Raw genomic sequence first — 53,488 nt, 5'->3', positions numbered from 1 at the left:
CTAGCGCCGATAGAATATCGACACCAGATGGCTGCGTAGTGTTTTTTAGTGCTGTCTACTTGACAGGGGTAAGTCCAATTATGGCAACTAGTTGTTTTTTTTGCTAAATTACTGGTGTTCTTCAGAAGGATTCACTCGTTTTATTTCAATCCCTTTATCTGAAAAATGTTGAATCGTTTTTTTAGGCAGTGCGTTGTCTGTAATAATGACATCTACTTCTTCAAGGGGGCATACTTGTATGGCTACATCCTTGTTAAATTTTGAGGAATCAGTCGCAACATAGACCGTTTGAGAGATGGATATAATTTTTTTTCTAGTAATAGCTTCTTCTAGATTAAAATCCGAAATACCCTTTTCAAGAGATACTCCACTAGCGCAAATAAAAGCCTTATTAATATTTAGGTGTTCGAAGTGGAAGAGAAATTCATTCGATGTCACCGATTTTTCAGAGTGACGCACTTTTCCACCGAGCAGGATAACTTCAATATTAGAGCCGATTAGATCAAAAGCTACCGGCAATGAGTTTGTCACGACTGTTAATTTTTCCTTGTCCAATAAAAATGGTGTCATTTGATATGTAGTTGTTCCACTATCGATAAAAATACATTCACCATCTTGAACAAAAGAAGCACTTGCTTTGGCGATGGCGATTTTTTCTGTTAGCTGTTCATGTAGTCGTTGATCAATTAGTCCCTCTACAGGTTCAATATATTTAACTCCCCCATAAAACTTCTCAATTTTCTTGTCTAGCATTAGCTGTTGAATATCGCGACGAATTGTTTCCATGGAGACATTAAATTCTTTTGTTAGTGTTACTAATTTTACAACCTTATGCTGTCTTACAAAATGCAATATTTGCTGTTGTCTTTCTATCATATACATTTCATCACCTCTATTAGATATTTACTCAAAGTATGCACGACTTTGTCAACAATTGGTCAGAATTTACTCAACATTTACACAAAAACGCATTTTCCTTTACAAATGGTCACTATACTAAAGCTAAGAACTGAGAGAGGTGACCAATTTGTTAGAACTAAAAAATATCTCAAAAAGCTATAAAAATAAGCAAGTTTTAGTAGATATCAATGTAACCATCGAATCAGGTGAAATTATATCTTTATTAGGGCCGAGTGGTTGCGGAAAAACTACTTTGCTTAATATCATCTTAGGGCTTGCAGAGCAAACGGGTGGTCAGCTGATCTACAATGGGCAAGATATATCGAAGCAATCCATGCAAGAAAGAGGATTCAATATTGTTTTTCAGGATTTTGCGTTATTCCCTCATTTAAATGCCTACGACAACATTGTATATGGATTGAAAAATAAAAATAGTCAAATGTCCAAAGAAGAGGTACAGGAATATATTGATTTTTTGGAACTGACGCCGCATCTGCATAAAAGGATTCACGAATTATCAGGCGGCCAAAAGCAACGTGTATCTATTGCTAGAACGCTTGTTATGCAGCCCAAAATACTTTTGCTAGATGAGCCGTTAAGTGCACTTGATGGAGTCATTAAGGAATCTATCAAGGAACGTATTAAATCAATTGCTCGTGAATTTAATTTGACGACGATTATTGTGACGCATGATCCAGAAGAAGCGCTAACTTTATCGGACAAAGTTTTAATCATAAATGAAGGAACGGTTGCTCAATTCGGTACACCACATGAAATCGTAGAGGCACCGAAAAATTCATTTATTGAGGACTTTATTTTAAGACAGCTTCATATTAAGCGCCACAACATCTATCAATTGTTTGGAGAAACATATGCTTAAAACGAATAAAATGATGAAATTAATCTTTCTACCAATTCTATTATTTCTCCTATTCTTTTTAGTTGTGCCATTGATTTATATGTTTTGGCAGTCTTTGAAAGTAGGAAATGAGATTTCTATTCAACATTATATAGATGCTTTAAAAAATATAGAAATTCGTGATGCTTTCTTCAATAGCTTTAAAGTTTCTTTTGTGGCATCGGTCATGACGACTATCTTAGCTTTTTTCTTGGCCTACGCTGTTCATTTTACAACGATGCATCGCCATACAAAAAAGCTAGTACAGATAGGTATTACGTTGCCTATGCTACTGCCAACTATCACCTATGGCTTCGTGTTGATTTATACATTTGGTAATCAAGGAATCCTAACAAGATTAGCAGGGCAACCACTTTTCACGATTTATGGATATAACGGACTGGTGATAGGCTACATCTTATACACATTGCCAGTCGCTTTTATTCTCATGCAAAACTCTATGCAATATATCGATAAACGATTTTTGCTAGTGTCTATGTTAATGCATGATCGTCCGCTCCGTCGTTTTTATCATACGGTATTCCGTCCGATGCTAGGGACAATTGGTGGTGCGTTTATTTTAACATTTATTTTAAGCTTTACAGATTTCGGAATTCCTGCATCGGTAGGCGGAAATTATAGGGTGATTGCCACTGAACTTTATCAAGCTATGCTAGGTTCTATTGTGCATTTTGAGCGTGGGGCAGTTATTTCAGTGTTAATGCTTGTCCCAGCTATACTGGGCGTCATCATGCTAACGATAGTAGAACGCTTTAATTTTCATTATAAACAGGCGGGGAGAAGTGAACTTGTTAAACATCGTCTTCGTGACACGCTGTTTACGCTCTATTCAATCGCCTCTGTTGCAGTCGTATTTATCATTTTTTCAACCATGTTTATCGTTCCATTTACGAAGGGTTATCCCTATGATTTCAGCTTTACATTTGAACATGTTCGAAATGTGTTAGCGGAGAAAGATTTAACAAAGGTTTATGTGAATTCACTTATCGTAGCGGTTTTAACAGCTGTTTTAGGTGTAAGCATCACATTTATGTCCGCCCTTCTTAATGCGAGGACGCCATTGAAGGGAAGAAAAAGCTTAGATCTTGCCTCAATGATCACTAACACAGTTCCGGGGATGGTGCTTGGTCTATCGTATTTGTTTTTCTTTAATGGAAGTTCATTAAAGGGTACATTTCTCATCATTATCGCTTGTAATATTGTGCATTTCTTTACAACTCCTTATTTAATGGCTAAAAATTCATTGCAAAAGATGGACCCAACCTGGGAAGTGACGGCGGAGCTATTAAAGGATTCTTGGTTAAAAACAGTCATACGTATCATTTTGCCGAATATTAGACCGACCATTTATCAAATGTTTAGCTACTATTTTTTAAATGCAATGGTCACGGTCAGTGGCGTTATTTTCCTTGTTAGCACAAAAACTATGCTTGTATCGACACGGATAAAAGAGCTTCAGCATTTCGCAAAATATACCGATATTTTCGTACTATCGATATTCATTTTATGTACAAACCTTATTGTGAAATTAGGTTGTGATTATATAACAGCACATAAAGAAAAAGTGGAGGAGATTTCAAAATGAAAAAATCAACGGTGATGATGTTAGGGACAGTTAGTGCGGCAGCAATAGTTTTAACAGCGTGTGGAGGGGTAGAAGCAGGTTCGAAGGATGAAGTGATTATTTATTCTAATGCAGATGATGAGGCAATTGAAGTAATGGAATCGACATTAGATGAAAAAGGCTATAAAGGAAAGTATTTAATTCAATCGTTCGGTACTTCGGAATTGGGTGGAAAAATGATGGCTGAAGGTACAGATATTGAAGCGGATATCGTAACGATGGCTTCTTATTTTATAGAAAGCGCACAAACTTCGAAATCCATGTTTGCGGATATTTCTTCAGATTTAAAACCTCTTGATGGCGGTGTTACATATGCATTGCCGATTTTAGGAAACGTAGGATCCATTTTTATAAATACGGATGTTTTGCAACAAAAGGGCTTGCCTGTCCCGAAAACGATAAAAGATTTGACAGACCCTGCCTTTAAAGATTTAGTCTCATTCCCAAATATAATGGACTCCTCAACCGGTTGGCTATTAGTCCAAGCCATTATTAAAGAATATGGTGAGCAAGAGGGGCAAAGGGTTTTGGCAGATTTAATTAACAATGCTGGACCTCATATGGAAAGCTCTGGGTCAGGACCAATAAAAAAAGTGAAGACAGGTGAAGTAGCAGCTGGATTTGGTTTACGTATTCAAGCTATTGATGCCAAGGAAGAAGGATTACCAATAGAATATATTGACCCAACAGAGGGGAACTTTACGCTAACGGAATCTGTAGCTGTTGTAGATAAAGAGGGAGATGAAACATTAGCCAAAGAAATGGCAAAGGTAATTGCAACAGAGGCTCGAAATGGATTTTTAGAGCAATATCCAGTAGCACTTTATGAAGGAGAGCAGGTACAGGCTGAGCATGTGCCAGCGCACCTTAAAAAGTGGGATACAACATTGACAGTAGATTTATTAGAAAAACACCAAGCTTTCTTTAAAGAAGCGCAAAAATAAGGAGCTATAGAAAATGAGCAACTATAAATTATTAACACCAGGACCATTAACAACAACAAAGACAGTCAAACAGGAAATGTTAAAAGATCGCTGTACATGGGATGATGACTATAAAAATGTGACACAAGTGATTCGGAAGCAACTCCTAAATTTAGCGCAAGTCGATGAGTCTGATTATACAGCTGTACTAATGCAAGGTAGTGGGAGTTTTGTTGTAGAGTCGGTGCTGACAACAGCTGTTGGTGAAGATGATAAATTGCTAATTATAACGAATGGCGCTTATGGTGAAAGAATTGTAGAAATGGCTCAAGTGTTGAGGTTAGCGCATGTCGTTTATAGTATCCCTTATGATGAACAGCCATCATCCTTAGAAGTTCAAGCTTTCCTTGAAAAAGATGCAAGTATTACACATGTGGCGGTTGTACATTGTGAAACGACTACTGGTATTTTAAATCCAATTAAAGAAATTGGAGAAGTTGTCTACTCTTTCAACAAAACATTTATCGTAGATGCTATGAGTAGCTTTGGTGGGGTACCAATGGATTTAGCCGACTCGCATATTGATTTTTGTATTAGTAGTGCGAATAAATGCATTCAAGGTGTTCCTGGCTTTGGGTTCATCATTGCTAAAACAAGAGTGTTAGAAACATGTAAAGGACAAGCACGCAGTGTAGCATTAGATTTATATAGTCAGTGGGAAGTAATGAAAAAGGATGGGAAGTGGCGCTTTACTTCGCCGACACATGTAGTAGCGGCCTTTGCTAAGGCGTTAGAAGAGTTAGTGGAAGAAGGCGGAGTTAACGCACGGTACAAACGTTATGCAAATAATAATCAATTACTGCGTTCTCGTTTATCAGAACTAGGGTTCGATGCCTATATTTCTGAAGAGCTACAATCACCAATTATTACAACCTATTTGTTCCCACATAAAGAGTTTTCGTTTGAACATTTTTATCAGAAGATGAAAGTGGCAGGATTTGTCATATATCCTGGTAAGCTGACAGATGTAGATACATTCCGTATTGGTAATATTGGTGATATATATGAAGAAGATATGCAGGCCTTATGTGAAGTCATTGAAAATTATATGGTGGTGAAAAATAATGAAAATTGAAACAGTAATTTTGGATTGGGCAGGTACAGCAGTTGATTTTGGTTGCTTTGCCCCTGTAAATGTTTTTTTAACGATTTTTGAAGATGCTGGTGTAACAGTAACCCTTGAAGAAGCTCGTAAACCTATGGGCATGCTGAAAATTGATCATATTCGTACGATGCTTGAAATGCCAAGGATTAAAGAAGAATGGAAACGAGTTCATCATCAGCATTTTTCAGAGGAAGATGTACATGTTCTATACAATCAATTTGAATCGAAGTTAATGGAGTCTTTGGCGACCTACACAGATCCTATTCAGCATGTGACAGCGACCGTACAGCAATTAAGAGAAGTTGGTATTCGATTTGGTTCTACTACAGGCTACACAGATTCTATGATGGAAGTCGTAACAAAACATGCTGCTATGAAGGGCTATCAACCAGATTATTTAGTGACTCCGACACAGGTGAGTGATAAGGGGCGGCCATATCCGTATATGATTTTCAGAAATATGGAGGCATTAGGATCGAAATCAACCAAGCAAGTTGTAAAGGTAGGCGATACAACCTCAGATATCAAGGAAGCCTTAAATGCGGGTGTATGGGCTGTTGGCGTTATTATTGGAAGTTCAGAAATGGGACTGGCTGAAGAAGAGTTCTTAGCTTTAACGGCTGAAGAACAACAACAAGCCATTGAAAAAACAAAACGTATTTTTGAGAAGACTGGTGCACACTATACCATTGAAACGATGAAAGACCTACCTATATTAATTAATAAGATAAATGAAGAGCTTGCAAATGAAATGAACGAATAAAAATTGAGAACATAGAAAAAACAAACCTCTGCGTAAATGCTGAGGTTTGTTTTGTTGATTCGCTTTTAGTCACGCTCATATGGGATGGACTCCGGGATATCAGCAAATGGATTTTTTTCATTAATACGGTCATAAAACATGACACCGTTCAAATGATCTAATTCATGCTGAAAGGCGATGGCAGACAAGCCTTTCAGGCGCATTTTCTTTTCTTCCCCATCTATAGTTTTAAATTTTACTGTAATGCGTGCATGACGTGGGACGTATCCAGGAACATTACGATCAACGGAAAGACAACCTTCTCCAGCAGAGAGGTATGTATTTTCAACTGAATGGCTGACAATTTTGGGGTTTATGGCTACGAAGCTTAATTGTTCACCAGCATCATCTTGCAAATGAAGTGCAAACATACGCTGTAGACTATTTACTTGATTGGCAGCTAAGCCGATGCCGCTGCGTAAATTATATTTTTCCGCCATTTCAGGATCTTGGCTGTTAATTAAGTACTGAAGCATATCTTCAGCAAGCTGTCTTGTTTCATCAGATAAAGGGAATTTAACTTCCTCTGCTTTCGTGCGTAAAGTCGGATGACCTTCGCGGATAATATCATCCATTAAAATCATATAGTAATCTTCCTTTCATCTTTGTAGTGCTCTATTTATAAGTATACATCACGTCTAAAAACAATCACATGAAAAAAGACCTTATTTGAATATACTCAAAAAATTTTTCGAATGCTATTAGATTTTCTAGAATGGGGTATTCTACTAGTGGAAAACCTGTTGGAAAACTTAAGAATTACAAGGCGTAAATATGGTGTTCTAATACAGATTTTTGATATTGGTAATACAGTATAGGACAGAGATAATTAATTGTTATTTTAGAAAAAATCTTTGTTTATAGCCGTAATATATGATTGACCGACAGTATTTTATTCAGTATACTGAGTGTCAAGAATAAGTTGTACTAGTCAAAAAGGTGATTTATTTTAATACAGCTGAAAGGGAGATGTGACAAATGAGCAAGAAAAACAATAATATTTTTGATGCTAAACAAACGCTAACTGAAATCGAAGATAAGTTTGAAATGTTTCAAATTTTGAATGAAGAAGGCGAAATTATAAATAATGAGGCAGATCCTAAATTATCGGATGAAGAATTAGTTGAACTAATGACACGTATGGTTTATACACGTATTTTAGACCAACGTTCAATCTCACTGAACCGTCAAGGCCGTTTAGGTTTCTATGCACCAACGGCAGGTCAGGAAGCTTCTCAGCTTGCTTCACACTTTGCATTAGAACAAGAGGATTGGATTTTACCGGGGTATCGTGATGTTCCACAAATCGTGTGGCATGGCCTACCTTTAGATAAAGCGTTTTTATTCTCTCGTGGACATTTTATGGGGAACCAAGTACCTGAGGGTGTAAATGTTCTAGCACCACAAATTATTATCGGTGCTCAATTTATCCAAGCAGCAGGTGTTGCACTAGGTATTCAAAAGCGTGGGAAAAAAGCTGTTGCAGTAACATATACAGGTGATGGTGGTTCATCACAAGGGGACTTCTATGAAGGTATTAACTTTGCTGGTGCATTTAAATCTCCAGCGATCTTCATTGTACAAAATAACCAATATGCAATTTCTACACCACGTGAACTACAAACTGCTGCAAAAACAATCGCTCAAAAAGGTGTGGCAGCAGGTTTACCAAGTATTTTAGTAGATGGAATGGATGCGCTTGCAGTTTACGTAGCAACGCGTGATGCACGTGAGCGAGCTGTTAATGGTGAAGGTCCAACGTTAATTGAAACAATGTGTTACCGTTATGGCCCACATACAATGGCTGGGGATGACCCAACGCGTTACCGTACTTCTGATACAGATACTGAATGGGCTCAAAAAGACCCACTTGTTCGCTTCCGTAAATACCTAGAAGCAAAAGGCTTATGGGATGAGAAGAAAGAAGAAGCAGTCATTGAGCGTGCTAAAGAAGAAATTAAAGAAGCCATCAAAAAAGCTGATGCTGCTCCAAAACAAAAAGTAACAGAGCTGATGGAAAACATGTATAAAGGCGAAATGCCATCTAATTTAAAAGAACAGTATGAAATCTATAAAGAGAAGGAGTCGAAATAACCTATGGCACAAATGACGATGATTCAAGCAATTACAGATGCACTTCGCACAGAATTAAAGAATGATGAAAACGTTCTTGTATTCGGGGAAGATGTAGGTGTCAACGGTGGGGTATTCCGTGCTACAGAAGGCCTACAAAAAGAATTCGGAGTTGATCGCGTTTTTGATACGCCATTAGCAGAATCAGGTATTGGTGGCTTAGCAATCGGTCTTTCTCTACAAGGATTCCGTCCAGTTCCTGAAATTCAATTCTTCGGCTTCGTTTATGAAGTAATGGATTCAATCAGTGGTCAATTAGCACGTATGAGCTACCGTAGTGGCGGCGTATACAACGCACCAGTAACAATTCGTTCACCATTCGGTGGTGGTGTGCATACTCCTGAGATGCACTCAGATAGCTTAGAAAGCCTAATGACTGCACAACCAGGTTTAACGGTTGTTGTACCATCAACACCTTACGATGCAAAAGGTTTACTAATTTCATCTATTCGCAACGACAACCCAGTTATTTTCTTAGAACATTTAAAACTTTACCGTTCGTTCCGTGAAGAAGTACCGGAAGAAGCATACGAAATTCCACTAGGAAAAGCGGATGTAAAACGTGAAGGTAAAGATTTAACAATTGTTGCTTACGGTTTAATGGTTCATGAAAGCTTAAAGGCTGCAGAAGAACTTGAAAAAGAAGGCCACTCTGTTGAAGTAATTGATTTACGTACAATTCAACCAATTGATATCGAAACAATTATTGCGTCTGTAGAAAAAACAGGTCGTGCAATCGTTGTACAAGAAGCACAAAAACAAGCGGGTATCGCGGCAAATGTAGTAGCAGAAATTACTGAGCGCGCAATTTTAAGCTTAGAAGCACCTGTACTTCGTGTGGCTGCACCAGATACTGTGTACCCATTCCCACAAGCTGAAGGTGTTTGGTTACCAAACTACAAAGATGTAATGGAAACAGCGAAAAAAGTTTTAACATTCTAATGAAGCTTCTAAACTTGAACATCAGTAAATAGAAAGGATGGGTACACATGGCATTTGAATTCAGATTACCGGATATTGGCGAGGGAATTCACGAAGGCGAAATCGTGAAATGGTTCGTCAAGGCTGGAGATACAGTAAAAGAAGACGATATTCTTTGTGAAGTACAAAATGATAAAGCAGTAGTAGAAATTCCTTCACCAGTTGAAGGAACAGTAGAGGAAGTTTTAGTAGGAGAAGGAACAGTTGCCGTTGTAGGCGATGTTCTAATCAGATTGGATGCACCTGGCTATGAAGACTTAAAGCTAAAAGGTGATAGTCACGCTGAAGAGAAAACTGAAGCACAAGTTCAAGCAACTGCTGAATCTGGTCAGAACGTAGAAAAAGCTCCTGCAAAAGAGGAGAAAGCGCCAGAGCAAGCACCTGAAAAAGCTGAAACAGTTGTTGATGAAACAAAACGTGTCATTGCGATGCCGTCTGTCCGCAAATTTGCACGCGATAATGACGTAAACATCCGTGAAGTAAAAGGTTCAGGCAAAAATGGTCGTATTTTGAAAGAAGATATTACAAACTTCTTAAATGGTGGAGGAACTGTTGACACTGAATCAGCAACTGGAGTGACAGTTGAAGAAGCGGTTCAACAAGAAACTACTACATCAGCAGCACCAGTTGTTCTTGAAGGGGAATTCCCAGAAACTCGTGAGAAAATGTCTGGTATTCGAAAAGCTATTGCCAAAGCAATGGTACACTCGAAACAAACGGCTCCACATGTTACACTAATGGATGAAGTCGATGTAACAGCTCTTGTAGCGCATCGTAAAAAATTCAAAGATATCGCAGCTGAAAAAGGTGTTAAATTAACATACTTACCTTATGTAGTGAAAGCACTTATCTCAACATTACGCGAATTCCCAGAATTTAATCGCTCATTAGATGATGCAACACAAGAAATTATCCAAAAGCATTACTACAATATTGGTATTGCAGCGGATACTGAAAAAGGTTTACTTGTCCCAGTTATCAAGCATGCAGATCGCAAGTCTGTATTTGCAGTGTCAAATGAAATCAATGAGTTAGCGACTAAAGCCCGTGAAAGTAAACTTGCGCCACATGAAATGAAAGGTGCATCTATGTCTATTACGAATATTGGCTCTGCAGGAGGTCAATGGTTTACGCCAGTAATTAACCATCCTGAAGTAGCAATTCTAGGTATTGGTCGAATTTCAGAAAAACCTGTAATAAAAAATGGTGAAATTGTAGCCGCACCTGTGTTAGCATTATCATTGAGCTTTGATCATCGTATGATCGATGGAGCCACTGCGCAAAATGCTTTAAATCACTTGAAGCGTTTGTTAAGTGAGCCAGAATTATTATTAATGGAGGCGTAACAAAATGGTAGTAGGAGATTTCCCAATCGAAACAGATACTCTTGTCATTGGTTCAGGTCCTGGAGGATATGTAGCAGCAATTCGTGCAGCTCAAACTGGCCAAAAAGTAACAATCGTTGAAAAAAATGTACTTGGTGGTGTGTGCTTAAACGTAGGTTGTATTCCATCAAAAGCATTAATTTCAGTAGGTCACCGTTTTGAGCAAGCTAAACATTCAGATGACATGGGAATCATCGCTTCTGATGTGAAATTAGACTTCTCAAAAGCACAAGCATTTAAAGACAGCGTTGTTAAAAAATTAACTGGCGGTGTTGAAGGCTTACTTAAAGGGAACAAAGTTGAAATTGTACAAGGTGAAGCTTATTTCGTTGACGCTCATTCAGTGCGTATCATCAATGGTGAATCTGCTCAAACTTACACATTTAACAATGTCATTATTGCAACAGGTTCTCGTCCAGTTGAAATTCCTACATTCAAATTCACTGAGCGCGTACTAAATTCTACTGGTGCACTTTCTTTACAAGAAGTACCTGGTAAATTAGTAGTAATTGGTGGAGGTTACATCGGTACAGAGTTAGGATCTGCTTATGCAAACCTTGGCTCACAAGTAACAATTATTGAAGGCGGAAAAGATATTTTAGCTGGCTTCGAAAAACAAATGACTCAAATCGTGAAAAAAGGCCTTAAAAAGAAAGGCGTTGAAATCGAAGTAAACGCATCTGCAAAAGGCGTTGAAGAAACAGAAAACGGCGTAGTTGTAACTTATGAAGTTGGCGGAGAAGAGAAAAAAGTTGAAGCTGATTATGTATTAGTTACTGTAGGTCGTCGTCCAAATACTGATGAAATGGGCCTTGCTGAAATCGGTGTTGAATTCGGTGAACGCGGTCTTATCAATGTTGATAAACAATGTCGTACAAATATTTCAAATATCTATGCAATCGGAGATATCGTAGCTGGTCCTCAGCTTGCACATAAAGCTTCTTACGAGGGTAAAGTTGCTGCTGAAGCAATTGCTGGTGAAAAATCAGTTGTTGATTATCTTGCTGTACCTGCTGTATGTTTCACAGATCCAGAAATGGCGACAGTTGGTTACAACGAAGAACAAGCAAAAGCAGAAGGTATCGAGTACACTGCAGCGAAATTCCCATTCGCAGCAAATGGTCGTGCTCTTGCATTAAACCAATCAGAAGGCTTCGTGAAGCTTGTTGCTCGTAAAGAAGATGGCTTATTAATCGGTGCTCAAATTGTAGGTGCTGGTGCATCTGATATGATCGCTGAAATGGGCTTAGCAATTGAAGGCGGAATGACAGCTGAAGACATCGCATTAACAATTCATGCTCACCCAACATTAGGGGAAATTACAATGGAAGCTGCTGAAGTATTACTTGGCAACCCAATTCACATTGTAGCAAAAAAATAATGTAAAACCGTTTAAACGGCTATAAAGCGAAATGCTTTGTAGCCGTTTTTTGTATATTATCTATAATTTTGTTAAAGTAAATATATTGTTACGAATATTCGAAAATATTTGGGGTGATCATAATGGAACTAGGCTTAAAGGGGAAAGTAGCAATTATAACAGGCTCGAGTAAAGGTATTGGCTATTATACGGCCATGCAACTTGTTAAAGAGGGTGCACAGGTTGTACTTTGTGCACGTGGAGAAAAACAGCTACAGGTGGCCGCTGGGTGTATTAAAAATGAAACAGGTGTAGATGTTTTAATTGTTCCAACAGATATTACTAAGGAAAAAGATTGTAAGAATCTAATTGAGCGTACGGTCGAACATTTTGGACACATTGATATTCTCATTAATAATGCTGGGACAGCATCAGCAAATCCTTTTGAATCGGTGAGTAGTGAGCTGTGGCAAGCAGATTTAGATTTAAAGGTATTTGGGGCTATACATTGCTCAAAATATGCAGCACCATATATGCGTAAGGCAGGTGGGGGTGCAATCGTGAATGTGACTGCGGTGATGGCTAAGACGCCTCCTGCTAGCTCGCTTCCTACGACTGTCAGCCGTGCTGCGGGACTTGCTTTGACTAAAGCGATGAGCAAGGATTTAGGAAAGGATAATATCCGCGTCAATTCCGTATGTATTGGGCTTATTCGAAGTGATCAAATTGAAAAGAAATGGAAAAAAGAAGATCCAAGTTTATCGTGGGAAGACTATTCTCGTAAAGTAGGGCAAGCTATTCCACTTGGTCGTGTAGGTGATACGCAAGAAGCGGCCAACGTTATTACATTTTTAGTATCTGATGCAGCAAGTTATGTTACGGGGACTTCATTGAATATTGATGGTGGCTCTGGTCACGCATTATAGAGAAAAATCCACTATACTTCCATTGATAGAATGTGTAGTGGATTTTATAATTATCCTTCTTCATTAATCAGAACATTTTTACCACGCATTTTCATGAGCAGCGGTATAAGTAACCACGAAATAGCAGCTACTAAAAATAGTAATGATAATGGCTTTGCTACAAAAATAGAAAAGTCACCATTAGATATAGTTAATGCACGGCGCATATTATTTTCAATCATTGGCCCTAGTACAAGTGCAAGTACTAAAGGTGCCACTGGATAGTCATTTTTGGCAAATAGATAGCCGAGCACACCACAAGCTAATAATAAAAATAAATCAAAAGTGGCGAATTGTACGGCATACACACCAAAAATTGAAATTGCTACAATAATGGGTAATAAATATTTTTTCGGTGTTTCTATGATTTTTGCAAAAATACGAACGAGAGGCATGTTTAATGCTAATAACATTAAATTTCCTATAAACATACTGGCAATTAATCCCCAAGCGACTTGAGGATGCTCATCAAATAATAATGGACCTGGCTGAATATTATACATAATAAGTGCACCCATTAAAATAGCCGTTGTACCTGAACCGGGAATGCCTAATGTTAGCAAGGGAATCATTGCACCACCTGATGCAGCATTGTTCGCTGATTCAGGTCCTGCAACACCTGCAATATGACCTTTTCCAAATTTCTCAGGTGTTTTACTGAATTTCTTTTCGGTAATATAAGAAAAGAATGAGGCAAGTGTTGCGCCTGCACCAGGTAATACGCCAATGAAAAATCCTAGTAGTGAACCGCGAGCAATAGGAATAGCGCTTTCCTTTAAATCCTGCTTTGTTGGTAATACACGATTAATCTTTGCTAATTGACCATCTTCTTCATCTCTTTCAAGTATCGTTTTAAATACTTCCCCTAACGCGAATAAACCAACAGCAATTGTTAAAAATTCAATACCCGAGAATAGCATAGGCTGACCAAATGTAAAGCGTTCGATACCAGATACGGCATCGATACCAACTGTCCCGAGCATCAGCCCTAAGGCTGTCATAATTAAAGCTTTTGTAATAGAGCGGCCTGCAAGTCCACTTACTGCAGCAAGCCCTAGTAGCATTAATGAAAAGTATTCTGCTGGTCCAAATTTAAGTGCTAATTTTGATAATGGATTCGCTAATAGTATTAGGCCAAGTAATGCTATAACACCAGCACAAAATGAACCAATAGCTGCAATGGAAAGAGCGCTTCCAGCACGGCCTTGCTTAGCCATTTGGTAGCCATCCAAAGTTGTAACAACTGATGAGGATTCACCAGGTGTATTTAATAGAATCGAAGTTGTTGAACCGCCATACATGGCTCCGTAATAAACGCCTGCAAGTAAGATAATAGAGCTCGTAGCGGCGGCCTCCGTAGGTAATCCCGCTGTAATGGTTGCTGTTACTGGGATTAATAAAGCAACGCCACTCATTGGACCTATGCCAGGAAGGACACCAACCGCTGTTCCAATTATGACACCGACAAGAGCGAATAAAAGATTTTGCCATTGAAAAGCAATAGCAAATCCATCAGCTAAAAATTGCAATGTCGACATATGTTCACTCCTTTACATTAAAAAGTTGGGAAGCTAGGCAATGAACCGCCTAGTAAACTTGTAAATAAATAATAGACACCAAGTGAAAATCCAGCTGCAATAATAATTGAATAAATAAGCTTTGCTCGTTCCATCGTTTGGAAACTAATACATAAAAATAAAAACGTTGTGATCACATAGCCTATTTTTTCTAAGAAGAATACATAGGCAATCGCACTACCAAAAATAATAAAAAATTTCTTGAGGTCAGTAGAGGAGGTTTTAGATGGTGCAGTGGGTCCTCCTGTGATTCGCTCCCTTACAGCATTTTTCCATGATTCATAAAATAGTTGAAGACTTAATAAACCTAAAATAATACCTAAACCTAGTGGAAATATTTTAGGACCGACTGTAGATCCATAAGCACTATCAGAAATTTGCGTTGCTTGAAAGATAAATAAAATGCTAACAGCTAATAGGATAATGCTAAATGTTTTATCAAATGTGTAATTCAATCGTTTACACCTCCGTTGATAATAAATGTAGGTTGCACAAGTAGATCTTATTGGATGGAAATACTTGTGCTCTTTTTCAACACAGTCTATTCTTTACTTTTGCATACCAAGAGCTGTCAGTAGCTCTACGATGATTTTATTTTGATTGTCTAGATATGTTGTAAATTCCTCTGCATTGCGGTATTCAGCTTGCCAGCCATTACGTGTCACCTCAGCTTGCCATTCTTCTGATTCAGACATTGCTTGTAATTTTTCGGACCAGTAGGTAACCGCATCTTCACTCATATTTTTCGGACCAAAAATACCACGCCAAATAGTAAACTCTTCATCAATACCAGCCTCTTTAAATGTAGGAACTTCTGCTAGCTCACCTTCTAATCGCTCAGAGGAACTTACGGCTAATACGCGTACATCTCCTGATTTAACATAAGTAGCGATTGTGGAAGCATCTGTTGCTATGACATCAGCATTGCCGCCTAGTAATGCGGTTACAGCTTCACCACCACCATCGTAAGAAACGTATTTAATTGTTTTTAAGTCTATACCGGCTTTATAGGCGGGAATAATCCCTACTAGATGATCCATAGAGCCCGGTGCAGAGCCACCTGCTAACGTAACATCTTTTGGCGAATCTTTTAGGGCATTTAATACATCTTCAAGCGTTTGGAATGGTGAATCCTTTTTAACAACGATTGCCCCATAGTCACGCGTTAATTGTGCTAAAGGCGTAGTGTCCTTGTAGCCAAATTTACTATTTCCTTCAGCTTTTTCATGATTAATAAGAATGGGCGGTGATTTAACCATTAACATATAATCATTGCTTGCTTCCTTTGTAGAAAATGTTGCCATAAAGGCAGCACCGCCACCACCAGGCTTGTTTTCGACTTGAATCGATTTATTAATTAAGCCTGTATCATTCATTGTTTTTGCTACCGCACGAGCTGTTAAATCCCAACCACCGCCCGCGCCTGATGGAGCAACAATGGTAATATTACTTTTCGGATAATTACTTGCTTGCTTTCCATCAGCTGTTCCTCCATTTGATGAAGAACAACCAACTAAACTAGTAAATAGTAAGCCAGCTATCATAACTTTTGAAATCTTTCTCCACATAAAAATCCCCCTTAAAAAAATGATAGCGCTATCAATCGAGCGCTATCATAACTATAACTGATATCAGAATTGTTAAAATATTGTGGTGATATTGTGGATTAACGTCATTTTGTTCATAAAGTTTATGAGAAAATAAAGTATCGTCGTTCAGGACGACCAACTGTGCCATAAGTTAGCTCAATATAGGCCTGCTTTTGTGTGACTAAAAATTCTAAATAACGGCGAGCAGTGGAACGACTTATACCAATATTTTTTCCTAACAGTTCAGCTGTACTACCACCTTTTATTGTACTTAAATAGTTGATAACATGATTCATCGTTGTTAAATCAATGCCTTTTGGTAATAGTAGCTGTGTATCTTCAGAGATGGATGAAGTCGCTTTTGGCCATAGGTATTGAAGCTTTTCTTGTGTAAATCTCTCATTGTTTTGGAGTAGTAGGTGTTTGTAACGGAATTTTTCTATACTTTCTTTTAATTGATCAAATGTAAATGGCTTTAAAATATAGTCTGTAACATTTTTCCGATACGCTTTTTGTACAATGTGAGCCTCTGTGGCAGCGGTAATCAAAATAATGTTACTGGCTGGGCTAATAGTATTGATTTTATCAATTAAATCCACGCCTAATATATCTGGTAAAAATACATCGAGTAATATTAGCTGTGGTGAAAATGATTGTAGCCAATCTAAAGCTTCTTCCCCAGTGTTTGCACACGCAATTACTGTAAATCCTTCAATTTTATCTAAAAAACGACGATGTACGTCTGCTACACGTACATCGTCTTCAATTACTAGTACTTCAATATTAGTCATTGTTAATAATCCCCCTTTTACTAATAGATACGATAAATAGGGCACCTCCTAAATCGCCTTCCCCAAGAGCGAGTGTGCCATTTAAATCTTGAATGCTGGAAATTACTTTCCTTAACCCAAAGCCTCGATGCTTCCTATCTTTTGTTGAAATATTTTCTGAAAACAAGACATCTAGTTTTTCTTGTGCTATGCCATTGCCTGAATCCTCGACCTCAAAAATTATTTCTTCTCCATTATCAAATATAAAAAGCCTTACTATAGGCCGTTGTTCTTTATTTCTTTCGACCTCCTCAAAAGCATTGGTTAGTAAATTACCCATAATCGAAATAATAAGGCCTTTTTCTATATTTTCAGGAAAGATATCTAAATAACTATCCTCATCAAATACGAGCTGAATCTTTAATTCACGCGCACGATTAAAAAATCCAATAATTAAACCATTTAAGAATGGATCTTTAACACGATTGGTAATAAATTGCGTTAAGGAGGAATGTCCTTGTACCTCTTTATGAATAATGGTTAAAGCCTCATCGGATGCATTTAGTTGAATAAGGCCAGAAACGGTATAAAGGATATTATTAAACTCATGTGTTTGTGCACGTAAAGCTTCTGTATATTGTTTTACTTGAGATAATTCAATCGCCATTTGCTCAATTTCTGATTGTAGCCGGAAACTTGCTACAGCACCGACAATTTTACCTTTCACTTTCATAGGAACGCGGTTGACAATAATTTCATCACCGTTGACAATCATCAATTTATCAAGCTGTTTTTCACCATTCATCAATACATTCAGTAGATGTGTATTTGGAATATGTTGTTTAATATTATCGCCAATAATAGAAGTAGCATCGGGTAAATTTAAGATATTGGCGGCGGCGTTGTTTAGCGTTGTAATTTCACCTTTATCATTGACTGTAATAATAGCTTCCCGCACGGATTCTATTAAAGTATTTTTTTCTGTTAATAGATTGGCAATTTCATTTGGCTCCAAATTAAAAATTTGCTTTTTAATATTTCGGGATAAAATAATGGAGCCGATAATACCGATGGTGAGTGCAATAATGATCGTATAAAAAATATTATCCAAGTATAAAAAATATAAGTTATCTAATTCACTCGTTAAATAGCCAATGGACACAACGCCTAAAATGGCTCCATTCGTATCAACGATAGGCGCTTTCCCACGAATAGATTGTCCCATTGAACCATCGGCAATTGAAATATAAGATTCACCGTTGATCAATGCTTTGTCGTTATCATCACCAACCATCGATTTGCCAATACGATCGGCGAGAGGGTGGGTGTAGCGAATGCCATTTTTATCACCGATTACAACATACGTGGCTTTTGCAGCGTCCATAATATCATCGCTTATTGTTTGCAGACTTTTTGATGGGTTGTCGGTGTGAAAGGCTTCTATAACGTCGCCCCTACTAGCAGTTGTTTCCGCCAAGTATAGTGCTCGGTTACCAATTTGTGTTTGCAGTGCATCAGAAATCGTTACGTAAAAGAGGAAGCCAGTTAAAGTGACGATAAGAAAAATTAAAAAGCTACTGTAATAAGCAAAGCGAGTTTGAAGTTTTAATGTTTTAAGGATAATAGAAGATCCCACCTTATTATGTATTATGGAAATTATAGTATTATTTGAAAAATGAGTATCTTTTGTAATTTCCGATTATATATAAAATTTCTGAAATTTGCTAGCTAGTGATGAAAATTTAAAGGCGATAGGTAGTGGATATTCATCATAAGGAAAGAACGTTATTTGAATAGTCCGAGTGACAAATTACCCTAAATATCGATGAAAACACTATATATGTATACATGTGATTTTTAGGAAAATGGAACTTAGCTTATTCTGATGCTAATTGTTATTTTTCTAAAATTACAATAGACAGAAAATTCCTACAGATGTAGAATGAACGATATAGGGGGTGAAAAGTAGCGAAATGTTGAACGAAAATTTTGCTGCGCTGTTGTTGCGAGTTGTTCGTATCATTGTTCAAATTGGCATACTGACCATTTTTTATTATATGGGAGTAGGAATTGTGACTTATTTACACATACCGCTTCCAGGAAGTGTCATTGGATTACTGTTATTAGTACTTTCACTCATTTTTAAAATCATTAAGGTTGAATATATTCAAGATGGTGCAAGTTTTTTAATTGGCGTTTTAACGCTGTTTTTCATACCAGCAACAGTGGGCGTTATTGATTACCCAGAGCTCATGTCAATCACTGGCTTGCTTATCATTCTAGCCGTTATTGCTAGTACATTAATCTCTATTTATGTCACAGGTTTACTGACGCAACTAATTGAGAAGAAAGAATTAAAGAAAAAGGAAGAAACGGAGTCTATTGTTGAAGAGGGAAAGGGTGAGTTAACGGTTGATTGAAGCAATTGTTGTTCTGAGCACCATCATTATGTTCATATTATTTACGAAGCTTTATCAGCGATTTCCGCATCCTATTATGATTCCTTTAGTCACGACTACTGTTGTTAGTGCATTGATTTTACTACTATTTAATATTCCATATTCTACATATATGGTGGGTGGAGAATGGCTTCAGAAAATGCTTGGGCCCGCTGTAGTTGCACTTGCCTATCCTCTTTATAATCAACGAGCTATTATTATCAAATATAAATATTCTATTTTATCAGGACTGTTCATCGGCATGGTGACAGGATTAGTGACCATTTTCGTGCTGTTAAAATGGATTGGTGTAAAATCTAGTTGGATGCTGACAGCCTTGCCTAAATCTTTAACGACGCCTGTTGGAATGCAGGTCAGCGAAACAATAGGAGGTATTCCGCCACTAACAGCTGTTTTTGTCATGATAGCAGGATTTGTAGGAGCTATTATTGGTCCTTTAGTTATTAAGTATGGCAAAATCGACTCGGCCGTTAGTAGAGGGGTGGCAGTGGGCAGTGCCTCGCATGGTGTAGGACTTGTGAAATTAAGGGAATATGGAGAACAGGAATTATCAGTTGGTTCATTATCAATGGGCTTAACGGCTATTATTGGGGCATTTTTCTGTCCATTATTTGTGTATTTATTTTTATAAAAATTTTCACTTTAGGAGTTGTCTCAACTGTTTAGAGACAACTCATTTATTTTTTCTCAATAATGAATTGAATGGTATGAGCTAGTCCAGTGTGTAACGCTCCTTCATGGCGTATTTGCTCACCTGTAAAGAAATGGATAATTTTATGTGGCTCACACCATTGCAGGACATCTTTTGGGTCATATAAAAAATCAAGCTGCTGTGGACCACCAGACGCATAGGGGAGCTGATAAATAGAATATAATTCCATCATAATCCGTCCGCCTTGCTTCACTGAATCGATAATCTTTTGGATGACTACCTGCTGTTGTTGCAATGGAAAATGACCAAAAATCATAATAGCCGCATCATATTTCTCCACAGGAAGCTCATCCAGTAGTAAATCGGTTAGCCTAGTTTGAACTGTTACATGCTGTTTCTGGGCTAATTGTTCTGTTTTCGCAAGACCACTTTGTGCATAGTCATAGGCAGTGACAGTATGGCCCCTAGAGGCTAAAAAAACAGCATTGCGCCCTTCACCTTCAGCATACGCTGCGACATTAGGACAGTCTTGCAAAAAAGTCACATAATCTTTAATAAAGGCATTTGGTTGTTCACCATAAACGTATTCAGATTCTAGAAAACGTTGATTCCATGAATTCATGAATCATTCCTCCTTTTCTCTATTGTAGATAATGTGCATTTGTTATTCTAACTTTTAGCTTATAAAATCAACTAATAAATGCTCGTTGCCTATTTAATTGCGATCTATTTTGTAATAAATAATACGGATGATTTTGAAAACCGTTAAAAGAAATGAAGAGAACAGCATCACTCTACTCAGGATGAAGTGGTAGAGCTTTTAAATAGTCTAAGGCAGGCTATGTCTAAATGGGAATAGCAAATGGTTATCCTAATATAGATAATTTCATTAAATGGGAAAGAAAAATTTTCTAAAGTAGCTACGGTTTCTGTTAAAACAGTTGGAGATTTTTTATGCCAATAATGGCTGGTAGCTTTTCCGATTTTACTGATATGAACCTCTGCTTTTTATCAATAATGAAAAAGCTAGCTCTTCAAGAAGAGCTAGCTTTTAAGATTAAATAATAGGTTTTCGTTCTTTAATAACACGAATCGTTTTCAATGTTGAATCCTCTGGTCCTTGAACGGGTAAACCCGCCTCAATATTCATTTGGATATAATGAATATTTTCTTGAGTAATTATTTCCCCGGGAATAAAAATTGGAATTCCAGGAGGATAGACCATAATAAATTCTGCACAAATACAGTTATCTGCTTCAGCAAGTGGAACTACCTCCGTATCAGCATAAAATGCATCACGAGGTGACATAGCTAGCGCTGGAATATCTGGGACATTCACGACAGCTTCTGTGATAGCCGCTTCCGAATCAAAAGCTTTTGACATACGAGATAATGCATTGACTAAAAGATTAATTTCTTTTTTCGTATCTCCTAATGTCACTAAACATAAAATATTGTAAAGGTCAGACAATTCTACTTCGATATTGGCATTATAACGTAACCATTCCTCAGCTCTATGCCCAGAAATACCCAAATCCTTGACGCTAATAAGAAGTTTCAAAGGGTCCATATCATAAGTAGCGGATGAATGTAGTTTTTCCTTGCCTGCACATTTTAAATGTGGGATTTGGTTGATTCGTTTACGAGCATCCTTTGCTAAACGTAATGCATCGTCAATTAAATCATATCCGTGAATCGCTAATTGACGTCGAGCTGTGTCAAGGGAAGCGAGCAATGGATAAGATGTTGATGTCGTTGTTAGCATAGAAAAAACAGCTTGTACACGTTTTGCTGAAACAAGTCCTTCTCGAACATTTAAAATGGACGTTTGTGTCATAGAACCACCAAGCTTATGAACACTTGTAGCAGCCATGTCGGCACCTGCCTCCATTGCTGAATAGGGAAGGTCATCATGGAATTTAATGTGTACACCATGTGCTTCATCTACTACTACTGGAATATCACGGCTATGAGTGATTTCGACAATGCGTTTTAAATCTGCTGTGAAGCCATAATAAGTTGGATTAATAACTAGCACAGCTTTTGTATCTGGATAAGCATTTAAAGCTTTTTCGACAGCCTCAGGGGAAATGCCATGAGAAATCCCGTATTCACTATCGACTTCAGGATGAATAAAAATTGGAATTGCACCAGCGAAAACTATCGCCGACATAATAGATTTATGGACATTCCGCGGCACTAGAATCTTATCACCTGGACCAACGACGGTCAGAATCATCGTCATGATGGCGCCACTAGTACCTTGAACGGAAAAGAATGTATGATCAGCACCAAAAGCTTCTGCTGCAAGATTTTGCGCTTCTTTAATAGCACCCTTTGGTGAATGTAAATCGTCTAGTGGAGCAATATTAATTAAATCAATTGATAAAACGTTGTCGCCGACGAATTCTCGGAAAGCAGGGTCCATCCCTTGCCCTTTCTTATGGCCTGGAATATGGAACTGGATAGGATGTCTGTTCCGATGTTTAAGTAATACGTCGAACAATGGAGTCTCTAGTTGTGACAACGCAGGTACCACCTCACTTTAAATTATCTAAGAAAACAAATGAATTATAGCACCTAACGACACGAAAAAATAGACTTTTCATAAAAAATAAAAGGATTTTTTAAGGATATCGAGAAATTAATACCGAATGAAGGGGGAGGTATTATGAGTTGGAATACACGGGTGACAGAGCTTTTACAAGTGAAATACCCAATTATTCAAGGCGGTTTAGCGTATTTAGCCTATGCTGATTTAGCAGCGGCTGTGTCGAATGCTGGAGGGTTAGGTCAAATCACAGCTATGAGTTTACGAAGCCCTGACTTATTGCGAGCGGAGATTCATAAAGTACGAACATTAACAGATAAGCCTTTTGGTGTAAACTTTGCTATTGGTATGCATGGTACAGGCTATGAGGAAATGGTTCGCGTTGCAGTGGAAGAAGAAGTACCTGTTGTGACGATGACTGGAGGTAATCCTGCACCTATTTTTGATTTATTAGCAGGCACAAGTATTAAAAAATTAGTACTTGTAGCTGCACGTAGACAAGCGCAAAAAGCTGAACAGCTTGGAGCAGATGCTGTAATGGTTGTTGGACAGGAGGGTGGCGGACATCTTGGTAGGGATGATATAGGTACGATGGTGCTCGTCCCACAGGTTGTGGATAGCGTGAATATCCCAGTGATTGCTTCAGGTGGAATTGGGGATGGACGAGGCTGGATGGCTGCCCATGCACTGGGAGCTGAAGGAATTGAAATGGGTACTCGTTTTATTGCAACAAAGGAATGTGTTGATGCTTCTGCAGCCTATAAAGAAGCACTATTAGCAAGCACAGAGGCTGATACGACGATCATAAAACGTTCTATCGGTGCACCAGCTCGTGCTTTACGGAATGAGTTTACGGCAAAAATTTTAGAAATTGAAGAAAAAGAGCCAACCTATGAAGCGTTAAAGGAATATATAAGTGGTACAGCGAATAAGCGCTTTATTTATGAAGGTGAACAAGAACAAGGCTTTGGTTGGGCTGGACAAGTGACAGGAATGATTCATGATATTCCTACTGTTGAGGAATTAATCAATCGAATGGTTGCAGAAGCGGAAAGTATCCGGTTAAAATGGGGGCAATAATGTAAAGGTGGTTTTGTCGAATGGAATATTCTTATCCGTTTTCAACAGATTGGTCTACAGAGGAGATTGTGGACGTTGTTCAATTTTTTGAAGGAATTGAACAAGCTCATGAAAAGGGCATCAAGCGTGAGGTCATGATGGCTAAATATCGTCGCTTTAAGGAAATTGTTCCTTCACAAGCGGAGGAAAAAACAATATTTCGTGAATTTGAAGAAGCTAGTGGCTATATAAGCTATTCTGTTGTTAAGCAAACAAAAGAAGCCGCAGATGGTACAATGATAAAAATAGTTCCTAAAAAAAATCGATAAAAAAGTGGATGTGAGAACAACTCACATCCGCTTTTTATTTTTTTGTGTTAAAAAACGACATTTTGCATACACTACTTCAACAAATATCATGAGATACAAGCTTATCTTAAATCCTTACCAACAATGACGTTGTAAAAAGGCAGTAAGCTGTTGAATGTTTGCTCCGTTAACTGGTGGAATTCACTGGCTGATAATTTTATTGCTTGCTCTTTTGGAATATGACGACCAATTAAAAACTCACCTTTTTTTACATCTCGCAGACGCAAAAGTAGTGCCTCAAGCTTGTCTTCTTTCGCTTCTTCAAGTGAAATGGCCTCTGGGGACATATGGTCACCTGACACAATAAAGTCACCTGATAGCTGTTCAAATAAGGATTGATGAGCGAGTAAACGTTCAGCCATCACATTTTTTTGAGGAGCTTCATAAATAATAGCTAAGACGATGAATAAATGTGAGTGCCATAGACCAATCTGAAAGTGAGGCAATGATTTATAACCTCTTTTATATGGGGCGAAGGCAACCCAACTATCTTTTGGAGGGTTGACAGTTCTTCTAGCGTGTTTGGCAACATGAGGGAAGAATTCTTCACCTAGCTGGCTTGAGAAATAGGCAGCAAAATCATCACCAAGCTGATGGAATTTTGGGCGTACATGATCGTTTAATGCATCCATTCTTTGTTCTAAACCATCTATTTTAAAAACATTAAAATCTTTGTTTGTCCACTTTATTTTCGGCAATTTTATTTTGCTCCTTTCGTTTTATAAGGTTTATTTTACGCTGATTTTGGGAAAAAATCTTATAACAAGAATTTTATCGAATTTGAAAAGTTTTTGTAAAAAAAATTAAAAAAGGAAGTGTTTTTATGAAACCAATCGTAAAAATTATACGTAAAGTTGACATTGAAAAGCAATATGAACACATTTTACAATTAGAATTAGATTATGAATTAGCATCGCTTTTTGCAGCGATGAATGAAAAAAATGATATTGAAATTGAAAAAAGTAAAAAACGTCTTGGAGAAATCCAGATGGAACTTGAAAGCTTCCACGCCTATGCGTAATCAAAATCTTATACCCATTTAAAAAATCACTTGCTGAATATTCCGACAGCAGGTGATTTTTATTGTGACAAAGGGTAAAATAGATACTATATCATAGCGTAAAGAATTTCAGTATTTCTTGAAATTCATGGTGTATATCGCAATAAAGACAATGGACAAGGTAAAATTTATGAATAAAGCGTGAGGAAAGTAAAGGCTTTTTCTTATATTCGAAGGGTGGGTTTTAATTGGATTTACAACAAATGGATGAATTTGCGAAAAGTATAATTTTTGAAGCTGGAAGGCGTATTCGAGAAGCTTTTTCGTATAATTTAGTGATCGAGACAAAATCAGGTGCCAATGACCTGGTAACAAATATTGACCGAGAGACCGAGTTATTTTTTATCGACCAAATTAAAGCTTTTAATCCAGCCCACAAAATTTTAGGCGAAGAAGGAATGGGGGAAAAGGTAGAGTCATTAGATGGTGTAGTTTGGATTATTGACCCTATAGACGGCACGATGAATTTTGTTAAACAGCATCGTCACTTTATGATTTCTATTGGTATTTTTATTAATGGGGTAGGTAAGTTAGGGTACATATTTGATGTCATGCGCGAGGATTTATTTTATGCGATTGAAGGCCAAGGCGCGTGGTATAACGATTCTCCACTGCGGAAACTTCAATCTGTTACGATGGAGGAATCAGTCATTGGTATCAATGCACATTGGGTAGCTCCTAATCGACATATTCATCACGAAAAGGTCATTGAGATGGTCCGCAAAGTTCGGGGCACACGTTCATATGGCTCGGCTTGCATGGAAATCGCATTTGTTGTTAGTGGGAAGTTGGATGCCTATGTTTCCATGCGTCTATCACCGTGGGATATAGCAGGTGGTACCATTATTGCTCAAGAGGTTGGGGCCATTGCCACAAACTTGCATGGAGAAGGCTTTGACTTCTTACATCAAGATACTTTTATTATCGCCAATCCTTCCATTCATAAAGAATTATTGGAAAAATATATTGTACCTTATGAATAAAAAGGAGCCGTCTATTTACTAGACAGCTCCTTTTTTTAACTACAGTAACCCTTGCATACGCAGTTTTCGCTTCATTTTAAAGGCTGTCATGAAAATGACACAAGTAGCCACAATACCTGCTATTGCACCAAATACACTACTAGCCGCCACTGAATAGCCAATTGAGCACATTGCTAAAACAGCTGCTAATGCATAAATAGCCATTACGAATTTTGCACGATTCATAGCCTAGCCTCCTATATAAAAAATTTATAAATCATATATATTTTTTAGAATGATGTAAATTCTAATAAGGACATTTCTATCCTTCTTGTGCTATAATATCACAGTTAAACATTCGAAAAAAGAATATGGAGTGGAATAATGACAAACTTACGTCAAGATCTTCGCAATATCGCAATAATCGCCCACGTTGACCATGGTAAAACTACCTTAGTCGACCAATTACTAAAACAATCAGGTACATTCCGTTCAAACGAACGTGTTGAAGAACGTGCAATGGACTCTAATGATATTGAACGCGAACGTGGTATTACGATTTTAGCTAAAAATACAGCAGTAAACTATGAAGGAACTCGTATCAACATCCTTGATACGCCTGGACACGCTGACTTCGGTGGTGAGGTAGAACGTATTTTAAAAATGGTAGACGGCGTTTTACTAGTTGTCGATGCGTATGAAGGTTGTATGCCTCAAACACGTTTCGTATTGAAAAAAGCATTAGAACAACGTCTAACACCAATCGTAGTCGTAAATAAAGTAGACAAAGATTCAGCTCGTCCACTAGAAGTAGTAGATGAAGTACTTGAATTATTTATCGAGTTAGGTGCAGATGACGATCAATTAGACTTCCCTGTTGTTTATGCTTCAGGTGTAAATGGGACAGCTTCTTTGGACGCTGATCCATCTAAACAAGAAGAAAATATGAAATGTCTATTTGAAAAAGTTATTGAATCTATTCCAGCACCAGTTGATAACTCAGAAGACCCATTACAATTCCAAGTAGCTTTACTTGACTATAATGACTTCGTTGGACGTATCGGAATTGGTCGCGTATTCCGTGGAACAATTTCTGTAGGTCAACAAGTTGCACTGATGAAGTTAGACGGTACAGTGAAAAACTTCCGTGTAACAAAAATCTTTGGTTTCTTCGGTTTAAAACGTGAAGAAGTAGAGACAGCAAAAGCTGGTGATTTAATCGCCGTTTCAGGTATGGAAGATATCAACGTAGGTGAAACAGTTTGTCCTGTTGAGCACCAAGAAGCACTTACACCATTACGTATCGATGAGCCAACTTTACAAATGACATTCTTAGTAAACAACTCTCCATTCGCTGGTCGTGAAGGGAAATGGGTTACTTCTCGTAAAGTAGAAGAGCGTTTACGTGCTCAATTACAAACGGACGTATCTTTACGTGTTGAAGATACTGATTCTCCAGATGCTTGGACAGTTTCAGGTCGTGGTGAGCTTCACCTATCAATCCTTATTGAAAATATGCGCCGTGAAGGTTTCGAATTACAAGTATCTAAACCTCAAGTAATCGTGCGTGAAATCGATGGCGTAAAATGTGAACCATTCGAACGCGTTCAAATCGATGTACCGGAAGATAATGTTGGTTCAATTATTGAATCAATTGGTACACGTAAAGGTGAAATGCTTGATATGGTAAATAACGGCAGTGGTCAAGTTCGTTTAACGTTCTTAGTACCAGCTCGTGGTTTGATCGGTTATACGACTGAATTCATGTCGATGACAAAAGGTTTTGGTATTATTAACCATACGTTTGATTGCTACCAACCATTACTACCAGGTAAAATTGGTGGACGTCACCAAGGTGTACTAGTTTCTATGGAAACTGGTAAATCAACAACTTATGGTATGATGCAAATTGAAGATCGTGGTACACTGTTCTTAGAGCCAGGTACAGATATTTACGAAGGTATGATCGTTGGAGAAAATACTCGTGACGCTGATATCACTGTAAACATCACAAAAATGAAACAAAAAACAAACATTCGTTCAGCAAATAAAGACCAAACGAATGTTATTAAAAAACCACGTATTTTATCTTTAGAAGAAGCACTTGAATACCTAGGTGATGATGAGTATTTAGAAATCACACCAGAATCTATTCGTCTGCGTAAAAAAATTCTAGATAAAAATGAACGTGAGAAAGCAGCGAAAAAATTACGTAACGCAGAACAATAATTTTCGCTGACATGAAAGGAAGAGGAGTCTTGGATATTAAGTCCGCTTTATTGGGTGAACTAAATGTTATTCAAGTTGCTGCACAGACAAGTTCCGAGGAAACAACAAGAGTTTTTGGAAGAATGGCGGGTATAACGAGATTTTTATATGAAAATTTACCAAGCTATGAAATTGCAGGCTATGTTGTATTTCTTCTTGTATTTGCACTTTCTGCCATTGTCTATAAGCTAGGCTTTGCCAAGAAATTAAAACTATCTCAAAACATTATTATTTATGCGTTCCTCTTTGTAGGTTGTATCATGCTAACATTCTTTGCTCTATTCTTGCCAATGATTGAAGGATTGATTGTAGCCGCCTTAATTTTAATAGTTTATAAAACAAGATTATGGCGTGAAAAAAGAGAAGAGCAACAAGCTGCCAATCAATAAAAGGTAGTCCGTATTTTATAATAAGAACTTTTATCGTTTATCAAACAGCCTTAGCGTAATAGTCGCTAAGGCTGTTTTCTTATATAACTAAAAAAACTTTTTCAAAAATCCTATTTGGCATAGCTGATCCTACACAACTGTAAAATCAACATAAATTGGTTGGCACCGAATTCTTCTGATGTGAATAAGTTAATGTCGATAGGCTTATTTTCATCACATCAAGGAGGAAAGGGAATGCGTTGGCTTACAAAAGGTTTTCTAATAGGTGTCATTGCTTTGTTACTCCTTTCTTTGACGGCATGTAATAAAGCAGAGCTAGAAAAAGTCAAAGTTGGAGAAGTAACTCGTTCGATATTTTATGCGCCTCAATATGTAGCGCTTGAAAAAGGATTCTTCGAGGATGAAGGTCTTTCTGTAGAGCTACAAACGATAGCGGGTGGCGATAAAACCATGACGGCATTGCTGTCAGATGGTATTGATATTGCTTTAGTTGGTTCGGAAACTTCAATCTACGTCACACTACAAGGGGCGAATGATCCCATTCAGAATTTTGCTCAGTTAACTCAAACTGACGGTACTTTTTTAGTTGCAAGAGAAAAAATGGATAATTTTTCATGGGATCAATTGAAGGGCTCTACATTTTTAGGGCAACGTAAAGGGGGGATGCCGCAAATGGCAGGTGAATTTGTGCTGAAGAAGCACGGCATAGACCCTGTTCATGATTTAACCCTTATTCAAAATATTGATTTTGCAAATATAGCCACTGCCTTTGCTTCAGGTACTGGTGATTATGTACAGTTATTTGAACCAACAGCTAGTGTATTTGAAAAAGAGGGGAAAGGCTATATTGTAGCATCTTTCGGTACAGAGTCTGGTAATTTGCCTTACACGTCCTATATGGCGAAAAGCAGTTATTTAAAAGATGATGAGAAGACAGTTCAAGCCTTTACAAATGCCTTACAACGGGCACAAAATTTTGTACAGAATGAAAGTTCCGCAGAAGTGGCAAAAATTATTCAACCTTATTTTGAGAATGTAGATGTTGCGGTTATCGAAACAGTAATCGAGCGTTATAAAGCACAAGGCTCCTATGCATCAGACCCTATCCTCGATGAGGGGGAGTGGGATAACTTGCAAACAATTATGGAGGAAGCAGGTGAACTTCCTCAACGCGTGGAGTACGAAAAACTTGTGAACACAACCTTTGCTAAAAAGGCTGCTGAGTAATATGGAATTTTTACAGCTAGAAAATATTCACCATAGTTATTTTTCAAGCACACAGGCAAAGGAAGTATTACGTGATATTAGTTTAGCCATTCGTGAAGGAGAATTCGTGTCGTTTATCGGGCCTAGTGGCTGTGGGAAAACGACCTTATTATCAATAATCGCTGGTTTGTTTCCATCAACTGAAGGCAAGGTCTATATTGATGGTGATGAACTAGCAGCACATAATCAATCAAGCATTGGCTATATGCTTCAGCAGGACTATTTATTTCCATGGAAAACCATTGAAGAAAACGTCACGATTGGTTTAAAAATTATGGAGCGGAGCAATAATTCACATAAAGTAACGGCCAATGCTCTTTTGCAAGAAGTAGGATTACCACATGTAGGGAACAACTATCCACGAGAATTATCAGGAGGTATGAGACAACGTGTGGCACTTGCCCGTACTTTAGCGGTAAATCCTAAAATTTTATTGTTAGATGAACCATTTTCGGCTCTTGATTATCAATCGAAATTAAAGCTTGAGGATTTAGTGGTAGAAACCTTAAAGACCTATAGAAAGACGGCAGTTCTTGTGACGCATGATATTGGAGAGGCAATAGCTATGAGTGAGCGTGTCTTTTTATTTTCTGCCAATCCAGGGACATTGCATAAAGTGTTTGAAATACCTGAGGCACTTCGTGAATTATCACCGTTTGATGTAAGACAGCATCCTACCTATGCAGATGTATTCCAAATGATTTGGAAGGAGCTGGAGAGCCTTGGATAACACATTATTTAAACAATATCAGCAAATGTTAAAAAAAGAAAAACGCTTTGTACGGCTGTATCAGCTTATTATTCTGCTTCTGTTCTTTGGAGGATGGGAGCTGCTTTCTAGATTAGAATGGATAGACCGTTTAATTTTTAGTTCACCCACACAAGTCTGGCATACATTTATCGAAAAAGTAACTGATGGAACTTTAACTTTGCATGTTGGTGTGACATTAATGGAGACGGTGATTGGCTTTATTGCGGGGACTTTACTAGGGACGTTCATCGCTATCCTTTTGTGGTGGTCACCATTTCTGTCGAAGGTACTGGACCCATATTTAGTTATTTTAAATGCGATGCCAAAAGTTGCGTTAGGGCCTATTCTTATTGTTGCGCTAGGGCCAGGTTATTTTTCCATTATTGCAATGGGGGCTTTAATATCTATCATTATTACGACTATTGTGGTATATACGGCTTTTAAAGGTGTCGATCCGAATTATAGTAAGGTCTTACAAACATTTGGTGCATCTAGGTGGCAAATTTTTCGTGAAGTCATCTTACCAGCATCTTTTCCGACTATTATTTCAACATTAAAGGTGAATGTAGGATTATCGTGGGTTGGGGTTATTGTAGGTGAGTTTTTAGTGGCCTCAAAAGGTCTTGGCTATTTAATCATCTATGGCTTCCAAGTGTTTAATTTTAACCTTGTGCTCATGTCCTTGCTCATCATTGCATTTTTTGCAACAATCATGTATCAGGTGGTTGAGTTGATAGAAAAGTCGGTTATTAAAAATAACGGCTAATAAAGAAAAGAGGTGTCTCCCGATGGAGGCACCTCTTTTGTGTTCATTAAATATTAAAATTCTTTATCCATTTGTGGTGAAGTTCTATAAAAACGGAAATTCCCTGTTTCTAATCGTGCAACCGTGTTTTCTTTAATACGATCATGGCAATTTTCACACATATAAGTATGGATTGGACGATTACGCAATTTTTTTGCTAAAGGTAAATTATCGTCTATACTTTGAATCGTATCGCAAATTACGCATTTAACGCGCATTGCATTCCCCCCTATTCAGCGCGAATGGCTATTACGTTTTTAATAGGATTATCAATATTTGAACCATCTCTCATTAATACATGAATGGGACCGTCCTCTAAGAGTGGCTTGCCATCTTGGCTATATTTTAAAATAAGTGTAGATGCTTCTTCAATAGAAAAAGGATATTCCTGACCAGTTTCACATTCAAAGATAATTTTTGTTGCTTCAGGCTTAATTTCAGCATTTTTTAAAAAATGACCTAATTCGATACCAAATGTCCCTGTTTCCATTCCTTTACGGTCAAACTTACGCTCTGATTTTAATGTAGGCGGGAATGTAGCTCCCTCCATAATCTCACGAGACCAGTGAGCACCAACCTCACGCATATATTTGATGTCTGAATCTTCCTTAACATCTTGTGTCGTGAAATATGTTTTTAAATCTAATTTACGATCATCGAAAATCCAAACAGTGGGATCTAATGTTAATTGATATGTTACTGCGCCCTTGATAGGAATTATTGTTTCCATGATAGAAATCCTCCTCAAATCTTGTATATCCATGACATAGTATAACGCTAATGCCTAAAAATAATAAAGAAATAAAATTGGAATTCGGTATTTTCCAATGAAGACACTTGCAATTTTAACGACTAGAAGATAAACTTTATTAAGATAGAATCGAAGAAATATCAGATAATGGGGGCGTCCTCATGGATACGAAATCACAAACTTCTTTTCAAGAAAAGGCTTTGGAGCTTTTAGTTGCTGATGCAGATAAGATTGCTCGCCTTATTCGAGTACAAATGGATCATTTAACAATGCCACAATGCCCTTTATATGAGGAAGTATTAGATACACAAATGTTCGGCCTGTCTCGTGAAATTGACTTTGCTGTGAAGCTAGGTCTGATTGAACGTGAAAAAGGCAAGGAAATTCTCGATTCACTCGAGAAAGAGCTTTCTGTACTACACGATGCGTATACAGACAAATAAAAAGAAAAACTCAAACGCTTTTTTGCGCTTTGAGTTTTTTTACTAGAACGAGGTTTTTCAGATGAAACAATACTTAAAACGATATGCACAAAATTTTGATTACCCTTTATTTTTTACTGTCCTATTATTGAGCTTATTTGGATTAATCATGATTTATAGTTCAAGTATGATGGTCGCTATTGCACGAGAAGGAGAAGCACCTGATTATTTTTATCGAAAGCAAATCACCAATTTAATAGTGGCCTTTTTTGGTTTTATTGTGGCAGCATTTTTCCCTTATAAGCATTATGCGAATAAGAATATTATGATGTTGCTAACCATCGTATTAGCTGTTCTATTTACTTGGCTAAAGATAGCAGGGCATGGTGCAGAAGATGTAGGGTCACAAAGTTGGATACATGTGCCTGGTTTAGGGAACTTTCAGCCATCTGAATATGCTAAGCTATTTATAATTTTATATTTTGCAGCTGCATTTTATCGAAAATCACAAAAATATACATTTGAAAAACTTCAACCAACAGAAATTTTTTATCCCATTTTTCTATGGATCCTAGTAGTTGCTGGTGTTGCATTCGAAACAGATTTAGGGGCAGTAATTATTTTATGTGGTATTGCCGTATCTGTCGTTGCTTCCAGTGGCATTCCTTTTAAGACGTTTTGGAAATTTTTTGGTGTGTTGGCAGCATTCGGTGCAGCGATTCTTGGTATACTCTTATTATTCAAGGGAGAACTATTAACGGATAATCGAAAAGGACGGATTTTATCTTATTTAAATCCGTTTGAGTATGAAAATGGTAGTGGACACCAAGTGGCCAATAGTTATTATGCAATTGGCGGAGGCGGCTTAGAAGGAAGAGGGCTTGGTCAATCCATTCAAAAATTAGGCTATTTACCTGAACCACAAACCGACTTTATTATGGCTATAATTATGGAAGAATTAGGTATATGGGGAGTTATCATCGTCCTGACTGGTTTAGGGTTTATTGTATATAAAGGCTTTTCTATTGCATTGCGAACAAAGGATCCAATGGCACGCATGATTGCGGCCGGTATTGCGAGCTGGATAGGCTGGCAATCGTTTATCAATCTTGGGGGTGTAACCGGGTTAATCCCGTTAACCGGTGTAACGTTACCTTTTATAAGCTATGGCGGTACATCTATAATCATTCTATCTTTAGCGATGGGAATATTAATCAATGTTTCTATGTTTGAAAAGGTAGAGAGGAAAAAAACAGAATCATAAAGGGGGATACCTATGGAATCAATCAACAAAATCCTTGTAGCCAATCGAGGAGAAATTGCAATTCGTATTTTCCGTGCTTGTACGGAGCTGAATATCCAAACTGTTGCTATCTATTCAAGAGAAGATAGTGGTGCTTTTCATCGCTTTAAAGCCGATGAAGCTTATTTAGTGGGAGCGGGCAAGAAACCAATTGATGCTTACTTAGATATTGAAGGTATTATTGCCATCGCAAAAGATGCAGATGTTGATGCGATTCACCCAGGGTATGGTTTTTTATCAGAAAACGTGGAATTTGCACGTCGCTGTGAAGAAGAGGGTATTATCTTCATTGGACCAACTTCTCAGCATTTAGATATGTTTGGGGATAAGGTTAAAGCACGTTCGCAGGCGATTGCGGCTGACATTCCTGTTATTCCTGGTACAGATGGCCCTGTAGCCAATTTAGCAGAGGTAGAGGCGTTTGCTAGCACTGTTGGCTATCCAGTTATGATTAAGGCAGCGCTTGGCGGCGGTGGTCGTGGTATGCGTCTTGTGCATGCAGCTGAGGAGCTTGCATCAGCCTATGAACGCGCAAAATCAGAAGCAAAAGCTGCTTTCGGCTCTGATGAGGTGTATGTAGAAAAGGCCATTATTAAACCTAAGCATATTGAAGTGCAAATTATTGGTGACCAGCAAGGCAATATTGTGCATTTATATGAACGTGATTGTTCAATCCAACGTCGTCACCAAAAGGTAGTTGAGATTGCTCCTTCTCATTCGATTTCCGAAGAGTTAAGAAATCGTATATGTACTGCTGCTGTGAAAATAATGAAGAATGTCTCGTACATAAATGCAGGGACAGTGGAATTTTTAGTCGCAGGGAACGATTTTTATTTCATCGAGGTAAACCCTCGCATTCAAGTAGAACATACGATTACAGAAATGATTACAGGTGTAGATATTGTCCATACCCAAATTAAGGTAGCAGCAGGTTATGCTCTGTATAGTGAAGAAATTCATATGCCGAAGCAAGAAGATATGCCAATGATTGGCTATGCGATTCAGGCACGTGTAACAACAGAGGACCCTGCTAACGATTTTATGCCGGATACAGGAAAGTTAATGGTTTATCGCTCTAGTGGTGGCTTTGGAGTCCGTTTAGATGCCGGCAATGGTTTCCAAGGTGCTGTTGTCACACCATACTACGATTCCTTACTTGTAAAAATCTCTACATCTGGCATGAACTTTAAAGAAGCTGCTGCGAAAATGGACCGAAATTTAAAAGAATTCCGTATTCGCGGCGTCAAAACGAATATTCCGTTTTTAAATAATGTTGTGACACATGAGAAATTTTTATCTGGTGCCTTTGATACAAGCTTTATTGACACTACACCAGAGCTGTTCCATTTCCCAGTACGTCAGGACCGAGGGACCAAGCTGTTAAGCTATATCGGTAATGTGACGTTAAACGGATTCCCTGGTGTGGAAAAGCAATCAAAGCCAATTTTTGTTCAACCAAATATTCCTAAAATAGACCGTTTAATTGTGCCGCCAGCTGGCACGAAACAAATTTTAGATACCGAGGGTGCAGACGGCTTAGTGCAATGGATTTTAGCACAAGATGATGTGCTATTAACAGATACGACTTTCCGTGATGCACACCAATCACTTCTTGCTACTCGAGTACGCTCGCATGATATGTATCAAATTGCAGATGCAACAGCTCGTATGATGCATCAATTATTCTCTGTGGAAATGTGGGGCGGTGCTACGTTTGATGTGGCGTATCGCTTCTTAAAGGAGGACCCATGGGAGCGTTTAGCAAAGCTACGTGAGCAAGTGCCAAACGTGTTATTCCAAATGCTATTGCGTGGTGCTAATGCTGTAGGCTACACGAACTATCCTGATAATTTAATCCGTGAATTTATTGCAGAATCAGCTGCATCAGGTATTGATGTATTCCGTATTTTCGATAGCCTGAACTGGATTAAGGGAATGGAAGTAGCTATAGATGCTGCCCGTCAATCAGGAAAAATTGCGGAAGCAGCAATCTGCTATACAGGCGATATTTTGGATGATACTCGAGCGAAATATTCTGTGCAATATTACAAAGACATGGCCAAAGAACTGGAGGCATCTGGTGCCCATATTCTAGCTATTAAAGATATGGCTGGTTTATTGAAGCCTGAAGCAGCGTATCGTTTAATTTCCGAGTTAAAAGAGACGACAAGTATGCCAATCCATTTGCATACCCATGATACTAGTGGTAATGGTATTTACTTATATGCGAAAGCCGTTGAGGCAGGTGTTGATATTATTGATACAGCATTAGGGTCCATGGCGGGTCTCACATCTCAACCAAGTGCAAATTCACTTTACTATGCCATGAAGGGTAGTAAGCGTGAGCTACGTGCAGACATCGATGCATTGGAAAGATTGTCTTATTATTGGGAAGATGTGCGTAAATACTATAAGGATTTCGAAAGTGGCATGATCAGCCCACATTCTGAAATTTATGTACATGAAATGCCTGGTGGACAATATAGTAACCTACAACAACAAGCAAAGGCTGTTGGCCTTGGCGATCGCTGGGAAGAAGTCAAGCGTATGTACTCCCGTGTGAACCTATTATTTGGGGACATTGTTAAAGTAACACCTTCCTCAAAGGTAGTAGGGGATATGGCACTCTTTATGGTACAAAATGATTTAGATGAAAACACGGTATTAACAAGGGGACAAACGATTGATTTCCCAGACTCTGTTATTGAATTATTCCAAGGCTATCTAGGACAGCCACACGGTGGGTTCCCTGAGGCATTGCAGCAAGTTGTACTAAAAGACCGTAAAGCTATTACGGTTCGACCTGGTGAGTTATTAGAGCCTATTCAGTTTGAACAATTGGAGGCAGTGTTAGAGGAAAAATTAAATCGTCCGGTGTCGAAAAAGGATGTATTGGCATATGCCCTTTATCCAAAGGTTTTTGAAGAGTATGCGAAAACGGCAGAATCCTTTGGCAATATTTCAGTTCTTGATACGCCAACATTCCTTTATGGCTTAAAGCTTGGCGAAATCATTGAAGTCGAAATAGAAAAAGGAAAAACGCTCATTATTAAACTGGTCTCTATCGGCGAACCACAACACAATGGAACGCGTGTCCTGTACTTTGAGCTAAATGGTCAATCCCGTGAATTGGTCATTCAAGATATGACGGTAGAGGTAGATGGGAATCTATCATTAAAGGCAGATCCAAGTAATCCAAATCAAATTGGTGCTACAATGCCTGGTACTGTATTGAAGGTCGTTGTGTCCAAAGGAAGCCCTGTCAAACGTGGTGATCACCTATTGATCACAGAGGCAATGAAAATGGAAACGACTGTTCAAGCGCCAAAGGATGGTATTATAAAAGAGGTTTATGCTAGTGCAGGAGATGCTATTTCAACAGGTGATTTGCTGATTGAAATTGAATAATTGGTAGTGAAAACGAGGTATGTAGATGCATTTTTAACATCTACATGCCTTTTTTATTGTAGAAATGAGAAAACATGTGTAAAATCTGATTGAGTGATCAAAAAAATGTTTGAGTAATCAAAGGGAGAGTTTATGGAAACGAGCAAAAGTACTTTTATTCAGGAGGCAAGGAAACAGCAAATTATTGATGCGACTATAAGGACTTTAAGTGACATTGGCTATGTGAAGTCGAGTTTAGCTCAAATTGCTAAACGAGCTTCCATCAGTACAGCTTTAATTTCGTATCATTTTGCAGATCGACAGGAATTAATTGAACAAAGTCTACAAGCACTGATTGAGCAATCCGCAACATATATTTTGACGAAAACATATGCTGCGGATGAACCAGTTTCGCAATTAGCTAATTTTATTGAGGCGAGTATTGCTTATCAAGCAACACATCCAGAAGAAAATATAGCGCTACTAGAAATTATTTTTAATGCTCGTACTGCAGATGACATTCCTTTTTATAAATTGCCAGATGATGGAGAGGATCCTTTGTTAAAAGCCTTGAGCAACATATTAACGAAGGGAAAGGAACAAGGGAAATTTACTATTACCTCCGTTCATGTAATGGCAAAGGTTATTCAAGGAGCTATTGGGGAGTACATGTTAATTGGGGGACCACTTTCTATAGAAGTAGAACAATATAGTGCAGAGGTCATCAACATTATCTGGTCAGCCATGAAAGTAGAGGGAACTAACAATGCTTAAAGCTTTATTTAATTGGATGTTTGTCATTGGTTTATTATTATTAGGCGGCCGTCTTATAACGGCAATTTGTCGATATTTTGACATTCCATTTACAACATTCTTTAAAGACTACGCCCTAGTATCTATGATTATTTTAATAGTAGGAATTATAGGAACTGAATCTATGAAGAAACAACGATAAGCATAAAAAAGATTCGTTACAATCATGTAACGAATCTTTTTTATTAGACTATTTCCCTTTTTCATTGTAGTTACTACGAGCAACGAGCATGATCATGTAACATAATAGACCGAACAATAGAGAAATTAATAATGAATGCATTAAAGCGACTGTTAAGTTCAGCTTAGTTAGGACTACTAACATACCAGCAATCACTTGTAAACAAACTATAGTAAAAGCAATTATCCAACCATAGTAAACCACACGTTGGTTTTTATATTCTTTCACAGCGTGCCAAGTTATGTATGCAATCCAAATGAAAATAATAAGAACAGCTAAACGATGTCCCATTTGCACCCATTCGTACATGTTATTGGGTGATGCTAACGGTGTTTCGTTATAGCAAAATGGCCAGTCTGGACAAATTAAGCTTGAATCTGTATGTCGAACTAACGCGCCAGTATAAACGACCAAATAAGAATAAATTGTGACAGCAATTGTATGCCAACGTAACTTTTTACCAATAAATACTTTATCGGCATCAAATTTCCGATCAACTTCAAATACAATCATAGAGAGAAGCAGAACCGCGGCAAAGGAAATAAGAGAAATACCAAAATGAAGTGCTAAGATGAAGTCACCTTGCCCCCATAGTACTTGAGCAGCTCCAATAAGAGCCTGCGCAATTAAGAAAAACATTGCTAAGAAACCTAAAAGCTTTACTTCACGAACATGTCCGAGCTTACGCCATGTCCAAACTGTTAACACAAGAATTGAAATAGATACGACTCCAGTAACAAGACGATGTGAGAATTCAATAAGGACTTCCGGTGTAATCTCCTTTGGAATAAGAGATCCATTACAATCAGGCCAGTTTCGACCACAGCCTAAGCCACTATCTGTTTTCGTAACGAGAGCCCCACCGAGTAATATAAGGAGCATCCCTAGCGTAGCGGCAACAGCAAACCACTTCAAATATCTGTTGTGTTGCATAAAATGAGTCACCTACTTTATCTATCAACATTACAAGAAAGTAATGTTTCTGCTACTAGATAATATCGAAAATACGTTTAAAAAACAACTTGTAAAGGGAAGGGAGTACTAGATGTCGATTCCATTTCACAAATTGTTCATAATTTCGTGCTTTAACCTTCACAATTCATTTTAGAAAATGTTTTACTATAGATATGTTGTTTTTAATTATATTTCTAGACAAAACTAATTTTTACAACTTCATCTAAATTTCACTTAATGTCTAGAAATCAATCGCAAATTTCGCTATAGTTATGGTTAGCGGAATATGCTTACAAAAATGAAAGGAGAGGTAGTATGTCAAACGGTCGTACACTGGCGGCTACTAGAAATACTGGTCCAGAAGCAACATCAGTTGTAAAAGATTTCTTAGCACTAATAAAAATCGGTATTGTAAACTCGAATCTTGTCACAACATTTACAGGGATGTGGCTGGCTTTTCAATTTACTAGTAGACACTTCTTGCAAGAGCTAGATGTCATCTTATTCACCATGCTGGGTGCGGCATTAATCATTGGTGGCTCAGGTGCAATGAATAACTTTATTGATCAAGATATAGATCCGATCATGAAAAGAACGAAGGCAAGACCGACAGTGACTGGCAGATTCAAGCCAAATTTTGTATTGACCATTGCCCTCTCATTTTTAATTGTAGGTGAAATTTTGTTATTTGCGGCATCGTTTGCAGCCGGCATGTGGGGACTAGCAGGAATATTTGCTTATGTCGTTCTGTATTCAATGTGGTCAAAGAGAAAGCATGTTAGTAACACGGTTGTAGGAAGCATTTCAGGGGCTATTCCTCCGATTATTGGATTTGCAGCAGTCGAGCCTGCTTTAGGTCCAGGAGCGTTTGCCTTATTCCTAATTATGTTTGCATGGCAACCACCACATTTCTATGCGCTTGCTATGAAACGTACGGAGGAATATCGTGCAGCTAAAATACCAATGCTACCTGTTGTAAAGGGATTTAAACGTACAAAGTACTCAATGTTATTCTGGATTCTTTTATTATTACCGTTACCTTTCCTTTTACCGGAGCTTGGAATTGGCTTTTTAACTCTTGCTACTACATTGAACTTGGGCTGGTTAATACTAGCTCTGAAAGGCTTTACAGCAAAAGATGATATGAAATGGGCAAATAGAATGTTTATTTATTCATTGAATCATATGACCATACTATTTGTATCCATCATAATATTTGCGGTGTTTAGCTAAATTTAGGGATTCTTTCTTTTTCTAAAGAATTCATATAGACAGAACTAATGTCCGATGTACACATGAAAATACAACAAAGAAAGAGGGGTTTAATTAAGCTATGATGAAAGGGCTTAAAAAATGGCGTCTTTTTTCACTTCTAGCAGTGATGATGGTTTTCCTTTCAGGTTGTGGTGAAGATTATCTTTCTACACTAAAACCATCTGGAGAAGTAGGTAAACAACAATTAAATTTATTACTGTTAACTACTGTAATTATGACGCTAGTAGTGGTAATAGTATCCGTTATTTATTTACTTGCATTCTTGAAATACCGTCGTTCACGCGTTGGTGAAAACGTTATCCCTAAGCAAGTAGAGGGTAGTCATACGTTAGAAGTGATTTGGACAGTTATACCAATTATTTTATTATTAATTATTGCTGTACCAGTTGTTACAACTACTTATAAATTTGCAGATGTTGCTGCAATGGATGAGGTAGATGAAGAGGGGAATAAAACTGCCCTAACAATCAATGTAACAGCTAAATTGTACTGGTGGGAGTTCGAATATCCTAACCAAGGTATTATAACGGCTCAAGAGCTAGTAGTACCAACAGGTGAAAAGGTTTACTTTAATCTAAAAGCTGCCGATGTTAAGCACTCATTCTGGATTCCTGCTGTAGGCGGTAAAATGGATACAAACGTAGAAAACTTAAACAAATTCTACTTAGTATTTGATAAAGAATCGAAAGATCTAAAAGATGGCGTATTTTATGGTAAATGTGCTGAATTATGTGGACCTTCACATGCTTTAATGGACTTTAAAGTAAAAGCTTTAAGCCCAGATGCATTTGACGCTTGGGTTGATGCAATGAAAGCGACAGAAGGTCAAACTGCTGACAAAGCTTCAACAGACCTTGGCGAAGCAACTTTTGCTAACAGCTGCTTAGGCTGTCATGCTATCTCTGGTTCAGGAGCAGGCGGTACACCAGGTCCAAACTTAACTACGTTTGGTGACCGTAACCGTGTTGCTGGTTTCTTAGAACACAATGAAGAAAACTTACAAGCTTGGATTAAAAATCCTGAGGAATTTAAGCCAGGTAACTTAATGATGAATGCTGAAGGTACTGCACCTATATACGGCGATTTATCTGACGAAGAAATTGAAGCTCTTGCAACTTATATCATGGGCTTATCAGTTGAAAAATAATTTTCGTTCTATGTAACAAATTTTTGAGGGAGGTAAAAGTTGTGAGCTCATACACACAGAAAAAGGGCTTTGGAGCAACTGTCTGGGATTACATTACTACTGTTGACCATAAAAAGTTAGCAGTCATGTATTTATTAGCCGGTACATTGTTCTTCGCTATCGCTGGTTTTGAAGCGTTATTAATGCGTATTCAGTTAATGAAACCAAATAACGATTTCGTGTCAGCTGGTTTTTTCAATGAATTATTAACAATGCACGGAACAACAATGTTATTCCTAGCTGCTACTCCATTACTATTCGCATTTATGAACATGCTTGTACCATTACAAATTGGTGCACGTGACGTTGCATTCCCGTTCCTTAACTCATTAGGGTTCTGGTTATTCTTCCTAGGTGCAGTATTCCTTCACCTGTCATTCTTTATGGGTGGCGCTCCTGATGCGGGCTGGACTTCTTATGCATCATTATCTTTATATTCTCCAGGACATGGTATTGACTTCTATGTGCTTGGTTTACAAATTTCAGGGGCAGGTACTTTAATTTCGGGTCTTAACTTCATTGTTACGATTATCACGATGCGTGCTCCTGGTATGACATTCATGCGTATGCCATTATTCACATGGACAGCTCTTGTATCAAGTGCATTAATTTTATTCGCATTCCCTCCATTAACAATTGGTTTATTAATGATGTTATTTGACCGTATGTTCGGTGGTAACTTCTTCGACCATACAATGGGTGGTAACACAGTTATTTGGGAACACTTATTCTGGATCTTCGGACACCCAGAAGTTTATATCTTAGTATTACCTGCGTTCGGATTATTCTCTGAGATTATCCCTGCGTTCTCTCGTAAACGTTTATTCGGATACTCTTCAATGGTATTCGCAACAATTTTAATCGGTTTCTTAGGGTTCATGGTTTGGGCCCATCACATGTTTACAGTTGGTCTTGGGCCAACAGCAAACGCTATCTTCGCTGTTGCAACAATGGCAATTGCCGTTCCAACAGGTATGAAGGTATTTAACTGGATCCTAACAATTTGGGGCGGATCTATTAAAGTTACAACGCCAATGCTTTATGCACTTGGTTTCATCCCGTCATTCGTTGCGGGTGGTGTTACAGGGGTTATGCAAGCATCTGCACCTCTTGACTACCAATTACATGATTCTTACTTTATCGTAGCTCACTTCCACTACGTAATCGTTGGTGGTATCGTGACTGCATTATTTGGTTCAGCACATTTCTACTGGCCAATTTTCTTCAACCGTATGTTAAATGAGACGCTTGGTAAAATTACTTTCTGGGTATTCTTTATCGGATTCCATTTAACGTTCTTCGTTCAACACTTCCTTGGTTTAATGGGTATGCCACGTCGTGTATTCACTTACATGGAAGGTCAAGGTTGGGATCAATTCAACTATATCTCTACAATCGGTGCATTAATGATGGGTGTAGGGGTTATCTTAATGGTAATCAACTGCTTAATGTCTATCAAAGGCAAACCAGCAGGTCGCGATCCATGGGGAGATGGACGTACATTAGAATGGTCAATTCCACAACCAATTCCATTCTACAACTTCCGTCAAACACCTCTTGTTCGTGGTTTAGATCCATGGTGGATTGAGAAACAAGAAGGCAACAAAGAAGTTACATTTGCTGAGCCACTAGGCGATATTCATATGCCAAATAACTCAGCGATACCATTCGTTATTTCATTAGGTATGTTTATTGCAGCATTCGGTGCGCTTTACAACCCTGATGCAGATAAACCTTGGTCAATCTATGTTTTAATTGCTGGTCTTGCAATTACATTTGGTGCAATGATTGTCCGTTCTGTTAAAGATGATCATGGCTTCCATTTACACAAAGAAGAAATTATTGAAATTGAAGAACAACTTTATGGCAAAGGGGGAAATAAATAATGGATTTCAATACTAAATTTACTCCTCATACTTGGCCAGATCATCCTGAACAAGCAACGCTGGAAGGTAAAAACAAAGTCGTTGGTTTCTGGATTTTCCTTGCCTGTGAAGTTGTACTTTTCGCAAGTTTATTCGCTACTTATTTAGCGCTTAAGAACAAAGGGCCAGCTGGCATGGAGTTCACAACTCAAGGGTTATTTGAATTACCATTAGCATTTGCTATGACGATGTTACTTTTAACATCTTCACTAACATCTGTTTATGCAATTTACCATATGCGTAACTTTAACTTTAAAGGGATGCAAACATGGTTAGCCATTACTTTAGCTTTAGGTCTTGGTTTCTTAGCTCTTGAAATTTATGAGTTCCAACACTATGTGCATCTTGGTTTTACATTTAACCAATCTGCATTTGCAACTGCATTCTATTCTTTAGTTGGTACACATGGTTTCCACGTAACTTTAGGGCTTGTATGGATCTCAACTTTAATGATTCGTAATGCAAAACGTGGTTTAAACTTGTACAATGCACCTAAATTCTTCGTAGCTGCTTTATATTGGCACTTTATCGACGTTGTTTGGGTATTCATCTTTACAGTAGTTTACTTGATGGGAGTGATCGGATAATGTCTTCACACGATACACCTATAGTTGCTAAATCACAGGCACAATATGAGTATGATCGTCATCATAATGCCGTTCATATGCGTAAACAAGTACTCAACTTTGCGATTATGATTTTCTTTACTTTTATCGCATTCGCAGTAGTTGCAGCTGATTTTTCTAAATACTTAATTATGCCATTCGTTTTATTATTAGCGGGTGTTCAAGTTGTACTTCAACTGTATTCTTTCATGCACTTAGAAGACAAAAAAACACACTTCGGTGGAGTTATTGGATTCTTCATGTGGATGGGAATCTTAATTGCATTTACATTCTTCTTAGCATTCTTAACAATTATTTGGTGGTAATCACCAAAAAAAGCACGTTCGTCACTTTGTACGAACGTGCTTTTTGTATTTTAAATTTTAGTGAGGGTTGCAAAAAGAAGCAAACACTGGCAAACTTAACATTTGTTCACCTTTCGTTCATTGCAGTATAGCTGTAAGCGTTTTATAATAGGAGTACTGAAGTTTAAAGGAGTGCGTTCTATATGCCACTTAGTATATTTGGTTTCCAAGCGTTATGGAGCCCATATTTAATAGGGGTTCTTGTTTTTATAACAATCGTCTATTTTTTAGTCACAGTAAAGTGGCGTCAGGATTTTAAAGAAAGCGAACCTTTAAAAAAGGGACAAGCGATTTATTTTGTATTAGCAATGATTACCATTTATATCATTAAAGGGTCTCCAGTTGATTTAATGGCTCATATTATGTTTACGATGCATATGGTTCAAATGGCTATTTTATTATTGCTAGTACCGATTTTCTTAATTAAAGGTATCCCTTGGTGGGTTTGGAAGGTTGCGATTGAAGCACCCGTTGTTAGAACTATATTTAAAGTGCTAACATTACCAGTAGTTGCAGTGTTTGTGTTTATTGGTCTATTTTCCTTCTATCACTTACCGGATGTATTAGATTATATTAAATTAAATGAAACACTACATGGTACCTATACATTTGTCTTATTTCTATCAGCTGTTTTCATGTACTGGCCTTTAATTCAAAATATGCCAGGTAAAGATCAAATGAAGCCCTTGCATAAATTAGGCTATATTATTGCCAATGCCGTTTTAATTACTCCCGCCTGTGGATTAATCATTTTTGCACCTAATGCTATGTATGAAACGTATACGAATGGCGATGCTTGGTTAAAGGCAATGGAGCTTTGTGTTCCAGCCTCTACGTTGTCGGGACTATCATTATCAGGACCTGAGCTATTTACGGATATGAAACCTGTTGCCGACCAGCAATTAGGTGGCGTCCTTATGAAAATCATTCAAGAGCTGATTTTTGGTATATTATTAGGTGCGATCTTTACAAAATGGTATCGTGCTGAACAAAAGGATCCAGATAAAATTACTGCTGATGCATTAGCTGCCCATCAAAAAAAATGGGAGAGTCAACAGCAACATTAATTATAAAATAGAAATTTACTTTGTATAAGGGGTTTTGTTAATGGAATTGCAAATTTTGCCTACTATTAGTACATCGTTTATCGTTATTAGTGCTGTACTAGTAGCAATAGGATGGGGCTTAATTATAAAAAGAAATGTAGAAGGGCATAAAAAAGTAATGCTTGCTGCAGGTGTTGCTGCACTGATCTTCTTTATTATTTATGCTTCCCGTACAGTGTTTATTGGAAATACTGCCTTTGGTGGTGGAGATCATTTAAAACCTTATTATACGTTCTTCTTGATTTTCCATATTATTTTGGCAACCTCTGGGGCCGTATTTGGGATTGTTAGTATAGTTTCAGGTCTTAAAACGAATTTAAAATTACACCGTCGTATTGGACCGATTACAAGTATTATTTGGTTCTTCGTCGCTATAACAGGTGTCCTTGTTTATTTATTATTGTATATTTTATTTGAACCAGGCGAAACAACATCGGTTATTAAAGCCATTTTAGGCATATAATAAAAATCTCCCACCTTATTTTTCAGTAGGTGGGAGGTTTTTTGTCGTTGGCTGAATTAATGAGAGAACGACTACAAAAAGTAATGGTCCAATTAAAATACCTGAAAATCCAAAAATTTTAAATCCGATAAACATCGCAATAAAGGTTGAAAGAGAAGAAAGTCCAATTTTATCACCTATTATTTTTGGCTCAATCATACGACGAACTAAAAATTGACCTACTGTTAATACAATTAACACTGCGGCGTAAATATAATCCCCAGCAAAAACTTGATAGATTGCCCATGGGACTAATAAAATAAATGAGTCAAGAAAAGGAATAAAGTCTAAGACGACAAGCAACAATGCTAATAATAAAGGAAATGGCGTTTTGAGAAAATAAAAGGCTGCGATAGCTAAAGCAAAAATACCTAATCCGACAAGCAATTGTGCTTTCAAAAATCCAAATAAGGCTAATTTTACTCGTTCACCAATAAACACAATTTTCTGATGGTAGTGGAAAGGGACGGGCATTAATATTTTTTGATTGATGGTTGGCAATTCCAAAAGCAACATATACAAGACAATCCAATAGACAAAAATATCAAATAATCGTGTAGGGATATACGTTAATAAGGCAGACCAGACATCGATATTTGTTAAGGAATGTGCAAATTTTTCAGTAGAAGCTAAAGCTCTTGCAATCATGGATTGAATTTGTGAAACTAGTTCTACAGGTAAATGATAGGTGTGGTTACTTAGTTTAGATTGCATTTGAATCCATAGTGCAGAAAGTTGATTTAAATAATCTGGAATATCAATAATAAATGATGAAAATTGTTTCCAGCTTACATAAATAATAAGCGTACATAATAATAAAGAGATACTGAGGAAGAATAAAAAAAAGATGGAAACCACTATTTTACGCTTTTTCCGAAAGCGTTTGCTCATCCGAACTATAATAGGTTCTAAAAGTAAGGCAGTTAAGTAGGCAAGTAAGATCGGCAATGATATTGAAATAAACCAGAGGAGAAAAATCCCAATCGCGATAACGATAATGGGATGACGAAAAAAAGGACGATTAAAAAATGACAACAATTTTCTCACCTACATCTTGTTCTAGATATAGGTAGTATGAGAAGAAATCTAATTTTTACTCAAAATAAAAAAGACTGGACTACCAGTCTTTTCGTAACAATGAAGCTATTTAATGCTATACTTGCTATCACTTTTCAATGAATAAAGATTAGCGTGCGTTAACAGGTTCAAAGTTATTTTTATTTGTAGGCTCGATTGAGAATTGATCTAATTCTAATTTAACCTTTTTTAAGATTTCTTCACATTTTTTCACAATATGTGCTGGGAAAACTTCATCTTCTCCATATTCAACACCATGTGGATAATAGTACTTACCAAGTGCTGGTTTCATTAATGTAAGGATGGCATCATGAGCACCAACATCACCAGAAATGGCATATGCGAAAACGCGTAGGTAATAACGACCTTCACGAGTATCGAAACGTTTATCGAATGTCATACGTTCATAATCCCAACCGCCATCACATTCTAAACCATGTTTTTTCATAATGCTGACAATTAGCTCTTGATCAGCGGTTAAATTTTCAAGGTTAGTATTTTCAAAATACATGTATAATCCTCCTTTAGGTTCTCGTACAAAGTATACGCTCATTTTTATAATAGAGCATATTCGACATTGTTGCAATGACAACATTGTGTCAACCCAATTACAATTGATATAATAACTTACAATAATGGTGATGAAAGGAGTCCTATATGAAAGCTTTATTCCGCATATTAATGATTTGTGGTGCCATCGCATTAATCGGCTTTATGTTTTTTAATACCCCTAAGGAAAATGAACCACTAGAAGGCCCAAATACCAATTCTAATATAATCCCTCAAACGGAGCTCAAACAGCCCGATATAGGAGCAATGACACGTCCACAAACGGGTATTTCAACATTAATAGGGAAAGGGACACAAACCGTTTTGGAACAATATGGAGAACCAGGAAGGAAGGAACCCTCCTCGTTTGGGTATGAATGGTGGATCTATAATAAAGATGTTTCTACCTTTTTTATGATTGGCGTTGAAAATAACGTCGTCACGCAAGTTTACATAGCAGGGCAAGATATCAATGCATTTCCTTTTAAAGTTGGGCAAAAACGAGATGAAATTTACCGCATGACGATTATTGATTATGAGGTAGCCGCCAATGTTGGTGATAATATTTACATATTCTCCATGAATGAAGAAGATATGCAAACAAGATTACTGATCAAATTTGATGGACTATACGCGCAGCTTTATATTGACCGGGAAACGAGTGAATTACAGGGGATACGATATACCAACAGTAAAACACTTGTCCTTCATCAGCCATATGAAATGAGCTATCAAGGGGAGCTTGTTAGACGTACCCCGCCTTCTTCATTTTTACAGCAGGAAATTGATAGAGCGAATGCCAAACAGCTCGATGATTTACTAAATGTAACGCGAGAGCATCATGGGTTGCCGCCTGTAGAGCTGAATGAATCATTGGAAAATACAGCGAGAATGCATAGCGAAGATATGAAGGTGCAAAATTTTTTATCACATGAATCTCCTACATATGGAGATCTTAAAAAGCGGTTACAAGCGCAGAGCATTGACTATAGCGACGCGAATGAAAATCTAGCAACTGCCTATTTTGATGCGATTGAGGCAATGCATGGCTGGACAAATTCTCCCGAACACCGGAAAGTTCTATTAAATGATAAATATTCACAAGCTGGTTCAGGCGTTTTCGTCGATTATTATACACAAATTTATATAGAACCTGCTTCACTGAAGGTGGATAATGAGGATTCAAATAATGAAGAGCCTGAAAGTGAAGAACCTGTAGAGCAAGAGAAAACCGATCAATCGCCATAACCTCATACATTTACATGAAGACAAGCATTCGCTGAATGGACTTGTCTTCATTTTTTTTGTGCTTCCAGTTGTACCAAGCGGCTTCTACATTTTTCGTCACACCGTTACAAAGGCCGTCATATGATAGAGAACTGAAAGGGGGAAGAGGCTTGCAATTAGCTGAGTTATTGAAAGACTGGCCATGTAGCGTAACGGGAGGATCGATTCGAACAGAAATTACAGGCGTAGAGGATTATGCACAGGCTGTACAATCTGGCGACATTTTTATTGTACGAAAAGGCAAAAAAACTTCAGGAAGTCGTTTTGTCAAAGAAGCATTGGCCCGTGGAGCAGCAGCAATTGTCTCGGAGGAAAGTATTTCCTTACCAATTATTGATAAAGAAATTCCTTTTGTATGGGTTCCTAATACAGCCTTATTCCTATCGTATGCAAGCGCGAAGTTAGCAGCTTTTCCAGCAGAAGCATTAAGTGTTATTGCCATAACGGGGACAAATGGAAAGACGACAGTGAGTCATTTTGTCAGTCAGCTTTTAAACGCTCTACATAAAAAAGCGGCGGTTATAGGAACAATTGGGTTTTATCTTGATGGTGAAAAGCAACAAACTTCTTACGAGGAACTTACCACACTGCAGGCGAAGGAATTGCATCCGATATTAAAACAATGTGTACGTAAAGGTGTGTCACATGTAGTGTTAGAAGCATCTTCAATGGGTTTACAGCAACATAGACTCGATCATTGTGACATTGATTGCGGCGTATTTTTAAACCTATCTGAAGATCATTTAGAGGATCATGGAGGATTAGAAGCCTATAAACGGGCAAAGAAAAGATTAGCTGATTTATCTAAAAAACTAGTATTAAATGGCGATGATAACTTTTGCCGTTCTGTTGGAATTTATGATAAGAAAAAATCCTGCTCATTTGGCTTTGATAATCACAATGATTTACATATCCAAATTGTCAGTGAAACAGTTGGCAAAACAGTGCTCTGCTTACAAACATCCGCGAGTGAGCATATTATAGAAATTCCTTTTGTAGGGAAGTACCATGTACAAAATACGGTTGCAGCATTGATGGCAGTATGGCGCTTAGGAATTCCAATGGATGATATAGTTGAACATATGTGGTCCTTAAGGCTTCCAGAAGGCAGGCTCGAGAAGATTGATAACCCAGTAGGGATTGATGTGTATGTAGATTATGCCCATACGGCTGAAGCCCTTCAAGCCGTGTTACAAACATTCGATCGCTCGAAAACGATTTATCTGGTCTTTAGTTGTGGTGGAAATCGGGATAAAGCGAAACGTTTTGCTATGGGTGCTGTAGCAAGTAAATATGCAGACGTTATTTATTTAACAACGGATAATCCTCGAGACGAAGATCCGATCATTATTAACGAAAGTATTATTGCTGGTTTTACAGAGCAACAATATTATGAAATCTATTTAGACCGTAAAGTTGCAATCCATCAAGCATTGGCGAAGGCAAAAAAAGGGGATATTGTCCTTGTTGCCGGAAAAGGGCATGAACAAACACAGCAAATTAAAAATCAAAAATTCCCTTTTTCCGATCAACAATGTATTAAGGACTATTTTACAGGTCTACTTACCGACGCTGAATAACAAAAAATGATCCTGTAGCAATGGCTAGCTTGCGCCCTGTCTCATCTTCAATATCACATTCCATTACTAGTGTTTGCCGCCCTTTATGGACAAAACGACCACGCGCAATTAATTCTTTATTCGTTGTTGTGGCAATATACGAGACATTCATATTTGTAGTTACTACATTAAATCCTTCTGGTACAGAACGGGAAGCAAGTCCCCCCATTGCCGCATCGGCTATTGTCGCAATGATGCCCCCGTGTGGCACCTTAATTGTGTTATGAATAACTGGTGTAATTGGAATACGTACCTCACTGACGTCAGACTCAAACTTGCCAACCATATGTAAGGCGGCGTTAATATAGCGACGATGAATACCTTGCTGTTTGTCTCGGAGCCCAGTTAAAAGATGTAAAAGAACTTCTTCATCTTCCTCGGTACTATCTTGTAAAATTGCCCCTAATAATAGATCGATTTTTTCTTTGGGTGTTGTCATCAATTGGAAAAACCTCTTTCATTAATAATCTCAATAATGTAAAATTACCATAAAATCTGTTATGATGGGTAAGAGATTGGGGGAATTAAAAATGATGATGACCTCTGACTGGGTATTCATTTTAGATGAGGCGGAAGCGCTTTGTGAGATGATTCTTTCCTCAGAACCAGCGATGGCGCTTCAGCAAGCGTATGATGCCGTTTATAGTGATACACAAATTGTAGAAGCTATTTACGCGTTTAATCGCATGAAAGAACAGTACGAAGATGTACAACGTTTCGGAAAATATCATCCGGACTACCATACAATTATGAAGTCGATTCGCCAACAGAAAAGGGCGCTCGACTTAAATGAAAAGGTTTCAGCTTTAAAAATTGCTGAAAACGATTTTCAGGACTTGCTTGATGAGATTAGCCTACTTGTAGGAAAAACAGTCTCTGAAGCGGTAAAAGTCCCTGTAAGCAATCCATTCTTTGCATCTGGCTCTTCTTGCGGAGGAGGATGTGGCTCGGGCGGTTCATGCTCTTGCTCAGCGTAATTTAAGATGTGTTCAAACACATCTCTACTAGACTGTACACAACTCAAAGGTAAAACTGAGTTGTGTACAGTCTTTTTCTATACAATTATTAAAGGTGGCAACATACATGAAACCATATCGGATTGCAGTCATACCAGGAGATAAATTCATGGCACATTGAACAGGAACTCAAAGACTATTCACTACTACAATCACAAACGAATGAGAGCAAAATTAAAAGACCTAAGCCCGGTGGAGTACCGAACTCAGGTCTTAGCAATTGCTTAACTAAATATGTCTAACTTTTTTTGGGCCAGATCATATTTAGAGCATTAATCCTTCTATGGACTCATTTATAAAGACTCTTGCGTTTGCAATAGCTCTACGGCTATATCTGGGCGATCTGTGATAATTCCTTTTGCGCCGTTATTAATTAATTTTTTCATTGTGTCTAAGTCATTGATTGTCCAATAATGGACAGGAATATTGAGATTATTTAAAAACTGAATAAACTTTGGGGAATCTAAAGCGATAACCCCTGATTTAGGCGGAATTTGGAATACATCTACCTTTGGATGATATAAATGTCCGAATTGACTGGAGAAGGAAGCAAATGCTTTTCTCACATCTGATTCTCCTGCACCAAGAGCTACCTGATTTTGAGCATATAAGTTAAAGCGATCTATTTGCTCCCCGTAAAAGCTTGTTACAACGACACGATCCTCTGCACCTAGTTCTTCAATTAAACGCCAAAGCTTAGAAGGCATTAGACTTCCCTCATAAGTTTCAGGGGCATCTTTAATATCAATATTGATCAACATATGTGGATACGCCTCAAGTAGCTCTCGTAATGTTACAACTTGTATTTTATCCTCACGATATGGGAAGGCTCCATCCAAATCTTCAAAATGATAGCCGTGATTTAAGGCATTGATTTCTGCCAATGTCATATCAGCTATAAGGCCATAGCCGTCTGTTGTTCGATCAACTGTATCATCGTGAAAAACAATAATTTCTTCGTCTTTTGTTAAACGTACGTCTATTTCAAATCCATCAACGCCTAACTGCGCTGCTTTGTCAAAGGCGATCATAGTATGTTCAGGTGCTAAATGAGCTCCGCCTCGGTGTGCAAGAATGATTGTGCGATCAAATTGTAATGCTTGTTTACCTTCACGTTGCTGTGGTTTAGAAATAGCTTTACTACCTGCCCAAGCTGCCGCACTTGCAGCTGCGATTGCAATTGCTATTTTCGTTTTCTTCCCCATATTCGTCCTCCTTAACAATTTTTTTACCTATTAAAGTAAATGGTGAATTCATTGTGTAATAACTAGCTCCCACATCCGTCCGAGAGCTTTATAAAACTAGTAATTAGTTAAAGTGAATGATGATTCTTTCATGCTTCCTATGATGGAGGTATGAGGCATTATCATCCTTCAGCAAAATGTACATTCATTCCGTGGAAAAATAATCATGTAAGCTATTTAAAACAACTGATTCGAATTCCTACGATGTTTAACGTAGTATGCTTTTCCATTATAACGG

General features: G+C 37.8%; 54 protein-coding genes and 1 pseudogene. 37 read left to right on the top strand and 18 right to left on the bottom strand.

Annotation, left to right across the window (positions count from 1 at the left end; genetic code table 11):
- Nucleotides 1-108: 108 nt before the first annotated feature.
- Nucleotides 109-876, bottom strand: a complete 768-nt coding sequence (locus AC07YC_RS03670; RefSeq protein WP_494918369.1) for a DeoR/GlpR family DNA-binding transcription regulator — start codon at nt 874-876, stop codon at nt 109-111.
- Between the two features lie 151 nt (nt 877-1,027).
- Here AC07YC_RS03670 and AC07YC_RS03665 point away from each other — a divergent pair, with 151 nt between their 5' ends.
- The 5 genes from AC07YC_RS03665 to phnX are packed head-to-tail and all read left to right on the top strand — an operon-like array spanning nt 1,028 to nt 6,294.
- Nucleotides 1,028-1,780: an ABC transporter ATP-binding protein gene (locus tag AC07YC_RS03665; RefSeq protein WP_402789339.1), complete on the top strand. Its 753-nt coding sequence runs from the start codon at nt 1,028-1,030 to the stop codon at nt 1,778-1,780.
- Nucleotides 1,773-3,404 (top strand): ABC transporter permease subunit, encoded by a 1,632-nt coding sequence (locus tag AC07YC_RS03660; protein ID WP_494918368.1) that lies wholly within the window; start codon nt 1,773-1,775, stop codon nt 3,402-3,404. The genes AC07YC_RS03665 and AC07YC_RS03660 overlap by 8 nt, the downstream gene beginning before the upstream one ends.
- The gene (locus AC07YC_RS03655) at nt 3,401-4,387 is read left to right on the top strand and encodes an extracellular solute-binding protein (RefSeq protein ID WP_494918367.1); all 987 of its coding nucleotides are present in this window, start codon (nt 3,401-3,403) and stop codon (nt 4,385-4,387) included. Before AC07YC_RS03660 ends, AC07YC_RS03655 begins: the two co-directional genes overlap by 4 nt.
- Before the next feature lie 13 nt (nt 4,388-4,400).
- The gene (locus AC07YC_RS03650; protein ID WP_494918366.1) at nt 4,401-5,501 is read left to right on the top strand and encodes a 2-aminoethylphosphonate--pyruvate transaminase; all 1,101 of its coding nucleotides are present in this window, start codon (nt 4,401-4,403) and stop codon (nt 5,499-5,501) included.
- Complete coding sequence (phnX, locus tag AC07YC_RS03645; protein ID WP_494918365.1) at nt 5,491-6,294, top strand: phosphonoacetaldehyde hydrolase; 804 nt, start codon at nt 5,491-5,493, stop codon at nt 6,292-6,294. Before AC07YC_RS03650 ends, phnX begins: the two co-directional genes overlap by 11 nt.
- A gap of 65 nt (nt 6,295-6,359) precedes the next feature.
- On the opposite strand, the gene def is transcribed toward phnX, so the two are convergent.
- Complete coding sequence (gene def / locus AC07YC_RS03640) at nt 6,360-6,917, bottom strand: peptide deformylase (protein ID WP_036123661.1); 558 nt, start codon at nt 6,915-6,917, stop codon at nt 6,360-6,362.
- Between the two features lie 394 nt (nt 6,918-7,311).
- Between def and pdhA the strand changes: the two genes are divergently transcribed.
- The 5 genes from pdhA (at nt 7,312) to AC07YC_RS03615 (ending at nt 13,118) form a co-directional block, all read left to right on the top strand.
- Entirely contained in the window at nt 7,312-8,427 is a 1,116-nt protein-coding gene (pdhA, locus tag AC07YC_RS03635) for a pyruvate dehydrogenase (acetyl-transferring) E1 component subunit alpha (protein WP_008174019.1), read from the top strand.
- Nucleotides 8,428-8,430: 3 nt separating this feature from the next.
- Nucleotides 8,431-9,408, top strand: coding sequence for an alpha-ketoacid dehydrogenase subunit beta (locus AC07YC_RS03630; protein WP_008174017.1), 978 nt, complete (start codon nt 8,431-8,433; stop codon nt 9,406-9,408).
- A gap of 47 nt (nt 9,409-9,455) precedes the next feature.
- Nucleotides 9,456-10,793 (top strand): dihydrolipoamide acetyltransferase family protein, encoded by a 1,338-nt coding sequence (locus AC07YC_RS03625; protein WP_089985246.1) that lies wholly within the window; start codon nt 9,456-9,458, stop codon nt 10,791-10,793.
- Between the two features lie 4 nt (nt 10,794-10,797).
- Nucleotides 10,798-12,213, top strand: a complete 1,416-nt coding sequence (gene lpdA, locus AC07YC_RS03620; protein ID WP_036123668.1) for a dihydrolipoyl dehydrogenase — start codon at nt 10,798-10,800, stop codon at nt 12,211-12,213.
- 122 nt (nt 12,214-12,335) lie between these two features.
- Nucleotides 12,336-13,118 (top strand): SDR family NAD(P)-dependent oxidoreductase, encoded by a 783-nt coding sequence (locus AC07YC_RS03615; protein ID WP_336636792.1) that lies wholly within the window; start codon nt 12,336-12,338, stop codon nt 13,116-13,118.
- Nucleotides 13,119-13,168: 50 nt separating this feature from the next.
- On the opposite strand, the gene AC07YC_RS03610 is transcribed toward AC07YC_RS03615, so the two are convergent.
- The 5 genes from AC07YC_RS03610 to AC07YC_RS03590 form a co-directional block, all read right to left on the bottom strand.
- Nucleotides 13,169-14,695, bottom strand: a complete 1,527-nt coding sequence (locus AC07YC_RS03610) for a tripartite tricarboxylate transporter permease (RefSeq protein ID WP_150908060.1) — start codon at nt 14,693-14,695, stop codon at nt 13,169-13,171.
- Between the two features lie 17 nt (nt 14,696-14,712).
- The gene (locus AC07YC_RS03605; RefSeq protein WP_494918364.1) at nt 14,713-15,189 is read right to left on the bottom strand and encodes a tripartite tricarboxylate transporter TctB family protein; all 477 of its coding nucleotides are present in this window, start codon (nt 15,187-15,189) and stop codon (nt 14,713-14,715) included.
- A gap of 93 nt (nt 15,190-15,282) precedes the next feature.
- Nucleotides 15,283-16,302, bottom strand: a complete 1,020-nt coding sequence (locus AC07YC_RS03600; RefSeq protein WP_494918363.1) for a tripartite tricarboxylate transporter substrate binding protein — start codon at nt 16,300-16,302, stop codon at nt 15,283-15,285.
- Nucleotides 16,303-16,424: 122 nt separating this feature from the next.
- Nucleotides 16,425-17,114 carry a response regulator transcription factor gene (locus AC07YC_RS03595; protein ID WP_336636795.1) on the bottom strand — a complete coding sequence of 230 codons (690 nt, stop codon included), beginning with the start codon at nt 17,112-17,114 and terminating at the stop codon, nt 16,425-16,427.
- Nucleotides 17,107-18,729: an ATP-binding protein gene (locus tag AC07YC_RS03590; RefSeq protein WP_494918362.1), complete on the bottom strand. Its 1,623-nt coding sequence runs from the start codon at nt 18,727-18,729 to the stop codon at nt 17,107-17,109. Before AC07YC_RS03590 ends, AC07YC_RS03595 begins: the two co-directional genes overlap by 8 nt.
- Before the next feature lie 337 nt (nt 18,730-19,066).
- Here AC07YC_RS03590 and AC07YC_RS03585 point away from each other — a divergent pair, with 337 nt between their 5' ends.
- Both AC07YC_RS03585 and AC07YC_RS03580 read left to right on the top strand, forming a co-directional pair.
- On the top strand, nt 19,067-19,513 hold the full coding sequence (locus tag AC07YC_RS03585; protein WP_336636797.1) for a CidA/LrgA family protein: 447 nt from the start codon (nt 19,067-19,069) through the stop codon (nt 19,511-19,513).
- On the top strand, nt 19,506-20,183 hold the full coding sequence (locus AC07YC_RS03580) for an LrgB family protein (RefSeq protein WP_494918361.1): 678 nt from the start codon (nt 19,506-19,508) through the stop codon (nt 20,181-20,183). Before AC07YC_RS03585 ends, AC07YC_RS03580 begins: the two co-directional genes overlap by 8 nt.
- A 46-nt stretch (nt 20,184-20,229) precedes the next feature.
- Here AC07YC_RS03580 and AC07YC_RS03575 read toward each other — a convergent pair whose 3' ends face one another.
- Both AC07YC_RS03575 and AC07YC_RS03570 read right to left on the bottom strand, forming a co-directional pair.
- Nucleotides 20,230-20,826 (bottom strand): class I SAM-dependent methyltransferase, encoded by a 597-nt coding sequence (locus AC07YC_RS03575; RefSeq protein ID WP_494918360.1) that lies wholly within the window; start codon nt 20,824-20,826, stop codon nt 20,230-20,232.
- Nucleotides 20,827-21,261: 435 nt separating this feature from the next.
- Nucleotides 21,262-22,731: an aminotransferase class I/II-fold pyridoxal phosphate-dependent enzyme gene (locus tag AC07YC_RS03570; RefSeq protein WP_036123694.1), complete on the bottom strand. Its 1,470-nt coding sequence runs from the start codon at nt 22,729-22,731 to the stop codon at nt 21,262-21,264.
- Nucleotides 22,732-22,875: 144 nt separating this feature from the next.
- Between AC07YC_RS03570 and AC07YC_RS03565 the strand changes: the two genes are divergently transcribed.
- Both AC07YC_RS03565 and AC07YC_RS03560 read left to right on the top strand, forming a co-directional pair.
- On the top strand, nt 22,876-23,835 hold the full coding sequence (locus AC07YC_RS03565) for an NAD(P)H-dependent flavin oxidoreductase (RefSeq protein ID WP_494918359.1): 960 nt from the start codon (nt 22,876-22,878) through the stop codon (nt 23,833-23,835).
- Between the two features lie 20 nt (nt 23,836-23,855).
- Complete coding sequence (locus AC07YC_RS03560) at nt 23,856-24,143, top strand: UPF0223 family protein (RefSeq protein WP_336636801.1); 288 nt, start codon at nt 23,856-23,858, stop codon at nt 24,141-24,143.
- Nucleotides 24,144-24,244: 101 nt separating this feature from the next.
- On the opposite strand, the gene AC07YC_RS03555 is transcribed toward AC07YC_RS03560, so the two are convergent.
- Nucleotides 24,245-24,880, bottom strand: coding sequence for a YktB family protein (locus AC07YC_RS03555; RefSeq protein ID WP_494918358.1), 636 nt, complete (start codon nt 24,878-24,880; stop codon nt 24,245-24,247).
- A 125-nt stretch (nt 24,881-25,005) separates the two neighbouring features.
- On the opposite strand from AC07YC_RS03555, the gene AC07YC_RS03550 reads away from it, so the two are divergent.
- Nucleotides 25,006-25,203 (top strand): YkzI domain-containing protein, encoded by a 198-nt coding sequence (locus AC07YC_RS03550; RefSeq protein ID WP_008173987.1) that lies wholly within the window; start codon nt 25,006-25,008, stop codon nt 25,201-25,203.
- Between the two features lie 227 nt (nt 25,204-25,430).
- On the top strand, nt 25,431-26,225 hold the full coding sequence (locus AC07YC_RS03545; RefSeq protein WP_008173986.1) for an inositol monophosphatase family protein: 795 nt from the start codon (nt 25,431-25,433) through the stop codon (nt 26,223-26,225).
- 39 nt (nt 26,226-26,264) lie between these two features.
- On the opposite strand, the gene AC07YC_RS03540 is transcribed toward AC07YC_RS03545, so the two are convergent.
- The gene (locus AC07YC_RS03540) at nt 26,265-26,450 is read right to left on the bottom strand and encodes a DUF5325 family protein (RefSeq protein ID WP_008173985.1); all 186 of its coding nucleotides are present in this window, start codon (nt 26,448-26,450) and stop codon (nt 26,265-26,267) included.
- Between the two features lie 138 nt (nt 26,451-26,588).
- On the opposite strand from AC07YC_RS03540, the gene typA reads away from it, so the two are divergent.
- The 5 genes from typA (at nt 26,589) to AC07YC_RS03515 (ending at nt 31,644) form a co-directional block, all read left to right on the top strand.
- Nucleotides 26,589-28,433, top strand: a complete 1,845-nt coding sequence (gene typA / locus AC07YC_RS03535; protein WP_036123708.1) for a translational GTPase TypA — start codon at nt 26,589-26,591, stop codon at nt 28,431-28,433.
- 29 nt (nt 28,434-28,462) lie between these two features.
- Nucleotides 28,463-28,861 carry a YlaH-like family protein gene (locus AC07YC_RS03530; protein ID WP_025113802.1) on the top strand — a complete coding sequence of 133 codons (399 nt, stop codon included), beginning with the start codon at nt 28,463-28,465 and terminating at the stop codon, nt 28,859-28,861.
- A 234-nt stretch (nt 28,862-29,095) separates the two neighbouring features.
- A complete protein-coding gene (locus AC07YC_RS03525; RefSeq protein ID WP_336636803.1) occupies nt 29,096-30,088 on the top strand; it encodes an ABC transporter substrate-binding protein in 993 nt (330 codons plus the stop codon).
- A 1-nt stretch (nt 30,089) separates the two neighbouring features.
- On the top strand, nt 30,090-30,857 hold the full coding sequence (locus AC07YC_RS03520) for an ABC transporter ATP-binding protein (RefSeq protein WP_036123714.1): 768 nt from the start codon (nt 30,090-30,092) through the stop codon (nt 30,855-30,857).
- Complete coding sequence (locus tag AC07YC_RS03515; RefSeq protein ID WP_036123716.1) at nt 30,850-31,644, top strand: ABC transporter permease; 795 nt, start codon at nt 30,850-30,852, stop codon at nt 31,642-31,644. The genes AC07YC_RS03520 and AC07YC_RS03515 overlap by 8 nt, the downstream gene beginning before the upstream one ends.
- A 53-nt stretch (nt 31,645-31,697) precedes the next feature.
- On the opposite strand, the gene AC07YC_RS03510 is transcribed toward AC07YC_RS03515, so the two are convergent.
- Both AC07YC_RS03510 and AC07YC_RS03505 read right to left on the bottom strand, forming a co-directional pair.
- The gene (locus AC07YC_RS03510; RefSeq protein WP_008173973.1) at nt 31,698-31,901 is read right to left on the bottom strand and encodes a YlaI family protein; all 204 of its coding nucleotides are present in this window, start codon (nt 31,899-31,901) and stop codon (nt 31,698-31,700) included.
- Nucleotides 31,902-31,912: 11 nt separating this feature from the next.
- The gene (locus AC07YC_RS03505) at nt 31,913-32,413 is read right to left on the bottom strand and encodes a molybdopterin-binding protein (protein ID WP_008173970.1); all 501 of its coding nucleotides are present in this window, start codon (nt 32,411-32,413) and stop codon (nt 31,913-31,915) included.
- Between the two features lie 182 nt (nt 32,414-32,595).
- On the opposite strand from AC07YC_RS03505, the gene AC07YC_RS03500 reads away from it, so the two are divergent.
- The 5 genes from AC07YC_RS03500 to AC07YC_RS03480 all read left to right on the top strand — a co-directional run bounded on the left by AC07YC_RS03500 (nt 32,596) and on the right by AC07YC_RS03480 (nt 38,501).
- Nucleotides 32,596-32,877: an Fpa/YlaN family protein gene (locus AC07YC_RS03500; RefSeq protein WP_004224778.1), complete on the top strand. Its 282-nt coding sequence runs from the start codon at nt 32,596-32,598 to the stop codon at nt 32,875-32,877.
- Nucleotides 32,878-32,938: 61 nt separating this feature from the next.
- Nucleotides 32,939-34,120 carry an FtsW/RodA/SpoVE family cell cycle protein gene (locus AC07YC_RS03495; RefSeq protein WP_494918356.1) on the top strand — a complete coding sequence of 394 codons (1,182 nt, stop codon included), beginning with the start codon at nt 32,939-32,941 and terminating at the stop codon, nt 34,118-34,120.
- A 12-nt stretch (nt 34,121-34,132) separates the two neighbouring features.
- Nucleotides 34,133-37,567 carry a pyruvate carboxylase gene (gene pyc / locus AC07YC_RS03490; RefSeq protein WP_336636807.1) on the top strand — a complete coding sequence of 1,145 codons (3,435 nt, stop codon included), beginning with the start codon at nt 34,133-34,135 and terminating at the stop codon, nt 37,565-37,567.
- Nucleotides 37,568-37,699: 132 nt separating this feature from the next.
- Nucleotides 37,700-38,320, top strand: coding sequence for a TetR family transcriptional regulator (locus tag AC07YC_RS03485; RefSeq protein ID WP_336636808.1), 621 nt, complete (start codon nt 37,700-37,702; stop codon nt 38,318-38,320).
- Nucleotides 38,313-38,501, top strand: coding sequence for a hypothetical protein (locus AC07YC_RS03480; RefSeq protein ID WP_336636809.1), 189 nt, complete (start codon nt 38,313-38,315; stop codon nt 38,499-38,501). The genes AC07YC_RS03485 and AC07YC_RS03480 overlap by 8 nt, the downstream gene beginning before the upstream one ends.
- A gap of 48 nt (nt 38,502-38,549) precedes the next feature.
- Here AC07YC_RS03480 and AC07YC_RS03475 read toward each other — a convergent pair whose 3' ends face one another.
- Nucleotides 38,550-39,473 (bottom strand): COX15/CtaA family protein, encoded by a 924-nt coding sequence (locus tag AC07YC_RS03475; protein ID WP_336634431.1) that lies wholly within the window; start codon nt 39,471-39,473, stop codon nt 38,550-38,552.
- A 336-nt stretch (nt 39,474-39,809) separates the two neighbouring features.
- Between AC07YC_RS03475 and cyoE the strand changes: the two genes are divergently transcribed.
- From cyoE to AC07YC_RS03440, 7 genes are all read left to right on the top strand, one after another.
- Nucleotides 39,810-40,727 (top strand): heme o synthase, encoded by a 918-nt coding sequence (gene cyoE, locus AC07YC_RS03470; RefSeq protein ID WP_494918355.1) that lies wholly within the window; start codon nt 39,810-39,812, stop codon nt 40,725-40,727.
- Between the two features lie 100 nt (nt 40,728-40,827).
- Nucleotides 40,828-41,916, top strand: a complete 1,089-nt coding sequence (gene coxB, locus AC07YC_RS03465) for a cytochrome c oxidase subunit II (protein WP_036123730.1) — start codon at nt 40,828-40,830, stop codon at nt 41,914-41,916.
- A 41-nt stretch (nt 41,917-41,957) separates the two neighbouring features.
- On the top strand, nt 41,958-43,841 hold the full coding sequence (gene ctaD, locus AC07YC_RS03460; protein ID WP_336634429.1) for a cytochrome c oxidase subunit I: 1,884 nt from the start codon (nt 41,958-41,960) through the stop codon (nt 43,839-43,841).
- A complete protein-coding gene (locus tag AC07YC_RS03455) occupies nt 43,841-44,467 on the top strand; it encodes a cytochrome c oxidase subunit 3 (RefSeq protein WP_336634428.1) in 627 nt (208 codons plus the stop codon). The genes ctaD and AC07YC_RS03455 overlap by 1 nt, the downstream gene beginning before the upstream one ends.
- Nucleotides 44,467-44,811 carry a cytochrome C oxidase subunit IV family protein gene (locus tag AC07YC_RS03450; protein ID WP_012293127.1) on the top strand — a complete coding sequence of 115 codons (345 nt, stop codon included), beginning with the start codon at nt 44,467-44,469 and terminating at the stop codon, nt 44,809-44,811. The genes AC07YC_RS03455 and AC07YC_RS03450 overlap by 1 nt, the downstream gene beginning before the upstream one ends.
- A gap of 182 nt (nt 44,812-44,993) precedes the next feature.
- Nucleotides 44,994-45,917: a cytochrome c oxidase assembly factor CtaG gene (ctaG, locus tag AC07YC_RS03445; protein ID WP_008173948.1), complete on the top strand. Its 924-nt coding sequence runs from the start codon at nt 44,994-44,996 to the stop codon at nt 45,915-45,917.
- Between the two features lie 40 nt (nt 45,918-45,957).
- Nucleotides 45,958-46,419 carry a DUF420 domain-containing protein gene (locus AC07YC_RS03440; protein ID WP_336634427.1) on the top strand — a complete coding sequence of 154 codons (462 nt, stop codon included), beginning with the start codon at nt 45,958-45,960 and terminating at the stop codon, nt 46,417-46,419.
- A gap of 15 nt (nt 46,420-46,434) precedes the next feature.
- Here the strand turns inward: AC07YC_RS03440 and ytvI are convergent, their stop codons facing one another.
- Nucleotides 46,435-47,493 carry a sporulation integral membrane protein YtvI gene (ytvI, locus tag AC07YC_RS03435; RefSeq protein WP_225316250.1) on the bottom strand — a complete coding sequence of 353 codons (1,059 nt, stop codon included), beginning with the start codon at nt 47,491-47,493 and terminating at the stop codon, nt 46,435-46,437.
- A gap of 151 nt (nt 47,494-47,644) precedes the next feature.
- Nucleotides 47,645-48,046, bottom strand: a complete 402-nt coding sequence (locus AC07YC_RS03430) for a YugN family protein (protein ID WP_042737480.1) — start codon at nt 48,044-48,046, stop codon at nt 47,645-47,647.
- Between the two features lie 146 nt (nt 48,047-48,192).
- Here AC07YC_RS03430 and AC07YC_RS03425 point away from each other — a divergent pair, with 146 nt between their 5' ends.
- Together AC07YC_RS03425 and AC07YC_RS03420 are read left to right on the top strand one after the other, a co-directional pair.
- Nucleotides 48,193-49,332: a CAP domain-containing protein gene (locus AC07YC_RS03425; RefSeq protein WP_494918354.1), complete on the top strand. Its 1,140-nt coding sequence runs from the start codon at nt 48,193-48,195 to the stop codon at nt 49,330-49,332.
- A gap of 149 nt (nt 49,333-49,481) precedes the next feature.
- Nucleotides 49,482-50,951 (top strand): UDP-N-acetylmuramoyl-L-alanyl-D-glutamate--2,6-diaminopimelate ligase, encoded by a 1,470-nt coding sequence (locus AC07YC_RS03420; protein WP_336634425.1) that lies wholly within the window; start codon nt 49,482-49,484, stop codon nt 50,949-50,951.
- Here AC07YC_RS03420 and AC07YC_RS03415 read toward each other — a convergent pair.
- A complete protein-coding gene (locus AC07YC_RS03415) occupies nt 50,935-51,429 on the bottom strand; it encodes a PaaI family thioesterase (RefSeq protein ID WP_494918353.1) in 495 nt (164 codons plus the stop codon). The two genes, AC07YC_RS03420 and AC07YC_RS03415, sit on opposite strands and share 17 nt — an antisense overlap.
- A gap of 91 nt (nt 51,430-51,520) precedes the next feature.
- Here AC07YC_RS03415 and AC07YC_RS03410 point away from each other — a divergent pair, with 91 nt between their 5' ends.
- Nucleotides 51,521-51,967 carry a YlbF/YmcA family competence regulator gene (locus AC07YC_RS03410; protein WP_025113823.1) on the top strand — a complete coding sequence of 149 codons (447 nt, stop codon included), beginning with the start codon at nt 51,521-51,523 and terminating at the stop codon, nt 51,965-51,967.
- Between the two features lie 177 nt (nt 51,968-52,144).
- Nucleotides 52,145-52,234 (top strand): annotated as a pseudogene (locus AC07YC_RS03405) (IS3 family transposase); the annotation flags it as partial.
- Between the two features lie 65 nt (nt 52,235-52,299).
- On the opposite strand, the gene AC07YC_RS03400 reads toward AC07YC_RS03405, so the two are convergent.
- Nucleotides 52,300-53,211 (bottom strand): glycerophosphodiester phosphodiesterase family protein, encoded by a 912-nt coding sequence (locus AC07YC_RS03400; protein WP_336634423.1) that lies wholly within the window; start codon nt 53,209-53,211, stop codon nt 52,300-52,302.
- Nucleotides 53,212-53,488 lie beyond the last annotated feature (277 nt).

Source organism: Lysinibacillus sp. GW247-5R2A, from assembly GCF_059424475.1.
This window is presented reverse-complemented; position numbering and strand designations above follow the sequence as displayed.

Coding starts and splice junctions, on each gene's coding strand:
- AC07YC_RS03670 (WP_494918369.1), bottom strand. CDS start 876: ATGATAGAAAGACAACAGCAAATATTGCATTTTGTAAGACAGCATAAG.
- AC07YC_RS03660 (WP_494918368.1), top strand. CDS start 1,773: ATGCTTAAAACGAATAAAATGATGAAATTAATCTTTCTACCAATTCTA.
- AC07YC_RS03655 (WP_494918367.1), top strand. CDS start 3,401: ATGAAAAAATCAACGGTGATGATGTTAGGGACAGTTAGTGCGGCAGCA.
- AC07YC_RS03650 (WP_494918366.1), top strand. CDS start 4,401: ATGAGCAACTATAAATTATTAACACCAGGACCATTAACAACAACAAAG.
- phnX (WP_494918365.1), top strand. CDS start 5,491: ATGAAAATTGAAACAGTAATTTTGGATTGGGCAGGTACAGCAGTTGAT.
- def (WP_036123661.1), bottom strand. CDS start 6,917: ATGATTTTAATGGATGATATTATCCGCGAAGGTCATCCGACTTTACGC.
- pdhA (WP_008174019.1), top strand. CDS start 7,312: ATGAGCAAGAAAAACAATAATATTTTTGATGCTAAACAAACGCTAACT.
- AC07YC_RS03630 (WP_008174017.1), top strand. CDS start 8,431: ATGGCACAAATGACGATGATTCAAGCAATTACAGATGCACTTCGCACA.
- AC07YC_RS03625 (WP_089985246.1), top strand. CDS start 9,456: ATGGCATTTGAATTCAGATTACCGGATATTGGCGAGGGAATTCACGAA.
- lpdA (WP_036123668.1), top strand. CDS start 10,798: ATGGTAGTAGGAGATTTCCCAATCGAAACAGATACTCTTGTCATTGGT.
- AC07YC_RS03615 (WP_336636792.1), top strand. CDS start 12,336: ATGGAACTAGGCTTAAAGGGGAAAGTAGCAATTATAACAGGCTCGAGT.
- AC07YC_RS03610 (WP_150908060.1), bottom strand. CDS start 14,695: ATGTCGACATTGCAATTTTTAGCTGATGGATTTGCTATTGCTTTTCAA.
- AC07YC_RS03600 (WP_494918363.1), bottom strand. CDS start 16,302: ATGTGGAGAAAGATTTCAAAAGTTATGATAGCTGGCTTACTATTTACT.
- AC07YC_RS03595 (WP_336636795.1), bottom strand. CDS start 17,114: ATGACTAATATTGAAGTACTAGTAATTGAAGACGATGTACGTGTAGCA.
- AC07YC_RS03585 (WP_336636797.1), top strand. CDS start 19,067: ATGTTGAACGAAAATTTTGCTGCGCTGTTGTTGCGAGTTGTTCGTATC.
- AC07YC_RS03575 (WP_494918360.1), bottom strand. CDS start 20,826: ATGAATTCATGGAATCAACGTTTTCTAGAATCTGAATACGTTTATGGT.
- AC07YC_RS03565 (WP_494918359.1), top strand. CDS start 22,876: ATGAGTTGGAATACACGGGTGACAGAGCTTTTACAAGTGAAATACCCA.
- AC07YC_RS03560 (WP_336636801.1), top strand. CDS start 23,856: ATGGAATATTCTTATCCGTTTTCAACAGATTGGTCTACAGAGGAGATT.
- AC07YC_RS03550 (WP_008173987.1), top strand. CDS start 25,006: ATGAAACCAATCGTAAAAATTATACGTAAAGTTGACATTGAAAAGCAA.
- AC07YC_RS03540 (WP_008173985.1), bottom strand. CDS start 26,450: ATGAATCGTGCAAAATTCGTAATGGCTATTTATGCATTAGCAGCTGTT.
- typA (WP_036123708.1), top strand. CDS start 26,589: ATGACAAACTTACGTCAAGATCTTCGCAATATCGCAATAATCGCCCAC.
- AC07YC_RS03525 (WP_336636803.1), top strand. CDS start 29,096: ATGCGTTGGCTTACAAAAGGTTTTCTAATAGGTGTCATTGCTTTGTTA.
- AC07YC_RS03520 (WP_036123714.1), top strand. CDS start 30,090: ATGGAATTTTTACAGCTAGAAAATATTCACCATAGTTATTTTTCAAGC.
- AC07YC_RS03510 (WP_008173973.1), bottom strand. CDS start 31,901: ATGCGCGTTAAATGCGTAATTTGCGATACGATTCAAAGTATAGACGAT.
- AC07YC_RS03505 (WP_008173970.1), bottom strand. CDS start 32,413: ATGGAAACAATAATTCCTATCAAGGGCGCAGTAACATATCAATTAACA.
- AC07YC_RS03500 (WP_004224778.1), top strand. CDS start 32,596: ATGGATACGAAATCACAAACTTCTTTTCAAGAAAAGGCTTTGGAGCTT.
- AC07YC_RS03495 (WP_494918356.1), top strand. CDS start 32,939: ATGAAACAATACTTAAAACGATATGCACAAAATTTTGATTACCCTTTA.
- pyc (WP_336636807.1), top strand. CDS start 34,133: ATGGAATCAATCAACAAAATCCTTGTAGCCAATCGAGGAGAAATTGCA.
- AC07YC_RS03485 (WP_336636808.1), top strand. CDS start 37,700: ATGGAAACGAGCAAAAGTACTTTTATTCAGGAGGCAAGGAAACAGCAA.
- AC07YC_RS03480 (WP_336636809.1), top strand. CDS start 38,313: ATGCTTAAAGCTTTATTTAATTGGATGTTTGTCATTGGTTTATTATTA.
- AC07YC_RS03475 (WP_336634431.1), bottom strand. CDS start 39,473: ATGCAACACAACAGATATTTGAAGTGGTTTGCTGTTGCCGCTACGCTA.
- cyoE (WP_494918355.1), top strand. CDS start 39,810: ATGTCAAACGGTCGTACACTGGCGGCTACTAGAAATACTGGTCCAGAA.
- coxB (WP_036123730.1), top strand. CDS start 40,828: ATGATGAAAGGGCTTAAAAAATGGCGTCTTTTTTCACTTCTAGCAGTG.
- AC07YC_RS03455 (WP_336634428.1), top strand. CDS start 43,841: ATGGATTTCAATACTAAATTTACTCCTCATACTTGGCCAGATCATCCT.
- AC07YC_RS03450 (WP_012293127.1), top strand. CDS start 44,467: ATGTCTTCACACGATACACCTATAGTTGCTAAATCACAGGCACAATAT.
- ctaG (WP_008173948.1), top strand. CDS start 44,994: ATGCCACTTAGTATATTTGGTTTCCAAGCGTTATGGAGCCCATATTTA.
- AC07YC_RS03440 (WP_336634427.1), top strand. CDS start 45,958: ATGGAATTGCAAATTTTGCCTACTATTAGTACATCGTTTATCGTTATT.
- AC07YC_RS03430 (WP_042737480.1), bottom strand. CDS start 48,046: ATGTATTTTGAAAATACTAACCTTGAAAATTTAACCGCTGATCAAGAG.
- AC07YC_RS03425 (WP_494918354.1), top strand. CDS start 48,193: ATGAAAGCTTTATTCCGCATATTAATGATTTGTGGTGCCATCGCATTA.
- AC07YC_RS03415 (WP_494918353.1), bottom strand. CDS start 51,429: ATGACAACACCCAAAGAAAAAATCGATCTATTATTAGGGGCAATTTTA.
- AC07YC_RS03410 (WP_025113823.1), top strand. CDS start 51,521: ATGATGATGACCTCTGACTGGGTATTCATTTTAGATGAGGCGGAAGCG.
- AC07YC_RS03400 (WP_336634423.1), bottom strand. CDS start 53,211: ATGGGGAAGAAAACGAAAATAGCAATTGCAATCGCAGCTGCAAGTGCG.